50 protein-coding genes (1 of these 50 running past the window's edge) are annotated in these 56,891 nt (G+C 70.8%); 21 read left to right on the forward strand and 29 right to left on the reverse strand.

Annotation, left to right across the window (positions count from 1 at the left end):
• Positions 1–73: 73 nt before the first annotated feature.
• Together I6A60_RS19275 and I6A60_RS19280 are read right to left on the reverse strand one after the other, a co-directional pair.
• Positions 74–1,333, reverse strand: coding sequence for a cytochrome P450 (locus I6A60_RS19275; protein WP_203025358.1), 1,260 nt, complete (start codon positions 1,331–1,333; stop codon positions 74–76).
• Between the two features lie 68 nt (positions 1,334–1,401).
• A complete protein-coding gene (locus tag I6A60_RS19280) occupies positions 1,402–2,268 on the reverse strand; it encodes an SDR family NAD(P)-dependent oxidoreductase (RefSeq protein WP_203025359.1) in 867 nt (288 codons plus the stop codon).
• A gap of 522 nt (positions 2,269–2,790) precedes the next feature.
• On the opposite strand from I6A60_RS19280, the gene I6A60_RS19285 reads away from it, so the two are divergent.
• From I6A60_RS19285 to I6A60_RS19295, 3 genes are read left to right on the forward strand one after another with little or no spacing between them, the layout of a single operon-like run.
• Positions 2,791–3,909 (forward strand): sugar ABC transporter substrate-binding protein, encoded by a 1,119-nt coding sequence (locus I6A60_RS19285; RefSeq protein ID WP_307873754.1) that lies wholly within the window; start codon positions 2,791–2,793, stop codon positions 3,907–3,909.
• On the forward strand, positions 3,906–5,471 hold the full coding sequence (locus I6A60_RS19290; protein ID WP_238435778.1) for a sugar ABC transporter ATP-binding protein: 1,566 nt from the start codon (positions 3,906–3,908) through the stop codon (positions 5,469–5,471). Before I6A60_RS19285 ends, I6A60_RS19290 begins: the two co-directional genes overlap by 4 nt.
• Positions 5,471–6,523: an ABC transporter permease gene (locus I6A60_RS19295; protein WP_203014182.1), complete on the forward strand. Its 1,053-nt coding sequence runs from the start codon at positions 5,471–5,473 to the stop codon at positions 6,521–6,523. Before I6A60_RS19290 ends, I6A60_RS19295 begins: the two co-directional genes overlap by 1 nt.
• Positions 6,524–6,615: 92 nt before the next feature.
• Here the strand turns inward: I6A60_RS19295 and I6A60_RS19300 are convergent, their stop codons facing one another.
• Positions 6,616–8,136 (reverse strand): class I adenylate-forming enzyme family protein, encoded by a 1,521-nt coding sequence (locus I6A60_RS19300; protein WP_203014184.1) that lies wholly within the window; start codon positions 8,134–8,136, stop codon positions 6,616–6,618.
• Between the two features lie 484 nt (positions 8,137–8,620).
• Here I6A60_RS19300 and I6A60_RS19305 point away from each other — a divergent pair, with 484 nt between their 5' ends.
• From I6A60_RS19305 to I6A60_RS19320, 4 genes are read left to right on the forward strand one after another with little or no spacing between them, the layout of a single operon-like run.
• On the forward strand, positions 8,621–9,445 hold the full coding sequence (locus tag I6A60_RS19305) for a crotonase/enoyl-CoA hydratase family protein (RefSeq protein ID WP_203014187.1): 825 nt from the start codon (positions 8,621–8,623) through the stop codon (positions 9,443–9,445).
• On the forward strand, positions 9,442–10,632 hold the full coding sequence (locus I6A60_RS19310; RefSeq protein WP_203014190.1) for a thiolase family protein: 1,191 nt from the start codon (positions 9,442–9,444) through the stop codon (positions 10,630–10,632). Before I6A60_RS19305 ends, I6A60_RS19310 begins: the two co-directional genes overlap by 4 nt.
• A gap of 17 nt (positions 10,633–10,649) precedes the next feature.
• Positions 10,650–11,162, forward strand: coding sequence for an OB-fold domain-containing protein (locus tag I6A60_RS41795; RefSeq protein WP_307873755.1), 513 nt, complete (start codon positions 10,650–10,652; stop codon positions 11,160–11,162).
• Positions 11,159–13,675, forward strand: a complete 2,517-nt coding sequence (locus I6A60_RS19320; RefSeq protein WP_203014196.1) for a CaiB/BaiF CoA-transferase family protein — start codon at positions 11,159–11,161, stop codon at positions 13,673–13,675. The genes I6A60_RS41795 and I6A60_RS19320 overlap by 4 nt, the downstream gene beginning before the upstream one ends.
• A gap of 5 nt (positions 13,676–13,680) precedes the next feature.
• Here I6A60_RS19320 and I6A60_RS19325 read toward each other — a convergent pair whose 3' ends face one another.
• Positions 13,681–14,313, reverse strand: a complete 633-nt coding sequence (locus tag I6A60_RS19325) for a TetR/AcrR family transcriptional regulator (protein ID WP_203014199.1) — start codon at positions 14,311–14,313, stop codon at positions 13,681–13,683.
• Between the two features lie 214 nt (positions 14,314–14,527).
• Between I6A60_RS19325 and I6A60_RS19330 the strand changes: the two genes are divergently transcribed.
• The 4 genes from I6A60_RS19330 (at position 14,528) to I6A60_RS19345 (ending at position 19,316) form a co-directional block, all read left to right on the forward strand.
• Entirely contained in the window at positions 14,528–15,691 is a 1,164-nt protein-coding gene (locus tag I6A60_RS19330) for an aromatic ring-hydroxylating dioxygenase subunit alpha (RefSeq protein ID WP_203014202.1), read from the forward strand.
• 84 nt (positions 15,692–15,775) lie between these two features.
• Entirely contained in the window at positions 15,776–17,197 is a 1,422-nt protein-coding gene (locus I6A60_RS19335) for an aldehyde dehydrogenase family protein (protein WP_203014205.1), read from the forward strand.
• Positions 17,198–17,312: 115 nt separating this feature from the next.
• Positions 17,313–18,461 (forward strand): acyl-CoA dehydrogenase family protein, encoded by a 1,149-nt coding sequence (locus tag I6A60_RS19340; protein ID WP_203014208.1) that lies wholly within the window; start codon positions 17,313–17,315, stop codon positions 18,459–18,461.
• A gap of 39 nt (positions 18,462–18,500) precedes the next feature.
• Entirely contained in the window at positions 18,501–19,316 is an 816-nt protein-coding gene (locus I6A60_RS19345; RefSeq protein WP_203014210.1) for an enoyl-CoA hydratase/isomerase family protein, read from the forward strand.
• Positions 19,317–19,384: 68 nt separating this feature from the next.
• Here the strand turns inward: I6A60_RS19345 and I6A60_RS19350 are convergent, their stop codons facing one another.
• Positions 19,385–20,629 (reverse strand): ABC transporter substrate-binding protein, encoded by a 1,245-nt coding sequence (locus tag I6A60_RS19350; protein ID WP_203014213.1) that lies wholly within the window; start codon positions 20,627–20,629, stop codon positions 19,385–19,387.
• A gap of 452 nt (positions 20,630–21,081) precedes the next feature.
• On the opposite strand from I6A60_RS19350, the gene I6A60_RS19355 reads away from it, so the two are divergent.
• The 4 genes from I6A60_RS19355 (at position 21,082) to I6A60_RS19370 (ending at position 24,935) form a co-directional block, all read left to right on the forward strand.
• Positions 21,082–22,536 (forward strand): aldehyde dehydrogenase, encoded by a 1,455-nt coding sequence (locus I6A60_RS19355; RefSeq protein WP_203014215.1) that lies wholly within the window; start codon positions 21,082–21,084, stop codon positions 22,534–22,536.
• 50 nt (positions 22,537–22,586) lie between these two features.
• The gene (locus I6A60_RS19360; RefSeq protein ID WP_203014218.1) at positions 22,587–22,898 is read left to right on the forward strand and encodes a hypothetical protein; all 312 of its coding nucleotides are present in this window, start codon (positions 22,587–22,589) and stop codon (positions 22,896–22,898) included.
• Positions 22,899–23,068: 170 nt separating this feature from the next.
• Positions 23,069–23,764 (forward strand): Zn-ribbon domain-containing OB-fold protein, encoded by a 696-nt coding sequence (locus I6A60_RS19365; protein WP_203014221.1) that lies wholly within the window; start codon positions 23,069–23,071, stop codon positions 23,762–23,764.
• On the forward strand, positions 23,754–24,935 hold the full coding sequence (locus tag I6A60_RS19370; protein ID WP_203014224.1) for a transporter: 1,182 nt from the start codon (positions 23,754–23,756) through the stop codon (positions 24,933–24,935). The genes I6A60_RS19365 and I6A60_RS19370 overlap by 11 nt, the downstream gene beginning before the upstream one ends.
• A gap of 126 nt (positions 24,936–25,061) precedes the next feature.
• Here the strand turns inward: I6A60_RS19370 and I6A60_RS19375 are convergent, their stop codons facing one another.
• The 5 genes from I6A60_RS19375 to I6A60_RS19395 form a co-directional block, all read right to left on the reverse strand.
• Positions 25,062–25,715 carry a TetR family transcriptional regulator gene (locus tag I6A60_RS19375; protein ID WP_203014227.1) on the reverse strand — a complete coding sequence of 218 codons (654 nt, stop codon included), beginning with the start codon at positions 25,713–25,715 and terminating at the stop codon, positions 25,062–25,064.
• A gap of 125 nt (positions 25,716–25,840) precedes the next feature.
• Positions 25,841–26,464 (reverse strand): nitroreductase family protein, encoded by a 624-nt coding sequence (locus I6A60_RS19380; protein ID WP_203014230.1) that lies wholly within the window; start codon positions 26,462–26,464, stop codon positions 25,841–25,843.
• Between the two features lie 71 nt (positions 26,465–26,535).
• On the reverse strand, positions 26,536–27,714 hold the full coding sequence (locus tag I6A60_RS43615; RefSeq protein ID WP_307873756.1) for an acyl-CoA dehydrogenase family protein: 1,179 nt from the start codon (positions 27,712–27,714) through the stop codon (positions 26,536–26,538).
• A 1-nt stretch (position 27,715) separates the two neighbouring features.
• A complete protein-coding gene (locus I6A60_RS19390; RefSeq protein ID WP_203014233.1) occupies positions 27,716–28,762 on the reverse strand; it encodes an acyl-CoA dehydrogenase family protein in 1,047 nt (348 codons plus the stop codon).
• Between the two features lie 120 nt (positions 28,763–28,882).
• Entirely contained in the window at positions 28,883–30,079 is a 1,197-nt protein-coding gene (locus I6A60_RS19395) for a cytochrome P450 (protein ID WP_203014236.1), read from the reverse strand.
• Between the two features lie 411 nt (positions 30,080–30,490).
• On the opposite strand from I6A60_RS19395, the gene I6A60_RS19400 reads away from it, so the two are divergent.
• From I6A60_RS19400 to I6A60_RS19410, 3 genes are all read left to right on the forward strand, one after another.
• Positions 30,491–31,330 carry an SDR family oxidoreductase gene (locus I6A60_RS19400; RefSeq protein WP_203014238.1) on the forward strand — a complete coding sequence of 280 codons (840 nt, stop codon included), beginning with the start codon at positions 30,491–30,493 and terminating at the stop codon, positions 31,328–31,330.
• Between the two features lie 258 nt (positions 31,331–31,588).
• Positions 31,589–32,212 (forward strand): TetR/AcrR family transcriptional regulator, encoded by a 624-nt coding sequence (locus I6A60_RS19405; protein WP_203014241.1) that lies wholly within the window; start codon positions 31,589–31,591, stop codon positions 32,210–32,212.
• A gap of 61 nt (positions 32,213–32,273) precedes the next feature.
• Positions 32,274–32,708: a hypothetical protein gene (locus I6A60_RS19410; RefSeq protein ID WP_203014244.1), complete on the forward strand. Its 435-nt coding sequence runs from the start codon at positions 32,274–32,276 to the stop codon at positions 32,706–32,708.
• A 51-nt stretch (positions 32,709–32,759) separates the two neighbouring features.
• Here I6A60_RS19410 and dmpG read toward each other — a convergent pair whose 3' ends face one another.
• The 10 genes from dmpG to I6A60_RS19460 form a co-directional block, all read right to left on the reverse strand.
• Entirely contained in the window at positions 32,760–33,887 is a 1,128-nt protein-coding gene (dmpG, locus tag I6A60_RS19415; RefSeq protein WP_203014247.1) for a 4-hydroxy-2-oxovalerate aldolase, read from the reverse strand.
• Positions 33,884–34,828 carry an acetaldehyde dehydrogenase (acetylating) gene (locus I6A60_RS19420; RefSeq protein WP_203014250.1) on the reverse strand — a complete coding sequence of 315 codons (945 nt, stop codon included), beginning with the start codon at positions 34,826–34,828 and terminating at the stop codon, positions 33,884–33,886. Before I6A60_RS19420 ends, dmpG begins: the two co-directional genes overlap by 4 nt.
• On the reverse strand, positions 34,825–35,652 hold the full coding sequence (mhpD, locus tag I6A60_RS19425) for a 2-keto-4-pentenoate hydratase (RefSeq protein WP_203014253.1): 828 nt from the start codon (positions 35,650–35,652) through the stop codon (positions 34,825–34,827). The genes I6A60_RS19420 and mhpD overlap by 4 nt, the downstream gene beginning before the upstream one ends.
• Before the next feature lie 165 nt (positions 35,653–35,817).
• Positions 35,818–36,135, reverse strand: a complete 318-nt coding sequence (locus tag I6A60_RS19430; RefSeq protein ID WP_203014256.1) for a hypothetical protein — start codon at positions 36,133–36,135, stop codon at positions 35,818–35,820.
• A 39-nt stretch (positions 36,136–36,174) separates the two neighbouring features.
• Entirely contained in the window at positions 36,175–37,764 is a 1,590-nt protein-coding gene (locus I6A60_RS19435) for a long-chain fatty acid--CoA ligase (RefSeq protein ID WP_203014259.1), read from the reverse strand.
• Positions 37,765–37,779: 15 nt separating this feature from the next.
• Positions 37,780–38,643, reverse strand: a complete 864-nt coding sequence (locus tag I6A60_RS19440) for an SDR family NAD(P)-dependent oxidoreductase (protein ID WP_203014262.1) — start codon at positions 38,641–38,643, stop codon at positions 37,780–37,782.
• A complete protein-coding gene (locus tag I6A60_RS19445; RefSeq protein ID WP_203014265.1) occupies positions 38,640–39,497 on the reverse strand; it encodes an alpha/beta fold hydrolase in 858 nt (285 codons plus the stop codon). The genes I6A60_RS19440 and I6A60_RS19445 overlap by 4 nt, the downstream gene beginning before the upstream one ends.
• An 11-nt stretch (positions 39,498–39,508) precedes the next feature.
• The gene (locus I6A60_RS19450; RefSeq protein ID WP_203014269.1) at positions 39,509–40,084 is read right to left on the reverse strand and encodes a 3-phenylpropionate/cinnamic acid dioxygenase subunit beta; all 576 of its coding nucleotides are present in this window, start codon (positions 40,082–40,084) and stop codon (positions 39,509–39,511) included.
• A gap of 51 nt (positions 40,085–40,135) precedes the next feature.
• Positions 40,136–40,471, reverse strand: a complete 336-nt coding sequence (locus I6A60_RS19455; protein WP_203014272.1) for a non-heme iron oxygenase ferredoxin subunit — start codon at positions 40,469–40,471, stop codon at positions 40,136–40,138.
• Complete coding sequence (locus I6A60_RS19460; protein WP_374113419.1) at positions 40,468–41,646, reverse strand: aromatic ring-hydroxylating dioxygenase subunit alpha; 1,179 nt, start codon at positions 41,644–41,646, stop codon at positions 40,468–40,470. The genes I6A60_RS19455 and I6A60_RS19460 overlap by 4 nt, the downstream gene beginning before the upstream one ends.
• Positions 41,647–41,926: 280 nt before the next feature.
• On the opposite strand from I6A60_RS19460, the gene I6A60_RS19465 reads away from it, so the two are divergent.
• Both I6A60_RS19465 and I6A60_RS19470 read left to right on the forward strand, forming a co-directional pair.
• On the forward strand, positions 41,927–42,913 hold the full coding sequence (locus I6A60_RS19465) for a zinc-binding dehydrogenase (RefSeq protein ID WP_203014278.1): 987 nt from the start codon (positions 41,927–41,929) through the stop codon (positions 42,911–42,913).
• Positions 42,913–43,851, forward strand: coding sequence for a 3-carboxyethylcatechol 2,3-dioxygenase (locus I6A60_RS19470; RefSeq protein WP_203014281.1), 939 nt, complete (start codon positions 42,913–42,915; stop codon positions 43,849–43,851). The genes I6A60_RS19465 and I6A60_RS19470 overlap by 1 nt, the downstream gene beginning before the upstream one ends.
• A 51-nt stretch (positions 43,852–43,902) precedes the next feature.
• On the opposite strand, the gene I6A60_RS19475 is transcribed toward I6A60_RS19470, so the two are convergent.
• The gene (locus I6A60_RS19475) at positions 43,903–44,715 is read right to left on the reverse strand and encodes an IclR family transcriptional regulator (RefSeq protein WP_203014285.1); all 813 of its coding nucleotides are present in this window, start codon (positions 44,713–44,715) and stop codon (positions 43,903–43,905) included.
• A 122-nt stretch (positions 44,716–44,837) separates the two neighbouring features.
• On the opposite strand from I6A60_RS19475, the gene I6A60_RS19480 reads away from it, so the two are divergent.
• Positions 44,838–45,431 (forward strand): helix-turn-helix domain-containing protein, encoded by a 594-nt coding sequence (locus I6A60_RS19480; protein WP_203014288.1) that lies wholly within the window; start codon positions 44,838–44,840, stop codon positions 45,429–45,431.
• Positions 45,432–45,456: 25 nt separating this feature from the next.
• On the opposite strand, the gene I6A60_RS19485 is transcribed toward I6A60_RS19480, so the two are convergent.
• The 8 genes from I6A60_RS19485 to I6A60_RS19520 all read right to left on the reverse strand — a co-directional run.
• Positions 45,457–46,305 (reverse strand): alpha/beta fold hydrolase, encoded by an 849-nt coding sequence (locus I6A60_RS19485; RefSeq protein WP_203014292.1) that lies wholly within the window; start codon positions 46,303–46,305, stop codon positions 45,457–45,459.
• A 21-nt stretch (positions 46,306–46,326) separates the two neighbouring features.
• Complete coding sequence (locus I6A60_RS19490; RefSeq protein ID WP_203014296.1) at positions 46,327–47,886, reverse strand: GMC family oxidoreductase; 1,560 nt, start codon at positions 47,884–47,886, stop codon at positions 46,327–46,329.
• Between the two features lie 38 nt (positions 47,887–47,924).
• Positions 47,925–49,379 carry an aldehyde dehydrogenase gene (locus I6A60_RS19495; protein ID WP_203014299.1) on the reverse strand — a complete coding sequence of 485 codons (1,455 nt, stop codon included), beginning with the start codon at positions 49,377–49,379 and terminating at the stop codon, positions 47,925–47,927.
• A gap of 106 nt (positions 49,380–49,485) precedes the next feature.
• Positions 49,486–51,099, reverse strand: coding sequence for a helix-turn-helix domain-containing protein (locus I6A60_RS43620; RefSeq protein ID WP_203014302.1), 1,614 nt, complete (start codon positions 51,097–51,099; stop codon positions 49,486–49,488).
• A gap of 123 nt (positions 51,100–51,222) precedes the next feature.
• Positions 51,223–52,875, reverse strand: coding sequence for a GGDEF domain-containing protein (locus I6A60_RS43625; RefSeq protein ID WP_203014305.1), 1,653 nt, complete (start codon positions 52,873–52,875; stop codon positions 51,223–51,225).
• 55 nt (positions 52,876–52,930) lie between these two features.
• On the reverse strand, positions 52,931–53,725 hold the full coding sequence (locus tag I6A60_RS19510) for a TIGR03084 family metal-binding protein (protein WP_203014308.1): 795 nt from the start codon (positions 53,723–53,725) through the stop codon (positions 52,931–52,933).
• Complete coding sequence (locus tag I6A60_RS19515; protein ID WP_203014311.1) at positions 53,725–55,263, reverse strand: AMP-binding protein; 1,539 nt, start codon at positions 55,261–55,263, stop codon at positions 53,725–53,727. Before I6A60_RS19515 ends, I6A60_RS19510 begins: the two co-directional genes overlap by 1 nt.
• Before the next feature lie 2 nt (positions 55,264–55,265).
• Positions 55,266–56,891 carry the 3' portion of a CocE/NonD family hydrolase gene (locus I6A60_RS19520; protein ID WP_203014314.1) on the reverse strand. Its footprint extends 42 nt past the window's final position, so the window shows 1,626 of its 1,668 coding nt (coding positions 43–1,668); its start codon lies beyond the right edge, outside the window — the gene reads right to left on this strand; the stop codon is at positions 55,266–55,268.

Consider the following 56,891-nt stretch of genomic DNA (forward strand, 5'->3'; position numbering starts at 1 on the left):
CCGCGGGCCCGCCCCCCCCCCCCCCGCGCGGGCCGCCGGCCGGGCGCGCCCCCCCCCCCGTCGGCAGCGAGGTTCAGGACGTGGTCGCCGCGAGGGCTGGCTCAGGGGTGAAGAGGATCGGCAGCTGGACGACGCCGCGAACCTGGCTGCCGTGCGACACAACCGGTCGGTCAGGGTCGAGGCGGTAGTCCGGAATCCGGCGCAGAAGCTCCTCCAGAGCGACCTGTAGCTCGATGCGAGCCAGGTGCGACCCGAGGCAGCGATGGACCCCGACGCCGAAGGAAAGATGCCGGTTGGGCGACCGGTCGATGCGCACCTCGGTGGGCTCGTCGAACTCGCGTTCGTCCCGGTTGGCCGCGGCGAGCAGGACGAGCACCTGGTCACCGGCCTTGAGCTCCACGTCGGCGAGCGAAGTGTCGCGGGTCACCCGTCGGCCCATCGCCACGGCGGCCTCGATCCGGAGCAGCTCCTCGACGGCTCCCTTGAGGAGACTCGGGTCGTCGAGGAGGCGCTGTCGCTGGTCGGGGCGGGCGGCCAGGTGCACGAGGCTCCAGGCCAGCGAGCCCTGGACGGTGTGCAGCCCGGCGACGAGCAGAAGGAAGAACATGTTGCACAGCTCGGCATCGGTGAGCTGCCTGGGCCCGTCCGAGAAGGGCACGGGCGTTTCGATGATCGCGGCCGTGATGTCGCTGTCGGGACTGGTGCCGCCCCGTCGGGCCGCGAGGACGTTGGCGAAGTAGCCGAAGAGCTGCTGCTGCGCCTGCAGTCTGGCGGCGTTCGACTCCTCCTCGGTTCCGCCGGGCACGCCGAGCAGGATGGCGTCGGTGGCCGTGGTGAACATCGGGGCGTCATCGAGCGGCCAGCCCATCAGCGCGAGGAACACGCGGGTGGGCAGCTCGTGGGCGAACTGGGCTACGAACTCGGCTCCGCCACTGGAGGCGAAGCCGTCGATCAGATCAGCGGCGATCGTGCGGATCTCGTCTTCGAGAGCGCGCATCCGGGTCGGGGCGAACAGCGGCTGGAGCGCGTGCCGAAACGCCGTGTGGTCCGGCGGGTCGATCTCGAGCGGGATCATCGGGACGCCCGCGTCCCTGAGCACCAGGTTGTTGGGCCAGCTGGAGAAGGTCTCATGGTCGCGAAGCACGCTGTGCGCCTCGGCATAGCCGGTGACGACCCAGTGCCCGCCGTACGCGCTGGACCAGACCACGGGTCCGCGAGCCGCGAGCCCGGCCATCGTCTTCTGCATGACGTCGACCGGGGCGGCCAACGTCGGGTCGTAGATGTCGAAGTCCACCCGCAGTCTGTCCGGGACCGCGGCAGGAATTGTCGTCATGTCAGCGTCGCTCCTGTCCTTGCCTACTACGACGAGGTGAGGGTGAGGTGTGCGCGGAAGGCACCTCGTCAGACCGACGACTCGGGCAGGTCCTCCGGGAACTGCATGGCGACCCGCGAGAGGGTGCCGCCGTCGGTGGCCGGCAGGATCACGCCGGAGACGTAGGCGGACTCGTCGGAGACCAGGAACAACGCGGCGTGGGCGTTGTCGAGCAGGGACGGTGGCCGGTTGAGCTTCAACGGGATCGGCGAGACCTTCGGGTCCCACGGGCCCGCGACCTCCTCGTAGGACTGGCCGACGACGGGCGTGCCCTGCTCCATGAGGAAGTTCGGTGACATGCCGTGGGTGGGAGCGAGGGCGTTGACCCGGATCCCGAACCTGCCGAGGTCGAGGGAGAGGCCGCGCACGAGACCGTTGACGCCGGCCTTGGTCGCCATGTACGGGGAGATGCTGTGGTAGGCCGCCAGCGACGCCGCCGAGGACGTCATGAGGATGACGCCGCCGCCGTTCGCGCGCATGGGCCCCACCGCGTGCTTGGCGCACAGGAACGGCCCGACGAGGTTGACGCCGACGACCTTGTGGAAGTCCTCCAGCGGGAAGTCCTGGAAGGCGAGCTGTTCGCCGCCCAGGACGGACGGGACGCCACCGCGCGAGACGATGCCCGCGTTCGCCCACATGATGTCGAGCTTGCCGAACTCGCTCAGCGCGGTTTCCACCGTGCGCGCGACGTCGTCCTCCTGGGTGGTGTCCGCCTGTACCGCGACGGCGACGCCACCGTCACCCGTCACTAACTTGACGGTCTCCTCGGCACGGTCGCCGAGGATGTCCATGACGACGACCTTGGCGCCCTCGGCGGCGAACAGCCGCGACGCCTGCCGGCCCAGGCCTGATCCCGCCCCGGTGATGACAGCGACCTTGTCCCGCAGCCTAGGCATGGCGGAGTCCTTCCAGGAAGAAGAAACGCGGGGGTAAGTCAGCCCGCGGTGCGATGTTGATGGGCCCGCCCGACACGCCGGCGCGACCGACGCCGACAACCTAAAGGATTTAGTCCACCTGGTCAACCGGTGTCGAACGTGCTGTCGACGCGTTGGCCTGGCGTCGTGCGGCGGGCGTACGCAGCCTGCCGGCTCGGGGCCGAGGCCTAGTGAGTGGCCTCGGGCGACGGCCTATCTCAGGTCGTCGCGGCCGGCGTCTCGATCTTCGCCCTAGGTGGGTGCTCATGGTGTTGACAGCGATCGGGAGTCCTGTAGGCTCGCCAGCCTAAATACTTTAGGTTCGATCGCCGGTCAATCTGTTGAGCCATCGTCTCCACGCACCGGCGGCCGTGTCCCCGCCGTGTTCCCTGCAGCCTTTCGGCCGTCCGCCGCACCTATACCCGGAGAACGCAGATGAGTGAACCGCGCACCAGGCATGACCGGCTACGACGACCGCGAGCCGGATTACGATCGGCCTTTGCCGTGGGGGCCCTGGCCGGGCTCATGCTGGCGACAGCCGCGTGCGGGAGCTCCGGCTCCAGCGCGGGTACGCAACCGGCCGCCGGCTCGTCGGCATCGGCGCCGGCCGCCGTCGCGAGCGCCCAGGCGGTGGTCGACCAGCTGCTGAAGCCACCGACGTCGCTCGGCGTGACCGACCGCCTCACGAAGGCGCCGACCGGCGGCACCTTCGTCTACCTGTCCTGCGAGCTGGCGCTGTGCCAGATCCTCAACAAGAACATGAGCGAGGCGGCGAGCGCGGCGGGCCTGGGCTTCAAGTCCATACCGATCAAGTCGGCCGACCCGGCGACTCTGATCGCCGGAATGCAGCAGGCCCTCACGCTGAGCCCGCCACCGGTCGGTGTCTCGTTCGCCGGCCTTCCCGAGGCGGTCTGGGGCAGCCAGGTCGCCGCCTTCGCCGCCGCGGGCGTGCCGCTCATCCCGGTCGGGGCCGGAGAGACCAGCAAGAGCCCCGCGGTTCCGGCGGGCAGCCTCAACGGGCCCGCCGACATCACCGCCCAGGCGAAGGCCATCGCGAGCTATTTCGTCGCGAACTCGGCCGGCCGTGGCAAGGCACTGGTCCTCAATGTTCCGGACATCGGAGCGTTCAAGCAGTTCACCGGGGACTTCTCGAGCCAGGTCGCGTCCGCCTGCCCGGGCTGCTCGGTCAAGCAGGTGGACATCACCCTCGCCCAGACGGCAAGCAACGGGGTAGTGCCGGCAGTCGTCTCGGCGCTGCAGCGTGACCCGTCGATCGACTATGTCGTGACCGTCGAAGGTGAATGGACCGCCGGGCTCGTCCCGGCCGCGAAGGCCGCCGGGCGCTCGGGTATCCACATCGTCGGCATCAATCCCACGAGCGTCGATCAGCAGGCGATTCTCGCCGGCACGGAGACGGCGTTCGTCAACATTCCCCTGAAGATCACCTCCTGGAAGGCCGTCGACGTCGCGCTTCGCTACGCGCAGAAGATGCCGATCGCGGACGGCGACGGGGCGACGCCCTACCAGCTGCTGACCAAGGCGACGATCACGGAGCCCGAGGACTCGGTCGACGCGCCCAGCGACTACGTGGCCCAGTTCAGGAAGCTGTGGGGCCTCGGTTGAGCACCAGTACCTCCGACGCGGCGGCCCGGGAGATCCCGGGCCGCCGTGCTCGGGTGCTGGAGGTGTCGGACCTGCGGATGACCTTCGGGCCCACCGTGGCGCTCGACGACGTGGCGTTGACCGTCGAACGCGGCCAGGTGCACGCGCTGCTCGGCGAGAACGGCTCGGGGAAGTCGACGCTGATCAAGATACTGGCCGGCTATCACCGGCCCGACCCCGGCGGCCGGGTTCTCGTCGCCGGTCGACCGCTGCCGTTCGGCAACCCGACGATCGCCGATTCCCACGGGTGCCGGTTCGTCCACCAGGACCTCGGCCTGGTGGACAGCCTGTCCGTCGCCGAGAACCTCTTCCTCACGTCTGGCTTCCCCGCGCGGTGGGGGACCATCCGCTGGCCGCGGCTGCTGCGCGCGGCCAGGGAGGACCTGGCCCGCATCGGGCTCGACCTGGACCCGCGCCAGCCCGTCGCGGGCCTGAGCCCTGCCGTCCGGACCGGCCTGGCAGTCGCTCGCGCGCTGCGCCCGGGCGCCGCCGAGGTGGAGCTGCTGGTGCTGGACGAGCCGACCGCGACGCTCCCCGACGACGAGGTGCACCACCTGCTGGACATCGTCCGCGCGGTGGCCGCCGCGGGCACCGGGGTCCTGTACGTCACCCACCACCTCGACGAGGTGTTCGACGTGGCCGACGTCGCCACCGTCCTGCGCGACGGGCAGGTCGTCGCGACGACCCCCGTGCCCGACCTGACCCGAGGCCGTCTGGTGAACCAGTTGCTGGGCAGTGAGCTCGACGAGGCGCACACCTCGTCCCAGGCGCTGCCAGCACCGCGGGCGGACGCCGTCCTGAAGGTCAGCGACGTCGCGGCCGGGCCGCTTCGATCACTGTCCGTCCAGGTCCGGGCCGGCGAGTTGGTGGGGATCGCCGGTCTCACCGGGTCCGGCCGGGAGAGCGCCCTCGCCGCGGTCTTCGGGATGCTGCGCACCGAGCGCGGCGACGTGAGTGTCAACGACGTGTCCCTGCGGCCGGGACATCCCCGTCGCGCCATCGACGCGGGCATCGCCTATCTGCCGGCGAACCGGAAGACGCACGGCGGGATCATGAGCCTCACGGCGGCCGCGAACCTGACCCTTCCCGACCTGGGGCCACTGTGGCGCCCGCCGTTCCTGCGGCTGGGCGAGGAGCGGGCGGTGGCCCGAACCTGGTTCGCGAAGCTGGATGTCCGGCCGGCGGCCGCGGTTCACCTCCCGCTGGCCGCCCTCAGCGGGGGTAACCAGCAGAAGGTGCTGCTGGCCAAATGGCTGCGGTGCCGCCCGCGCGTTCTTCTTCTCGACGAGCCGACGCAGGGCGTCGACGTCGGCGCGAAGGCGCAGATTCACCAGCAGATCGTGGCCGCCGCCGGCGACGGAGCCGCCGTCGTCGTGAGCTCGGCCGACGTCGACGAGCTGGTGGCGTTGTGCCACCGGGTGGTCGTCCTGCGGGGCGGTTACGCGGTGGCGGAGCTTTCCGGCGAGGCCCTGTCGGTTCCCGCGGTCAACAGGGCGGCGCTCGCCGCCGAAAGGACGACCTGATGAGTTCCCGCCGACTCCCCGGCCTCGGCCTCGACAGGTTCAGCGGGCTGTACCTGTGGGCGCTGTTCATCGCGGTCTTCGCGATCTGGGTCCCACGGCTTTTCCTGACGGCGGGGACGTTGCACGCGGTGGCGGCCCAGCAGGCCATCGCCGCGATCGTCGCGATCGCCGTCCTCGTGCCGCTCGCCGGCGGCGCCTACGACCTGTCCGTCGGGGCGACCGTCAACTTCTCGACCATCATGGTCACCGTTCTGCAGAGCAACCATGGCTGGCCGATGTGGCCCGCGATCGGCGCGACCGTCGCGCTCTGTGCGTTGATCGGTGCCGTGAACGGCTTCCTTGTCGTGGTGTGCCGGGTCAACTCGTTCATCGCGACCCTGGGCAGCGCGTCCGTCATCGGTGCCTTCCAGGCCATCACGGCCGGACAGGCCCAGCCACTGCCGCCGAGCTCCACGGCTTGGGGCTCCCTGACCCAGCACGAGGTCCTGGGCTTCCAGGTCATCGTCTTCTACATGCTGGCCATCGCCGTCGTGGCCTGGTGGGGTCTCGCGCGCACCCCCGCCGGCCGCTACCTCTACGCCGTCGGGGGCAACGCGGAGGCCGCCCGGCTCTCCGGCGTCCGCACCGGCCGGTGGACCTGGCTGGCACTGATCACCTCGGCCACCCTCTGCGGCGTGGCCGGGGTCTTCTACGCCTCCCTGTCGGGACCGTCGCTCACGTTCGGCGGTGCGCTGCTGCTCCCGGCCTTCGCCGCCGTCTTCCTGGGCTCCACCCAGCTGACTCCGGGCCACGTGAACGTGTGGGGGACGCTGATCGCGCTGTACGCGCTGGCGACCGGAATCAAGGGGCTTCAGCTCGTCACCGGCGTCCAGTGGCTGCCCGACATGTTCAACGGACTCGCGTTGCTGATCGCCGTCTCCTTCGCGGTCTGGCGCCAGCAGGGCCGCGGCCGCGACCGGCCGCGCCGGGTCGACAGCGTCACCGCGGGGGAGGCCACGACGACCGAGCATCCCGCGGTGGTGGCGCCGCAAGAACTGCCGGTGAACCAGTAACGCTCCGTCGCCCGGAGATTGTCTTCACAACGTAGATGCGGGCCGGAGAGACGTCTCGTGTCTTCGGCCCGCATCACCTCCTGTTGCCCGGCTCAGCGGACTCTGGCGTACCGCCGCTCGACGTCGGCGTATTCGGCGCGGATGGCGGGTTTCGCGAGTTTCCCATTCGGGAGTCGCGGTAGCGGCGCTTCCCGGACCACGACGTAGCGCGGAACCTTGTAGGCGGCCATCTGTGACACGCAGGCCGCCACGATCGCCGCCTCGTCCACCTCGGCGCTGACCCGCACGATGGCCGCCGGAGTCTCGCCGAACTTCTCATCCTGGGCGGCGATGACGGCGACCTCCTCGACGCCGGGGATCTGAGCGATGACCAGCTCGATCTCGACCGGCGAGATGTTGATGCCGCCGGAGATGATGAGGTCCTTGAGCCGGTCTGCGAACCGGATGCGCCCGGACTCGTCCCGGGTACCCAGATCGCCGCTGTGCAGCCAGCCGTCGCGCAGCGCGGTCGCCGTCGTCGTCGGGTCGTTCCAGTAGCCGGGGGTGACGCCGGGGCCGCGCACGACGATCTCGCCCGGCTCGCCCGGCGCGCACTCGGCGCCGTCAGCGCGGATCACCCTGAGGTCGGTGAAGACCGAACCGACCCCGCACGAGTCCGGATGTGTCTGCGCCTCGTCGGGAAGGTTCGCCGTGGCCACGCCGCCGGCCTCCGTCATGCCATAGATCTGGCGGAGGCTGACGCCCTTCGCCGCCCAGGCCCGCAAAAGCGGCATCGAGACCGCCGCGCCGCCGACGATCGCCGAGTTCAGCGCGGAGAGGTCCGCGTCGCCGAACTCCGGTGCCCGGGCCATCGACTCGTAGATCAGGGGAACACCGAAGACGGCCTGGATCCGGTGCCGTTCCAGCAGGCCCACGGCCTTCGAGGGGTCGAATCCGTTCTCCACCACGAGGGTGCCACCCAGGACGCCCGTCATCACCAGCCCGTAGACCAGGCCTGGGGTGAAACAGAGCGGCAGTACCAGCAGGGTTCGTACGCCGGTACCAAGCCCGTCCTCGCGCAGCGACGCCTCGAAGACGATGTCGAGCAGCGACCGGTTCGTGCAGATCACGCCCTTGGACACGCCGGTGGACCCGCTGGTGAACAGCACGGCGACCGGGTCGGCCGGATCCACGTCGATCCGGACGTGGTCCTGGGCGGGGCCGTCCCGCAGGGCCGCCACCTCGTCCAGGCCGATCGTCCAGAACCGGCCGCCGCGCTCGCCCGCGTCCTTCAGCGCGACCTCGACGGAGTCGTCGGCGAGGACGCCGACGGCCGCCGAGTCGCCGAGGACCCGGTGGACCTCCGCTCCGACGAGCCGGGGGTTGACGGGAACCAGCACGGCCCCGGCGCGCAGCACACCAAGCGAGGCGGCGGCCCAGGGCGCGCGGTTGTCGCCAGCCACGGCCACCCGGTCACCGGCGCGGACGCCGGCCTCCGCGAGGCGGGCGGCGACCCGGCTCGACCACGCGGCTAATAACCGATAGCTGACGGTGTCCTCGCCGAACACCAGCGCGGTTCGTTCGGGCGCGGTCCGCGCCCACCAGTCAAAGGCCGACATGATCGACGTAGCCATGAGTCTCCTCTGCCGGCACGGGAACGTTTTTCAGCACCGGAAGGGCCCGGGCGTATGATGGCGAAAGTTGCCTATAACATTTAGGGTAGCGATCGCCCGCCTCCCGTCAACACCCCGTTGGCGGTCGTGGCCGTGGTGGTCTAGGCACACTAGGCGCTGCGCCGACCTGGGGCGAGCGGTTCGTGACCCGTAGGGTCCGCGGTGTCCCGGCCGGGCTGGCTGTCGACAGAGATCGACAATAAGGTGCGCCCGTAGCCTATTGGGGTTAGGTTGCTGGTCGACGCCGGCTAGCCGCGCTCCGTTCGGAGGATTCTGTTGACGGCCGTGGCGAACCGCTTCTAACCTATAGCCTGTAGGTTTTCAATGGTCGCTCTGACCCGACCGTGGGCGGGGACCTCATCGTCATGTCACGAGGCCCGATCCGGTCCGGAACTCCCGCGCCGACCTCCTACCCAGCTCGCCCCTCGACGAGGAAGGCGCACCCTTGACGACCGACGCGGCCCCCAGCGCCCCCGCGACCGGAGCCGGCGCGGATGCCGCGCTCTTCGAGCGACGCGGACATGTCGCCGTCGTGACGTTGAACCGTCCCGGCGCCCTCAACGCCGTCAACTCCGCGCTCGCCACGGCCGCCGGTGCCGCCCTGGAACGGGCCGCGAACGACCCGGACGTGCGGGTCGTCGTCGTCACCGGGGCCGGCCGGGCGTTCTGCGCGGGCGCCGACCTCAAGGAGATCGCCAGCGGCAACCGGGTGGACGCACCAGAACACCCCGACTGGGGCTTCGCCGGCCTCGTCCAACACTGGGTGGCCAAGCCGACGGTCGCCGCCGTCAACGGCTTCGCCCTCGGGGGCGGAACCGAGATCGTCCTGGCCTGCGACCTGGCCGTGATGGACGAGACCGCCGCGCTCGGTCTCCCAGAGGTCCGCCGTGGCCTGTTCGCCGCGGCGGGCGGAGTGATCCGCCTGCAGCGCCAGAGTCCGCTCAAGATCGCGCTCGAGATCACGCTGGCCGGTGAATCCGTCCCGGCGGCGCGTGCCCTGGAACTTGGCCTGGTCAACCTGGTCGCTCCGGCGGGAACGGCGCTCGCGGCGGCGCTGGACCTGGCCGAGCGGATCGCCGCCAACGCCCCCCTGGCGGTACAGGCGAGCAAGCGCGTCGTGCATCGGACCTACTCGGCCGGCTCCGACTGGGACGACGCGGTCTGGAAGATCAACGCGGAAGCCGTGCGCGAGGTGTTCGGCAGCCGTGACGCGCGCGAGGGTGCCCGCGCGTTCGCCGAGAAACGCCAGCCGCGCTGGGAGGGACGATGACCGGTCAGGAGTCGGCGGCCATCGCCGGGCTGGGGATCACCGAGCTCGGCAAGGTCTACGGCCGCACGTCGACGAGCCTGGCCGCCGAGGCCGTGCGGCTGGCGCTGGCGGATGCCGGCCTGGCCCTGGCCGACCTCGATGGGCTGCTCGTCAGCGGCGGCCTCCGCCAGGACGTCGGACTCAGCCTCGCGGGCGTGCTGAGCACCGGGCCGCTCGGTCTGCTCGCGCAGGTCAACGCGTTCGGCGCGAGCGCGGGGGCGATGGTGGCACAGGCCGCGCAGGCCATCGCCTCGGGCGCCGCGAGCACCGTCGCCTGCGTCTTCGCGGACACCCCCCTGCGACCGAAGCGCCCAGCGGGAGCGGCCTGGGGTGCGCCAGGAGCCGGCGCGGGCACCCCGGCCGGACTCGCCGGCTGGCAGCTCGCCTCCGGCGCCACGAATCCGAACATCCTCTACGCGCTGGCCGCACGCCGGCACATGGAGCGCTATGGCACTCGCGGCGAGCAGCTCGCCGAGGTCGCCGTCGCCCAGCGCGCCTGGGCCGCGGGCAACCCGCTCGCCGCGATGCGCGAGCCACTGACCGTCGAGCGGCACCAGACGTCCCGCTGGATCGCCGAACCCCTGCGTCTGCTGGACTGTTGCCTGGTCTCCAACGGCGCGGTGGCCGTCGTCGTGACCTCCGCCGACCGCGCCGCGGACCTCCGCCAGCCTCCGGTGCACCTGTGGGGCTACGGGCAGGCGCACCAGCCCCGTCGCATGCTTGCCGGCTCCGACTGGGGCCTGGTGACGCCCGCGGCCCGGTCCGGCCCCCAGGCGATGCGGATGGCCGGCGTCGGCGTCGAGGACATCGACATCTGCGAGCTCTACGACTGCTACACCTACACCGTCCTCGTCACGCTGGAGGACTACGGATTCTGCGCCAAGGGCGAGGGCGGTCCGTTCGTGACCGACGGCCGGCTCGCCCCGGGCGGGAAGCTCGCGTGCAACACCGGCGGTGGTCAGCTCTCCGGCTATTACATGTGGGGGATGACCCCGCTGTCCGAGGCGGTCATCCAGGCCCGTGGCCACGGCGGGCAGCGCCAGGCTCCGCGCAACGACGTCATCCTGGTCAGCGGCAACGGCGGCATCCTGGAGCACCACGCGACCGTCGTGCTCAGTCCGCACCCCCGGCGCCGGGGCGCGTCGTGAGCGGGCCGGATTCGGCCGTGGGTCCCGCGGGTCCCGCGTTTCCCGCGGTCCGGCGGGACGACGCGAGCGCGTCGTTCTTCGACGCCGCCGCCTGCGGCCAGCTGCTCGTCCGCCGGTGCCCTGCCAGTGGTGACGTGCTCGCGCCCGAGGCGAGAACCTGCCCCAGCTGCGGCTCCGCCGGTCTTGACGACGTCGTGGCGTCGGGCCGAGGCACGCTGGTCAGCTGGGCGGTCGTGCACCAGGCGCCGGTGCCGTCGCTCGCCGCCGCCGTGCCCTACGTCAGCGTCGTCGTGGAGCTCGCCGAGGGGCCCTGGCTGCTGGCGCGACTGGTCGAGTCCGACGCCTCCGGGCTGCGCGCCGGGACCGAGGTCGAGGTTCGCTTCGTCCGGTCGGGCGAGCCGCTCGCGGTGCCGGCCGGCGAGGTGCTCCCGGCGTTCGCGGTCGCGTCGCGGCCGGGTGAGCCGGTCTCGACACGGGCCGGAGTGGCGTCCGAAACCCCGGGAGCCGGCGGCGGAGAGACGAGCACATGACCCTTCCACTCACGGGTGTGCGGATCGTCGAGCTGACCGACGGCCTGGCCGACGGGTGCGGCCGGTATCTCGCGGACCTGGGCGCCGAGGTCGTGAAGGTCGAGCCGCCGGGCGGCGCGGCCTCCCGCCGGGCCGGGCCGGGGCCCGGCGCCAGCCTTCCGTTTCTGCTGCGCAACGCGAACAAGCTCGGCGTCGCGCTCGACCTCGCGACCCCGGCCGGCCGGGACCGGCTGCGCGAACTGGTCTCCCGGGCGGACATCGTCGTCGAGTCGGCGCCGCCCGGGCACCTCGACGCGCTCGGACTCGGGCCGCGGGACCTGCTCGCGGGCAACCCGGGCCTGGTCGTCGTGTCCGTGACCGGCTTCGGGCAGACCGGTCCCTACCGGAGCTGGTCGGCGACCGAGGCGGTGCTGGCCGGGCTCGGCGGGGTGCTGTCGCGGTCCGGGCGCCCCGGCGAGGCGCCGCTGCTGCCCCCGGACGGGCTGGTGGCGTCGACGGTGGCGGTGCTCGCGGCCTGGTCCGCGCTCGTCGCCTATGTCAAACGGCTGCGGACCGGCGTCGGAGAGCTGGTCGACCTGGCCGCGTTCGAGGCCGTCGTGCACGGCTTCGACCCGGCCTTCGGCACGCAGGGCACGGCGGCCGCCGGCCGGACGGAGGACTTCCCGCGCGACCGCCCGGACGCGGCCGACTTCTATCCGGTGTTCGCCGCGCGCGACGGCCACGTCCGGCTCTGCCTGCTCGCGAAGCGGCAGTGGCGAGCGATGTTCGGCTGGCTGGGGGAGCCGCCGGAGTTCGCCGACCCCCGCTTCGACACGATCCCCGCCCGGTTCCGGGCCGCGAACCGGCTGCATCCACGGATCGCGGCGCTGTTTCGCGACCGGCCCTGCTCCGAGCTGGTGGCCGAGGGCGCTCGGCGTGGGATCCCGATCGCCGCGGTGCTCACCCCGGCGCAGGTGCTCGCCACCGAGCAGTTCGCCGTCACCGGCGCGCTGGTCGACGTCGAGGTCGCGCCGGGCACCCGGGCCAGGATCCCGTCGGGCTACGTCCGGGTCGACGGCGAGCGTGCCGGCTTCCGTCGGCGCGCACCGCTTCCGGGCGAGCACAACGACCTCGTGTTCGGCGCCGCGGCGGGAGCTGCGGCGCCCGCCGCGGACGCACCGGCCGTCCGCCGGCAGGGTGCCGCGGCTGGCGCGGGAGTCAGGCCGGTCCGGCCGTTGGCGGGTATCCGCGTGCTCGATCTCGGGGTCATCGTGTTCGGCGCCGAGCTGGGCCGGCTGTTCGCCGACCAGGGCGCCGATGTGATCAAGATTGAGAACGCCGCGTTCCCGGACGGGCTGCGCCAGTCGCGCAGCGGCGCCGCGATGAGCGCCTCCTTCGCCTGGGGCCACCGCAACAGGCGCAGCCTCGGTCTCGACCTGCGGGACCCGCGCGGTGCCGAGATCTTTCGGGTACTGGTGGCGCGTTCCGACCTCGTGCTCGCGAACTTCAAGCCGGGCACGCTGGAGGCGCTCGGTGCCTCACCCCACGCGCTGGCCGCGATCAACCCGGGGGTCATCGTCTCGGACAGCAGCGCCTTCGGTGGCGAGGGGCCGTGGAACGCACGGATGGGGTACGGCCCGCTGGTGCGAGCCTCCGCCGGTGTCTCGGCGCTGTGGCGGGTACCGGGCTCCGACGACGCCTACTGCGACGGCTCGACGGTGTATCCCGACCATGTCGCGGCGTATGCCTCGGCCATCGCGCTGCTCGCCGCGCTGATCGGCCGCCTCCGCTCGGCTGCGGCCGGCGGCGTCGCGCACGGCGCGACGGTCACGAGTGCGCAGGCGGACGCCGCTCTGGTAGCGCTGGGCGCACGGCTCGCGGCACAGTCGCTCGTCGGCGAAGGCGGACCGGAGCCGGGCGCCAGTGCGCACCTGGCCGCGGACGACGCGACAGACGGCGTGTACCCCTGCGCCGGAGAGGACGAATGGTGCGTCGTGTCCGTCCGTGGTGACGACGACTGGCTGCGGCTCTGCCAGGTCGTCGGTCGCCTGGATCTCGCGGACGCGCCGGCCTTCCGCACCGCGGCGGCACGTGCCCGTCGGCGGCCCGAGGTGGACGCCGTCGTGGCCGCCTGGACAAGGCGGCATCCACCGCGGGACGTGATGACGAAGCTTCAGGCCGCGGGCGTCCCGGCGGGGGTCATGTTGCGTCTGCCCGAAGAGCTCACCGATCCGCAGCTGGTCGAGCGGGAGTCGTTCGCGACGCTGCGGCACGACGCGCTGCCGGTGCCGATGCCGGCGAACGCGCGCGTCGCGCGGTTCTCCAGCATTCCCGACCCGGACCTGAGCCCAGCCCCTTTTCAGGGCGAGCACACCCGGGAGATCTGTGCCTCGGTCCTCGGCCTGGCCGACGACCAGATCGACGAGCTCGTGCACGCCGGTGTGCTGCAGCCAGCTCCCGACGACCGTGCCGTGCGCCCGGCGGCCTCTGGCGGGATCCGGCCGGGCGACGTCGCGATGCGAGCCGGTGCCTGACGGTGTCAGCCGCCGCGTGCTTCCTGGCTCGCGAGCACGCCGGCGAGGAAGGCGCGGATCGACTCGACGAAGAGCTGCTCCGCGTCCAGCGCGTTGTGCCTGAGCGCCGCGGTCAGCGTCGGCTGGGACTCGGCGGACGCGTTCGGGAACGGTCCGTCGGCCTCGGGGGAGGCCGCCGCCTCGAGCAACGCGGAACCCAGCCCGATCCGGTCCATTCCGTCGAGGACGAGGATGCGGCTGGACGGCGCCAGTTCGTCAGCCTGGTCCAGCACCTGCGCGGCCGTTTCGTAGAGCGGCGTGAGGACGTCGCGGGGCAGGAACTGCAGGAGGATCGGAGCGGCGTTGCGATGGCGCAGGATCGTGCGCCGGAAGTTGACGGCCAGTGTCACGAAGTACTCGGTCCAGTGAGCGGCCGGCGCGATACGTGGCAGGTCGGTTTCCAGGACGATGGTCCGGGCGATCTCGGTCAGAATGTCCGCGCGGTCGCGGAAGTGATGGTAGAGCGACGCCGTCCGCACCCCAAGCTCGTCGCCGAGCCGGGGCATCGTGAACGCCGCGTAGCCGTCCCGTTCCACCATCGCCAACGCAGTCCTGACGATCGCCTGGCGGGTCAGAGAGGGCGCGGACTGACGGGACATGCCCAGATTATGGCAGTACTCCGCCACTACGGGCGCGCGCCGCATCTCGGCTGGCGTGTCCGGGTGTGACCGGCGTCATAGTCCGGCGGCATTGTTGACGGTCCCTCCCGGCGTGGTTTCGGCTGGGTCTGTCGCTTCAACCTAAAAGTGTTAGGCTGAGGATCGAACGCCCGGGTGGTGAACATTGCGGGCCTTCGGGACCAGGGAGGCGGGCATGACCCAGCTGACGGCGCCGCGGGAGACCCGGATCGGGCGGGCGTTGGAGCATCTGCGCAACGGTTCGACCGACGAGTTCGACGTTGTGACACCATTCGACGCCGTCGAGTACACGGACCCGCAGCTTGCCGTGCGTGAGCGGAACCTGGTGTTCGGCAGAGTTCCCTCGATCGTCGCGCACGGCTCCGAGGTGGCGCGTGCCGGTGACTTTGTCACGCTGCAGATGCCACGCAACAAAGTCATCGTGGTCAGGCAGGCCGACGGCGTGGTGAAGGCCTTCGTGAATCTGTGTCGGCACCGCGGGGCATTGCTGGAAGAGCAGGAGAAGGGTAGTTGCCGAGTGTTCTCCTGTGGATACCACAGGTGGGCCTACGGCACGGACGGCTCCCTGCGGGCGATCACGCGAGACGCGACGTTCGGCGAGGTGGACCGCGCGCACTACGGCCTCGTGGAGCTGCCCTGCGAGGAGCGCCACGGCTTCGTCTGGCTGGTCGACGACGCTACCCAGCAGATCGACGTCGCGGCCTGGCTCGGCTCTCCCATGGACGAGATTCTTGGCGGCTATGGCCTGCCGGATCTTGTCTGCTACCGTGCCGAGGGGTTCGACGAGCCGGTCAACTGGAAGATCATGCAGGACGCCTTCCTGGACGGTTATCACATCCAGTACGCCCACGCGAATACCGCAGCGAGGCACATCCACACGAACGTGATGGCGGCGGAGGACTTCGGCCGGCACTGTCGGTTCATCGCGCCACGAAAGTCCATCGACCGCTGGCTCGATGAGGACCCAAATGGGACCAGCCTTGCCCCGCACGTCACCGAGACGCATTTTCTGCTGCCCAACAGCACTTTGCTGCGCCAGCCCGACCATTTCGAGCTCCTGACGTTCCGTCCGCACCCGAAGGACCCGGGCCGCAGCCGCATGGAGATGCGACTGCTGGTGCCGCCGGTGGCGGCGAGCGGCATGTCCGAGGAGACATGGACGAAGCTCTGGGACAAGAACTGGCAGATCCTGCTGGATGTTCTTCACGCCGAGGACTTCCCGCTGCTGCGCAGCTCGCAGGCCGGACTGGAAAGCGCGGACGCGGGCGGCATGCTGCTCGGACGAAACGAGCTGGCCAATCAGGTCTTCCGTCGTGAGCTGGGCCGGCTCGTCTCCTGACCGCGGACGCGCTGGTCGCCCTGATAGCCACGCCGCGCGTCCGGCGGCCGAGCCGTGTGCTCTGACTGGAAAACGGAGGCTGGGATGACCCACGGCGAGGACCTGTTCGTCGACGGGAGGTGGGCGATCGGAGCAGGGGACGAACGGGTCGTCCGTGACGCCGCCACGGACGAGGTCATCGCCGCGGTCCGGCTCGGCGGGCGCGCGGACGTCGACCGCGCGGTCCAGGCGGCGTGCACTGCCCGTCCCGCCTGGTCCGCGACGAGCCCGTCCGAACGCGCCGAACGGCTGACGGCGATGGCCCACTATCTGAAGGACCATGCGCGGGCGACGTCCGAGCTGGTGTCCCGCGAGAACGGCATGCCGATCTCGTTGTCGATTCTCGCCAACGGTTACGCGCCAGCGGCGATCTTCCGTTACTACGCGGGCCTGATCGGCGACCTGGCGTTCCAGGAGCTCCGACCCGCCCTGTCCGGCGGCAGGTCGGCGGTGGAGCGCAAGGCCGTCGGCGTCGTCGCCGCTGTCGTCCCGTGGAACTATCCACAGTCGCTGGCGGCGATGAAGCTCGCCCCGGCACTCGCGGCCGGGTGCGCCGTCGTGCTCAAGACCGCGCCCGAGACGCCGCTGGACGCCCGGGTCTACGCCGAGGCCGCGCTGGCGGCGGGACTGCCGCCGGGGGTGCTCAACGTCGTGGCGGCCGACCGCGAGGTCAGCGCGTACCTCGTGGGTCATCCCGGGATCGACAAGGTCGCGTTCACCGGGTCGACGGCGGCCGGCCGGGCGATCGCCAGGACCTGTGGCGAGCTGCTGCGCCCGGTCACGCTCGAGCTAGGCGGCAAGTCCGCCGCGATCCTGACCGAGGACCTGGACCTCGATGTCCTCACCAGGAAGCTGCTGGACGTATGCCTGCCGAACTCGGGCCAGACCTGCCACGCCAGTACCCGCATCCTCGCTCCGCGGGCACGCTACGCCGAGGTCGTCGACCGGGTGAGCGACGTCGTCGCCGGCTACGCGATCGGCCACCCGCTCGACCCGAAGACCCAGATCGGACCCCTGGCCAGCGCGGCCCAACGCGACCGGGTGCTGGGACACATCGCGTCCGGTCGGCGTGACGCGCGGCTCGTCGTCGGTGGCCAGCCGGTCCCCGGTCCGGGCAACTTCGTGCGCCCGGCCGTCTTCGCCGACGTTCCGCCCGCCGCCGCGGTCGCCCGCGAGGAGATCTTCGGCCCGGTGCTGTGCGTCCTGCCGTATGACGGGCTCGACGACGCCGTGGCGATCGCGAACGACTCGGACTTCGGCCTGGCCGCGACCGTCTGGGGCGGCGGCGAGGGCGACGCGCTGGCGCTCGCGAGCCGGCTGGAGACCGGGACCGTGGGCCTCAACGACTACGTCATCGACCTCGCCGCACCTTTCGGAGGCGTGAAGGCAAGCGGACTCGGCCGCGAGCTCGGCCCTGACGGCCTGGACGCATATCTCGTCACGCAGACCGTCTACGGGCTCGCGTAGCGGGAGTCATCCGGACGCCGGGCCGGTCGTGACCGGTCCGGCACAGTCATCCCCTCGCCGACCTCGAGGTTGCTCGCGTCATGCGGCGAGATTCACCACCTGCGCAGGAGCGTTCATGGAGACGGACCTTTACGAGGCGGATCACGAGGCCTACCGGACGACGGCCAGGGAGTTCATGCGACTGGAGGTCGTGCCGCGCCTCGGTGACTGGGATCTGCGGCGCGAGGTCGACCGCGGCACCTGGACGAAGGCGGGGGCCGCCGGACTGGTCGGCCTCGCGGTTCCGGAGCGGTTCGGCGGGGCGGGCGTGAACGACTACCGCTTCCGCTTCGTCGTGTCGGAGGAGATCGCGGACGTGGGGGCGGCGGCCCTGCAGTCGGCGTTCGCGGTCAACGACGACATCGTGCTGGGCTACCTGCTCGCGCAGGCCACCGAGGAACAGAAGGCGCGGTGGCTGCCGGGCTTCGCGTCGGGCGAGACGATCAGCGCGATCGCGATGAGTGAGGCGGAGGCCGGCAGCGACCTGCGCGGGATCGCCACCCAGGCGGTCCGCAAGGGGGACCGCTGGCTGCTGAACGGGTCGAAGACGTTCATCAGCAACGGGATCACCGCCGATCTGGTGATCGTGTTCGCCAGGACCGACCCGGCGGAAGGCGCCGGCGGCTACAGCCTCTTCGTCGTCGAACGCGGCATGCCCGGTTTCGAGCGGGGCCGCAAGCTGGACAAGGTGGGACTGGCCGCGCAGGACACCGCCGAGCTGTTCTTCCACGACGTCGAGGTGCCCGCGGACAACCTGTTGGGCAGTGCCGGCGCGGGCCTGCGGTCGCTGATGGAGAACCTCCCACGCGAACGGCTAGGAATCGCGGTCGCGGCGCAGTGCTCGGCGGAGGCGTCGCTGCGCTGGACGGTGGAGTACGTACGGCAGCGGCGGGCGTTCGGCAAGGCCGTCGCCGAGTTCCAGACCGTCGGTTTCACCCTGGCCGAGCTGCGTACGCAGGTCGAGGTGACGCGGGCCTATCTCGACCGCTGCGTCCGCCAGCTCAACGCCGGGGCGTTGTCCGCGGTGGACGCGGCGAAGGCGAAATGGTGGGCCACCGACGTGCAGTGGAAGGTCATCGATGCCGGCGTCCAGCTGCACGGTGGCTATGGCTACATGACCGAGTACCCGATCGCCCGCGCGTTCATGGATGCCCGGGTGCAGCGGATCTACGGCGGCACGAACGAGATCATGAAGGAGATCATCAGCCGGGACCTGCTGCGTTGAGGGCTGTCACGGGATCGGCGGGCGGAAGGAACCAGGGCGATGGCTGACACCGTGATCGAGATCGAGGAACCGCGGCCCGGCATCAGGCTGATCCGGCTCAACCGTCCTGAGGTGCTCAACGCCATCACCGCGGAGCTGATCCAGCGGCTTCGGGACGTGCTGCGCGGGATTCAGGACGACGCCCGGGTGCGCGCGGTGGTGCTCACGGGCGCCGGCCGGGCCTTCTGCGCGGGCCTGGACCTGAACGGCTATGGCGACCTGCCCGGCTCGCCGGAGCACGGTGAAGGCGGGCCCCAGTCCGGGCTGCGGGGACAGCGGCATGTGTCCGAGCTGGTCGAGGACTTCCGCCGGGTGCGGGCTCCGATCATCGCCGCCGTCAACGGCCCGGCGGCCGGGGCCGGGCTGTCGATCTCGCTGCTGTGTGACCTCAGGCTGGCCGCGCGGTCGGCGTCCTTCCACGCGTCCTTCATCCGGCGCGGCCTGTCCGGGTGCGACATCGGCGTGAGCTGGCTGCTGCCCCGCGCCATCGGGTTCGCCCGAGCCGCCGACCTCCTGCTGACCGGCGGATCGCTGGACGCCGCGCAGGCCGAGCGGATCGGGCTGGTCAGCGCTGTCGTCCCGGACGAGGAGCTCCTCGACGCGGCGCTGGAGCGGGCCAGCGCGATCGTGGAGCTCAGCCCGTTCGGGGTCTGGCAGACCAAGGAGCTGCTGTGGGCGAACCAGGAGGTCGGTGGTCTGCGGGCCGCGGTGGCGCTGGAGGACCGGACCCAGGCCCTCGCCGGGATGACCGAGGACCACCGGGAGGCGGTGGGGGCGTTCCTGGAGAAACGGCCCGCGACCTACCGCGACCGGTGAGAGCCCGCTCCCGGCCGGCGAGCTGGCTCGGCCTGCGGCCGCCGTCGACGCGAGCGCCCGAGACCGCGCTAGGTGAGGGGGTTCCCGCAGCGGGCGACGGGCTGCAGCGGGATGAACCGGCTGCCGTCGTCGCTGACGCGCACGAAGTCCCAGCAGCTGCTGAGCTGGCCACGGTTGACGGCGAAGTCGACCGAATGCGGAAGAAGTCCGCCTCCGTCGTAGTCACGAACCGCGCGCAGACCACGGATGAAGGACTCGCGGGTGGGGCATGGACCGGCGGCCTGCAGGCCGCGCAGGAACATGTCCGCGGACAGCCAGCCGAACGCGGCGCTCTCCTGCGCCGGGGGCTGGACCTGGGGCGCGTAGGTCTCCATCGCGGAGACCAGCTGGCTGTGCGCGGCGGTGTTCAGCTCGAACGGCACGAAGTCGAGGTACATGACCGTGTGCGCGAGGGCCGGGCCGATCAACGTGAGAAGCGTCGGGTCGTAGCCCAACGGGGCCAGTACGACCTTGAGGTTGACCCCCGCCGCGCGTGCGGCCGGCAGAATCCGCGCGAGCGCGTCCGGGAAGACGGAGCCCGTGAGCGTGTCGATGTGCGCGGCCTTCATGCGCTGGGCCAGGGAATCGAAGTTCGTCATTCCAGCCGTGACGTCGAAGGTCTGGTCAATGTGAACGCCGGCCGACTCGAGGCTTTCCGAGAGCTGGCGGTGGAAGTTCTGGGTGGCGTCCCCCGCGGCCGAGTTGATGAGCACGGCGCGCGTACCGCCCTGGCTGCGGATGAAGTCCCCCCAGACGCTGTTGGAACCAGTCCTGGTGGTGTAGTAGCTCCACGCGAACATATTGGCGTGCTCGGTCCAGGCGATCTCCCCGCCGACCCCGACGACCGGAATATCCTCGCCGTCCAGATACTGCGCGGAGCCGGCGGCCACGGTGGTTCCCTCGATGAGGCCGAGAACTCCGTCCGCCTGAACCAGGTTCTGCGCCCCGACGAGGTTCTGCGCCGGGTCGGAGGAGTCGTCGCGCCAGCTGTACACGATTGTGCGGCCGTCGATCCCGCCGGCGGCGTTGGCGATTCCAAGGCGGGCGTCCACCCCGCCGCGGTACGCCCCGAAAGCGGACTGGCCGGCCCCGCTGTCGCTGAACAGAAGCCCGGCCTTTACCTCTGTCCTGGTTACCCCTGGCGCCGTGCACGACGACGCGGCCGAGCGCGCACCGGCGCCTCCTGGGCCGTCGCAGGCACTCAGCACGGCCAGGCTGCTGGCGGCGGCGACCAACGTGGCCGTTCGCGCCAACGATCGACTGCGTAAGAACATGAAAGGTCTCCTTTTGGCCACGTCAAAACCTGCTCCGGACGGGCTCGAAGCCGGTGCGTCGTCGTGTGTCAATTGGCGCTGGCCGTCCTTTGGCCGTCGCCGGTGATCGTGAGGCGGCGGCGACTGTACACCTCATCCCCGGAGGTCGGGCGGGGTGGCCGTCACTCGCGGCGAGCGGTCCGACGGGCTGGTCTCAGCTCCGCTCCTGACATGTGCGCGCCCTCGACGTGACGCTGGACACGTCAAGCCTAATAGTTGTAGGGTATCGCTCGTCGACGATAGTCCGGTGGGTGGACGGTGACCGCGAGGTAGGCGTGAAGGCCGCCCGCTACTCGCGTTCCCCGGCGGGTCCCCGGCGGGCTGGACGGTGTGCCCGTGGAGGGCTCGAAGCGGGCACACAATACGGCGCCGTCAGCACACGCCTCGCACGCTTCTTTGGAGAGGGACGAAAAGTGATCACCCGTGATCGGCTGCTGATCGATGGTGAGTGGCGCACGTCGAAATCGTCGAGTCGTATTCCGGTGACGTCGCCGTCGACGGGCCAGGTGATCGGCGAGGCACCCGACGCCACCGTGAATGAGATCAACGCCGCGGCGATGGCGGCCCGGCGCTCGTTCGACGAGGGGACCTGGCGGACGAGGTCGGTCGAGGAACGCGCCGAGGTGCTCGACGCGGCGATGACTCTTCTGGAGTCGAATCTCGACGAGATCGGCCGACTGGTGACGTCGGAGATGGGCCTGCCGACCTCGATCGCGCGAGTGCAGATTCCTGGCGCTCTCGCCACGGGCAGGTACTTCCTCGACGTCGCGAAGAAGGACCCGCGGAGCGAGGTGCGGAATACGGTGTATGGCCCGGCGGCCGTGGTGAAGGAACCGGTCGGTGTCGTCGCGTCGATCGCGCCGTGGAACGGCCCGTTCAACATGGCGATCTCGAAGATCGTTCCTGCTCTGCTGGCCGGCTGCAGCGTGGTCTACAAACCGGCCGAGGAGACGCCGCTGGACGGGTTCTTCATCGCGGAGGCGCTGGTCGAGGCCGGAGTTCCGGCCGGGGTGTTCAACTACCTCACGGGCGACCGCGACACGGGCCGGGCCCTCGTCGCGCACCAGGAGGTCGACAAGGTCAGTTTCACCGGCTCCACGATGGCGGGCCGGGAGATCGCGACGGAGTGCGGCGCGAGCTTCAAGCGGCTGACGCTGGAGCTGGGGGGAAAGTCCGCGGCGATCGTGCTCGACGACGCGGACATTGCGACGACGATGGTCGGGCTGGCGATCGGGTCCTTCTTCAACACCGGGCAGGTGTGCGCGTCCTACAGCCGGGTGCTCGTCCCTCGCAGCCGCCTCGACGAGATCGTCGGCGCGCTCGTCGCGACGGCCGAGTCCTTCGTCGTCGGAAACCCGTTCGACCCGTCCACCACGATGGGGCCGCTGGTGTCCCGACGCCACCAGCACCGTGTGCTGTCCTACATCGAGAACGGGAGGTCCGCGGGAGCCACCGTGGCGACCGGCGGCGGGGTACCCGCGGGCCTGGAGCACGGCTGCTACGTCCAGCCGACGGTCTTCACGAACGCGGACAACGCGATGCGCATCGCCCGCGAGGAGATCTTCGGGCCGGTCGTCGTGGTGCTTCCCTACGACACGGTCGACGAGGCGGTGGCCATCGCCAACGACTCGGACTACGGCCTGCACGGGGCGGTGTTCACCACCGACCCCCAGCGGGCCGCGGACGTGGCACGCCGGGTCCGGACCGGGACCTTCAGCGTCAACTCCTTCACCTACAACACAGAGGCACCGTTCGGCGGGGTGAAGTGCTCGGGCGTCGGGCGCGATACCGGCCCCGAGGCGTTGCAGGCCTACTACGAGCTCAAGACGATCAACCTCACGCAGGACATGGAGCACCTCTTCGCGTGACCGCGTTACCTAAAGGTCACAGCCGACCCGACGCGAGGAGGTCAGGACCGATGCCGACGCATCCCACGGAATTCGAGGCGCTCTACCGACGGCATGTCGAGCTCGTCCTCGCGGGTGACCTCGAGGCCGTCCTCGCCGACATGGTCAACCTGCCGCGGATCTTCGAAGGCGTCACGGTTCCCCGCAAGGTGGACGCGTATACGATCATGGAAATCGGGTCCGAGGGTGAGACGTGCGTGGGGGAAACGGTCTACGACACCCCCACGGGGCGGATCGGACTGCGGTCGATCTGGGAGCTGCGTGACGGGGCCTGGAAGGCCGCCGCGCTGGAGAACTTCCCACCGCCGGCCACTGGCCGATGACCTCATCACCCGGCCCGGAAGCCGGTCCCCGATACCTGTCGACGGTAGGTGGGCCGACCCTGCGGGGCGGCGCCGAGGTGACGAGTAGAGCGACGGCAGCCGACCTAGACGAGGTGAGACAGCGGGCGCGGCGACACGCACGCGCACTGCTGGCCGCTGACCGTGGCGCCGTGCTGGCCGATCTGTTGCCGGACCGCTGGCAGCAGATCCTCGGTTCGCTCGACCTGCCCGCCCCGCTGGTCCAGGCGGAGGTCACGGAGGTCCGCGCCGGCGCGGGGGCCTTCGTCGAGACACGGCTGCGCTGCGTCGGCGGGGGCGCGGACACTCGCGAGGTACGCCTTCGCTGGGTCGCGTACGAGGGCTCCTGGCGGGTCCGCGAGGCCCGCAACGTGCCGGCGCGGCTGCCGGAGCCGGTCTTCCTCGCCGAGGAGTACCCCCGTGTCGAGGCGGAGCACTGGGAGGCCATGAACCGCGGCGAGCTGCGGGTCCAGCGTTGCGTCACCTGCCAGACCTGGATCTGGGGTCCCCGCCACCTGTGCCCGAGCTGCCGTGGCTTCGAGCTGGTGTTCCAGCCCGTCGCCGCCGAGGGCTTCGTGTACTCCTGGACCCGGACGGTGCAGCCCTTCGAGGCGTCGATGGTCGGTCGGGTGCCGTTCGTGGTCGCCCTCGTCGAACTGCCGCACGCCGGCGACGTCCGCGTGGCCGCCCTGCTGGAACCGACCCCTGGCGAGGCCGACCCGGCGATCGGACAGGCCGTCGACGGGGTGTTCGTCTCCTACGGCGACCAAGACCGCAGGATCCTTCGGTGGCGGCTGCGCGACCGGGCCGACGAGGCGCGGACGGAGGGAGACGACCGTGCCCACTGAACGCGAGCGTGGGTTCCGCGGCGCCGCCGCGGTCGTCGGCGTCGGCGAGACGGAGTTCTACCGGCGCGGCACCAGCCCGTATTCGGGCATGCAGCTGGCCGCGATGGCCGTCATGCGGGCCTGCGAGGACGCCGGCGTGTCCCCAACGGCGGTGGACGGGTTCTCGTCCTACGCCCATGACTCGAACGAGGGGCTGCGCCTCGGCGCGAACCTCGGCGTCGAGGAGATCCGGTTCTCGCAGCTGGTGTTCGGCGGGGGAGGCGGCGGGGTCGCGGCCGCCGTCAACGCGGCCGCCGCGGCGGTGGCCAGCGGCCAGGCGGAGTGCGTCGCGGTCTACCGCTCGCTCACCCAGGCCGACGACGGCCGGGGCTCCTACGTGCAGCACCACCTCGGCCCGCTGTACACGGCGCACGGGCTGTTCACCGCCGCGCAGATCTGCGCGCTGCGAACCCAGCGGATGCTCGAGGTCGACGGTGTTCCGGCCGAGGCGATGGCGGCCGTCGCGCTGGCCGGCTACCACCACGCGCAGCGCAACCCCAGAGCGATCGCGCACGGCCAGCCGCTCACGGCCGGGACGTACTCCGACTCCCGCTGGGTGTCCTCGCCGCTGCGGCTGTTCGACTGCTCGCGGGAGAACGATGGCGCCGCCGCGCTGCTCGTCGTCCCGGCCGAGCACGTCGAGCGCTACCGCGGCCGGCCCGCCTACATCCTCGCCGGGGTTCAGGGCAGCGGCCGGGGCTGGTCGGAGTCGCTGGAGAACGAGACCGCCTACACCAGCGCCGGTTTTCATCCCGCGATGGTCGAGCGGCTCTGGGCCGCCGCGGGCATCGGCCCCGACGACGTCGAGGTCGTCCAGCTCTACGAGAACTTCACCGGTCCCGCGGTCGCCTCGATGATCGACTTTGGCCTGTGTGAGCCCGGTCCGGCCGCCGTGAAGGCGCTCCATCTCGACAACCTGATCGTCGACGGCGGCGGGCTGCCGATCAACACAGCCGGCGGAAACCTCGCTGAGGGGTTCGTCCACGGCATCAACCTCGCCCTGGAGGCGGTCCGGCAGCTGCGCGGCGGTTCGCCGAACCCGGTCACCGGGGCCGGTGTCTCGCTGCTGGTCGGCGGCCCGGCGGCACCACTGGTCAGCGCGACCGTCTTCGGTGCCACGCCCGGCACCTGACCGGGGAGCGCCGAGGTGGCACCCGGCCCGGAACCGATATCCCGGCCCGGTGACGGGAGGCTGACCGTTCCCTCGGGCCGTTCCCTCGGGCCGTTCCCGCGGGCCAATCCCTCGGGAATGGGTCCGTCAGCCCCCGACCGGTCCGCCTGCCGGCAACGGCCGCCGGTTCTCGTCGACGATCCCACGCAGGAACGCCCGGATAGCCTCGGCCCACAGCTCCTCAGGGCTGTGCTCGTTCGCGATGACCGCTCGGTAGAGGACGGGCTCCTGGTCTGGATGCACGTGCGGGAACACCTCGCCACGGTCGGACGGAGGCTTGATCGCCTCGGTGAGCGCCGCGCCCAGGGTGAGCTTGTCCATCCCATCCATGATCAGTACCTGGAGGTGCAGGGGGATCCCGATCTCGGTCAGGAACGCGGCGTAGGCGTCATAGACCTCGGTGAACACGTCGCGGGGCAGGAACTGGAGCAGGACAGGAGCCGCATTGGCGTGCCGCAGCACCGTCCGGCGGAAGTTCAGGCTCTGCTCGACGAAGAACTCCATCCAGGTCGCGGCCGAGCGTTCTCTCGGTCGCGGCGTCTCCAGCACGATCGACCGCGCGACCGCTCGCAGGATCGCCGCCTTGTCCTGGAAGTGGTGGTACAGCGACGGCGCGCGCACGTTCATCTCGCGCGCCAGCCGCGGCAGGCTGAAGGCGTCCAGCCCCTCCGCATCGATGATCCTCAGTGCCGTGACCACGACGGAGTCGTAGTCGAGCAGGGGTTGGGGCGGACGAGGCATGTGCCAATCCTTCACGGCCATCGGCGCGGGCCGCACCGCGGGACTTCCCGGTACGGACGCCGCGGACCGGCAGCCTCCGATCCCCGAGATGGGTCAGTACGGCTGGAGGAACCTGAGACCGTCGATCACCAGTGGTCGTGGTGCACGACCTCGTCCAGAGGCCTGCGGGTCAGCGGTCCGAAGGGGCCGGCTGGCCAGCCGATCGGCATCGTGACTCCCAGAAAGCGGCCGTCAGGGATCCCAAGCACTGCGCGCACCTCCGGCTCGACTCGCTCGTGGAGGGTCGTAAAGGCCGCGCCAAGGCCGACGGCTCGTGCCGCCACGAGGAGGTTCTGCGCGGCGGCGTACACGGCCGAGTACATAGGGTCCATGCGATCGGAGCCCGCGCGGGCGAGACGGGTTCCGCAGATGAAGACCATGACCGGGACCTCGCCGAAGTGCTCGATGAGGTGCAGGCCTCCCGTGTAGGTCCTGCGGGTGGTCGGGTCGAGTTCGGGCGAGACAGTACTCGGCCCGCCTGATGTCAGAGTCGCGATGAGACTGCCGAGCCGGGCCCGTATTTCGGCGTCCTGAACGACGATGAAGTCCCAGGGCTGGAGGTTGTTCGGGTTCGTCGCGCGGGTGGCCGCCCACAGGACCTTCTCCAGCAGGGGCCACGGGACAGGATCGGGCCTGAACCACCGCATGGCGCGAGCGCTTCCCATCACGTCGAGCACGCCCGTGTCGGCCGTCGTATCCGCGAATACCATGCTTGCCTCACCTCGATTGCCGTTGGGAGTGGAGGGAACGGACAGGTCTGCGCACGTTCCGGCGAGGCCGGCTATTGCCGGGGACGGGTGCGGGGCAGGCCGAGGCGCCTCTCGGCGATGATCTCTCGCAGGATCTCGCTCGATCCGCCGCGGATGGTCTCCACCACCGCCGACCGGAAGCCGGCCTCGAACAGCCCGGCGTCGGGAGCGCCAACCGCGCCGGGGGCGAGTATCCCGTCGGCGCCGAGGATGTCGAGAGCGTCGCTGTGGTGACGCTGAGCGGCCTCGGTCCGGAACAGTTTCGCCATGGCGCCTTCCACCGCCGGGGCTTCGCCGCGTTCTGAGGTCGCGCGGACCTGCAGGGCCAGGAGGCGCGCGACCTCCTCGTCGACGGCCATCCGACCGATCCGTTCGGCGACCAGCGGATCGTCCAGCGGGGTGGTGCCGTCCGTGTCCCGCGGGCCGCGCGCCCAGCGAGCCAGGTCAGAGGACACCCGCGTCTCCACGAACTCGAGGTTGTCGGAGCCGCGTTCGTGGACGAGGGCGACCTTCATGACGCGCCAGCCGTCGTCGACGCCACCGATGAGGGCCGAGTCGGGAACCTGGACGTCCGAGTAGTAGGTGGCACACGTCTGCTGGCCGCCGAGCGTGTGAATCGGTCGCAGGTCGAAGCCGGGATCGTCGGTTCGGACCAGGAACAGGGACAGCCCTCGATGTTTCGGAACCGCGGAGTTGGTCCGGGCCAGCACGAAGACGTGGCTACAGCACTGGGCGGTGCTCGTGAACAGCTTCTGGCCGTTGATCACCCAGCCTGCCTCGTTCCGAACCGCCGTGGTCTTCGCGGCCGCCACGTCGGACCCGGATTCCGGCTCCGTGTAGCCGAGGGCGATCAGTACCTCGCCGCGTAGCGCGCCGCCGATGTACTCCCGCTTCTGGGATTCGGTGCCGACCTCGTCGATCGTGTTGATGACCATGAGCGTCGTCGACCAGCCGTCGGCCGCCAGACCGAAGCGGGAGATCTCCGAGTGCAGGGCTCGGGCGAACTGGGGCACGACCTCCGTGCCGCCGTGGGCCGCGGGCCAGCCCGCGCCGAGGATGCCGTCCCGCGCGAGCAGGCGATGGAGCTCCATGGTCTGGTGGACGCCCGTCTGGTACTGCTCGTCCACCCACGCGGGACGGACGTTCTCGACGACCCACTGCCGGGCGGCATCGCGGTGCGCGGCGAGTTCGTCGGTCACGGAGAAGTCCACGTCAGAAACCGTCCAGTTCGGTGAGCTGGCGAGCGAGGTCGGCGTACTGCGCGCGGGGATCGCCGGCCTGCGCGGGCCAGGCCTTGGCCCGGCGGAAGTACAGCTGGATGTCGTACTCGAGGGTGTAGCCGTAGCCTCCGTGGAAATGGAGACTCTCCGAAGCCGTCCTGAAGGCGGTTTCCGAGGCGAACAGGAACGCCATCGTCGCCAGCCGCTCGGCGTCGGGGCGGTTCGAGTCCGCTGCCCAGGACGCTTCGAAGGCCAGCAGCCGTGCCCCGTCAAGCGCGGTCGCGTTGTCGGCCAGCCGGTGCTGGATCGTCTGGAAACTGGCGATTGTGATCCCGAACGCGCGGCGCTGCTGGACGTAGTCGATCCCGATCTCCAGGGCCCTGCGCCCCAGCCCGACGAGGGCCGCGGCGGTCAGTGCCTTCCAGCGACTCACCGCCCGCCGGTGCAGCGCCACCGCCAGATCGCCGTCAGCGAGCACGGTGACCTCGCCGCCGCGCAGGTCGCAGTGGCCCAACGGTAGAGACCCGAGGTTCGGGATCGGCTGCCCAGGCCGGTCAGGTCCAAGATCCGACCGTCGTCTGGCGACGAGACGGTCCCCATCCAGCGCGATCACCAGGTTGGCGATCGCTCCGGCCGGTACGAGCCGGGCGAGGCCACCGGCTGCCGGGTGCAGCGCCACTGTTCCGAGCAGGTCGCCGGCCACGACCTCAGCGGCCAGCGCCGCGGCGGACGGATCGGTCGCGTCCAAGGTCATCAGCAGGTCGTTCACGACGGCTGCCTCGACGAGGGGAACGGCCGCCAGGTGCGCTCCGAAGCACTCGGCCGCGATGGCGACGTCGAGCTGGCCACCTCCGCCGCCGCCCCGGGCTTCCGGAACTCCGATCGTGGAGATGCCTAACTGGGTCACCTTCCGCCACAGGTTCGCGTCGAAGCCGAGCGGTTCCGACGCCCGCACGGACGTTGTCGTCGACTCCTTCTCCAGGAGTTGAACAAGGCTGTCGCGCAGTGCTGACTGATCGGCGGATGGGCTGAGGTCCACGGTTGCGACCGCCTAGCTAGTAGGGCTTCGTCAGGTGATTCCCAGGGAGAGCCGGCGCCTCCTGGAGGCTCGGCAAGCGCCGGCACAATGCCCACGCCTGCCCGCGGGGGCGCGGGGGCATCAGACGAGGAAGGCAGGTAGACGTTTCCAGCCACGGGTCGTCGACGTGCGGTCCATCGTGGCGTTCTCCGAATCAATCTCCCATTCACTCCAGCGCTTCAGGATCTCGTCGAGGGCAACGCGGCCCTCCAGCCGGGCGAGGGCGGCGCCGAGGCAGAAGTGGATGCCGTAGCCGAAGCTGAGGTGGCGGTCGATCCTGCGGTGGATGTCGAACTGGTCGGCGTTGGGGAAGTGCCGGTCGTCGCGGTTCGCGGAGGCGTTGAGCAGGGTCATGATGCTGCCGGCGGGGACGGTCTGGCCGTGGTGTTCGACGTCGCGGGCCACGTAGCGGGCCTGGATGGGTGAGGGTGCCTCGTAGCGGAGGATCTCCTCGATCGCGTTCGGGACCAGTGACCGGTCGGCGGCGAGTTCTCGGCGCTGGTCGGGGTGTTCGGCGAGCAGTTTGCCGGTCCAGCCGATCAGGCGGGTGGTCGTCTCGTTCCCGGCGCCGGAGAGCAGGGTGACGTAGGTGAGGACCTCCTCGCGGGTCAGCTTTCGGACGGTTCCGGTCTCGTCGGTGAACTCGGCGGCGAGCAGCTCGGTCATCAGGTCGTCGGACGGGTTGTTCGCGCGCCAGTCGATGTAGTCGACGAACATCGAACTGTCCACCGTCACGGCCTGGTAGAGGTCCGCGGACTCCTGCCCCCCGGTCAGGCTCCGGGCCTGCCGATCGCGGATCGCCTCCTGGTCGCTCTCCGGGATGCCGAGCAGGTATCCGATGGTGCGCATCGGCATCTGGGCGCCCAGGTCGGCGACGAAGTCGAACGTGCCAGACCCGACGAACGGGTCGAGGCAACGGGCGGTGAACTCCCGGACCTTGGGCTCGAGGGCGAGCATCTTCTTCGGCGTGAAGACGCGGGCGAGCAGTGCGCGGTGCAGGTCGTGCCGCGGCGGGTCCTCGAAGAGGATCATGCCGGACGGTATGTCGATGTTGGCCCGGATGACCTCGAGGATGGACCCTCGCCCGGAGCGGTAGGTCTGCCAGTCGGTGAGCGCGGCGGAGGCGTCCTCGTACCGGCTCAGCGCGTAGAACTTGTACAACTCGTTGTAGTAGAGCGGTTGTTCATCGCGCATCCGTCGCCAGACCGGGTACGGATCGGTGTCGATCTCGAAGTCGAACGGGTCGTAGTAGAGCTCGCTGCCACCGCTGACCGTCACGCTTGATGCCCTCTCAGTCGCGCCCTCGCCCGGGCGGTGGCCGCCGACCTGACGCCGTCGGAGGCTCGGCGTCGAACGCGGCGGGAACAGGCGTTCGCCGACGCCCAGTGGTTCCGCCACCCGTCCTGACCCCTCGCCGCCGTGACGGGCATCCGGACCATACCGCACCAACTTAACGATGTTAAATTATCCGCGTCGGGCGTGGACCGAACCCTGATCCCGTGTCGCAGGCTCGACCGCCGTGATCAGAGGAGGCCGGGGTGCGAGCGTCGGATCCAGCCCTCGTGCCGCTGGTGCGACGGCTGCGACCGGCCACCTGCCGGCGGGTGGCTCCCGCCTCCTGACAGCCACCCACGGCGTTCGGCCAGTCATTGCCCTGTTCGACTTTTTCAAGACAGTAAGGAGTATGAGATGAATGGAAGTACCGGCGCGACCCCTGGCACCGTCGTGATCACCGGAGGAGGTACGGGAATCGGCCAGGCGGCCGCTCAGAAGTTCGCCGCTCTCGGGTGGAGAGTCGTCGTGGGCGGGCGGCGGGAGGCCAAGCTGGCGGAGACTGCGGCAATCGTCGAAAAGGAGGGCGGCTCCTGTCTGACGCACCGGCTTGATGTGACGGATGGCGAGTCCGTTGAGCAGTTCTTCGACGCTGCCGAGGCCACGTTCGGTACAGTGGCCGCGGTTGTCAGTAATGCCGCCACGGCACGGTACGGCCCCCTTGAGGATTTCTCGCCGGACGAGATACACCGCGAGGTCGCGACAAAGCTGATCGGTGGGCTGTACGTGGCCGGCCGGGCGATCCGGGGGCTACGCGCGGCCGGCGTCGGCGGTGACATCCTCTTCATGACGTCGCTCGCCGGCGCGCAACCATGGCCGCTTCACCTTCCGTACGCCGCGGCGAGTGCTGGCCTGGAGCATGCCGCCAGGACGTTACGCATGGAGCTGGAAGGAACCGGCATCCGCGTCACCACCTTGCGCTGCGGCGAGACTATGGGCACAGATTTCAGCACCACCGAGCGCGAGAGCGGCCGTATCCAGTCGGCTAACGAGCTGTGGTTCCGACGAGGCCTGTTGCGCCACACCGGCCTGATGACGCCGGCAAGAGTGGCGGACGCGATCGTCGCCGCGATCACGCTGCCTGCCGACTACCAGTACGACAACCTGACGGTGATTCCGACCGCTCCGGTCGGCGACCTGCCCCACAGCCACGCGGAATGGGGTGCGGCGATGATGGAACGCTACCTCCCCTCATAACAGTTTCGACCAGGAACCGGCGCCGCTCGCGCGGGAGAGCGCCGACGCGATCGAGGTTCGGCCCGGAACGATGCCGTCGCGCGGGTTGCCCGGTCGTGCCGTGTGTCGCAGGTGAAGGTCACGTGTCGCGGCGAGTGCGTACAACATGCCCGATACTGTCCTCGTGCGGAGTGTGGCGGCCTTCGGTCCCGGGGTGCGACGGGCGCCAGCGTCGCGCCAAATGACGGCGCAGGGTCCGGAGCCGGAGGACATTGACGTATGGGACGCCCCACCGCGCCGCTGGTCGATCGCGATGACGCGATCGCCAAGGCCCTCGACATCATCGATCGTGATGGGCTCAAGGCGCTGAGCCTGCGCAGACTCGGCAGCGACCTTGGTGTCAGCGCGGCCGCGCTCTACCATCATTTCGCGGACAAGCAGGAAATTCTGCGCGGAGTAGTCGATCTCGTCTTCGCGACCGAGATAGTCACACCAGTCGAAAGTGAATCCTGGGAGGAGCACGTACTGCATTCGATTGCCCGCTACCGTGCCGCCCTGGTTGCCCACCCCAACGCGGCGCCATTGATGACGCTCGGTGGGCCGGCCGCACCGCCGCTCGACAACTTGCCCCGTGAGTTCATCGTGAGAAAGATGCTGAAGGAGGGTGTGCCGGAACGCTACTGTTACCCGATCATCGAGAGTGCCGCGATGCTGGCGTTCGGCTCCGCGATGATGAATCCAAAGCAACTGTCTCCCGCCGAGAGGTTCCAGTTGGACGAGACGACAAAGGTGGCCGGTTTGCGACGGGTCATCGACGGAACGTATGCAACCGCGACCGAGCTTTTCTCGCTTGAACTGAGAGCACTGATCCGAGGCTGGCGGGCGATTATCGAGGAGGACTGAGTGCGCGTCCACTGGTCGGCGACCGGAAGGTTCCCGTCGGGTTTATCGGAGGTCTTCGGCAATGCGTAGGTTTGTCACCGGCGTCGATGTCGAAGGCCGGTCGTGTCTGGTTGAGGAAGCGGCGCTCGATCTCGTCGCGGACCCTGGTTTCCCTGGCTTCCTGTCGGCGGTCGTCGCGGCCACCAGCGCGGCTCCGCCGCCGGCCCGCCCAGCCGGTCAGGCGTTCAACGCCTCGGTCCTCGGCGTCGCGCCCGGCCTTGTGTCCTGGCTGATCGTCGACTATGAGGCGAACATCGCCTTCCCGATGCACCACACCGACACGCTGGATTACGACCTGCTGCTCGACGGTTCCATGGTGCTCGGCCTCGAGGATGGCGACCACGCACTCGAGGCGGGTGACATCGTCATCGTGAACGGCGTCGATCACTCCTGGAGGGCCGGTCCGGAGGGCGCGCGACTCAGCGTCCTGTCGATCGGGACCCCGCCCCCAGGGTAAGCCACCTTAGGACGCTCGGTCGAAAGCCAGACCCGGCGGGCCTCGCTGCCCTCAGGCCTCGGCGGTCGCGAGGAGGTCGAGCGCGATGTCTGTGATCATGTCCTCCTGGCCGCCGACCATGCCGCGTCGGCCGACCTCGACGAGGATCGAGCGGGTGTCCAGGCCGTAGCGGTGGGCGGCGGCCTCGGCGTGCCGCAGGAACGACGAGTAGACACCGGCGTATCCGAGGGTCAGAGTCTCCCGGTCGACGCGGACCGTTCGGTCCTGTAGCGGGCGGACGACGTCATCGGCGCCGTCCATCAGGCCGAACAGCTCGCAGCCGTGCTTCCAGCCCATGACGTCCGCGACAGCGATGAACGCTTCGAGCGGGCAGTTGCCAGCCCCGGCGCCCTGGCCGGCGAGGGAGGCGTCGATGCGGATCGCGCCGCATTCGGCGGCGACGACGGAGTTGGCGACACCGAGGCCGAGGTTGTGGTGGGCGTGGATGCCCAGCTCCGTCGCCGGGTCGAGCAGATTGCGGTAGGCGCGGAACCGGGCACGGACGTCGTCCATGGACAGGCGGCCGCCCGAGTCGGTGACGTAGACGCAGTGGGCGCCGTAGGACTCCATGAGCTTTGCCTGGCGAGCGAGCTCGGCCGGCGGTGCCATATGGGACATCATCAGGAAGCCGGCGACGTCCATGCTGAGTTCGCGGGCGGCCGAGATGTGTTGGGCGGAGATGTCGGCCTCAGTGCAGTGGGTGGCGATCCGGACCGAGCGGATGCCCAGCTCATGGGCGCGCCGCAGGTCGTGCAGGGTGCCGATACCGGGAAGCAGCAGGGTGGTGGGGATGGCGCGTGAGATCGAGGAGACAACCGCCTCGATCCATTCCCAGTCGGTGTGCGCGCCGACGCCGTAGCTGACCGACGAGCCGGCAAGGCCGTCGCCGTGGGCGACTTCGATCGCAGTGACGCCGGACTCGTCGAGGAGCCGGGCGATGGTGGCGGCCTGCGTGACGGTGTAGCGGTGGCGTACGGCGTGCATGCCGTCGCGCAACGTAACGTCCTGGATGTACAGCGGCGCGGTGACGGGGAGGTCGGCGACACTGGCGCCGGTCTCGGGTCCGCAGGGCACGACCGGCGCGGTCGTCGGCTTGGTGCTCTTGGTGATGCCGGCCCCACCCACGTTCTTGGTGCTCATCGGTCGCGTGCCCCCGTCGTGGCCAGCTCGGCGATCCGCTCCGCGGTGCGCAGCGCGGCCGAGGTCATGATGTCGAGGTTGCCGGCATAGGCCGGCAGGTAGTGGGCGGCGCCCTCGACCTCGAGGAACACCGACACCTTGGTCACCGCGCCGGCACCGGCCGGGGCGAGAGCCCGGACGGGATCGTCGCCAGCCACCCGGTCGAACTGGACCTTCTGCTTGAGCCGGTAGCCGGGAACGTAGGCCCGCACCCGGGCGACCATGTCCTCGATGGACGCGGTGACTGCGGCGTCGTCACAGTCACCGACGACGCAGTAGACGGTGTCGCGCATGATCAGCGGCGGCTCGGCCGGGTTCAGGACGATGATGGCCTTGCCGCGGGCGGCGCCGCCGACCTTCTCGATCGCCGCCGACGTGGTCTCGGTGAACTCGTCGATGTTGGCCCTGGTGCCGGGGCCGGCGGACTTCGACGCGATCGAGGCGACGATCTCGCCGTAGTGCACGGGGGTGACGGCGCCCACCGCGGCGACGATCGGGATCGTCGCCTGGCCGCCGCAGGTCACCATGTTGACGTTCGGCGCGTCCAGGTGCTCTTCCAGGTTCACCGAAGGTACGACGTAGGGCCCGAGTGCGGCCGGGGTCAGGTCGATGACTCGCTTGCCGTGTGCCTGCAGCAGCTCGTTGTTACGCCGATGTGCCCCGGCCGAGGTCGCGTCGAGGACGATGTCGATGTCGGCGAACTCGTCCATCCGTACGAGGCCGTCGACGCCCTCGGCCGTGGTCGCGACCTTCAGCCGCCGGGCGCGCGCGAGCCCGTCGGAGGCCGGGTCGATGCCGACCATCGCGCCCATCTCGAGGCGCCGCGAGACACGCAGAATTTTGATCATCAGGTCGGTGCCGATGTTGCCCGAGCCGATGACACCGACCTTGGCCTTGCTCACTGCTGATCCCCTTCCACCGGCGCGGAGGCGAACCGGGTCCGCGCCGAGCCAAGCCCGGTGATCTCGGTTTCGAAGACGTCGCCGGGCACGGCCGCGACCATCGGGCCGAGCGCCCCGGTCAGCACCACGTCGCCCGCCCGGAGCGGGTCTCCGGCCGCGGCGAGGGTGGCGGCGAGCCAGACCGTCGCGTTGAGCGGACCGCCGAGGCAGTCGGCTCCGGTGCCGCGGGAGACGACGTCCTCGCCCCTCGACAGCCGCATCTCAACCGTCCGCAGGTCCACCCGGTCGAGCGGCACCGGCGTCGCGCCGAGCACGAACAGGCCGCAGGAGGCGTTGTCGGCGACCGTGTCGACGATCGTGATGTCCCAGCCCGCGACCCGGCTGTCGACGATCTCCAGCGCCGGCAGCGCGAACTCGACCACGCGCAGCACGTCGACGACGGTGGTGCGCGGGTCGGGCAGGTCGGCACCGAGCACCAGCGCGACCTCGGCCTCGACCTTCGGCTGGAGCAGGCGGCGGGCCGGGATCTCGTCGCCGTCGGCGACACACATGTCGGCGAACAGCGCTCCGAAGTCCGGCTGGTCGACGCCGAGCTGGCGTTGCACCGCCTTCGACGTCAGACCGGTCTTGCGCCCGACGATCCGGCGCCCGGCGGCCACGCCACGCTCGACGTTCACCCGTTGCACCGCGTAGGCGGCGGCGAGGTCGGCGGGCGCGAAGAGGTCCCGGACCGGAGCGCAGGGCACGCCGGCGCGCTCGGCGGCGGCGAGCCGTTCGGCGGCCACGCCGACCGTGGATTCGGCGACGGTGGGGGAGAGGGTCATCGCGCGCCTCCCTGAGAGGGTGCTGCGGGCACGGGAACCTCCGAGCCGGTGGGCCTGGGTGCTTCGGAAAGGTCGATGTCACCGGTATAGGCGCGGGCCGCGGTGACTACCAAGATGTGTTCCACCTGCTGGAACAGCGGGCGTCGCCTGCGCGGTGGAAGGCGATCAGGTGCCGGGGACCCGGTCGAGGCCGTTGTCGAACGAGGTGACCCAGGCCGGCTCGAGCGCCAGCAGGCTCAGCCCGACGCCGGGGATCTCGACGTCCACGACATGGCGGAAGCCCGCGCGCTCGGCCGCCGCCACGGCCGCGAGGTCCGTCGCGGCCGGGGCGAAGACCACCCGGCGGCAGCGTGGGTCCGCGTCGAGGGCGTCCCGTCCGGCCGCGGCGAGCACGGCGGCCAGTTCGCCCTCGGGCAGCACGCCGATGAGCCGTACCTCGACGTCGTGGGAGTGCGCGGGGTAGGCGGCGCGAAGTCGTCCCACGGCGCAGCGCTCCAGGCGCGTCGACGGCGCGGGCACCGGTCAGGTGCCTTCGGCGAGGATGCGGCGCACGGCGACCTTGTCGAGCTTGCCGGTGGCGTTGCGGGGAACGGTCTCGACCACCATCAACTGGCGCGGCAGCTTGTAGCGGGCCAGCCTGGCGGCGGCGTGCTCGCGCACCGCATCGAGGCTGACCGCCGCGTTCGCGCTGACGGCGACCACCGCGACCACGGTCTCGCCCCACTGGGCGTCCACGGCACCGACGATGGCGACATCGGCCAGTCCCGGCATATCCGCCAGGGCGCGTTCGACCTCGGCCGGGTACACGTTCTCGCCACCACTGATGATCATGTCTTTGAGCCGGTCGACGATGAACAGATAGCCGTCGTCGTCCAGATAGCCGATGTCCCCGGAATGGAACCAGCCCTCGTCGTCGAAGGCGGCGGCGGTGGCCTCGGGATTCTCCCAGTAGCCGGGGGTGACGTTCGGCCCGCGCACCACGATCTCGCCCGCCGTCCCCGGCGCGATCGGCGTGTTCGTCGCCGGTTCCACGACCCGGACCTCGGTGTGCGGCATGGCGATGCCGGCCGAGCCGAGCTTGTCCAGCGTGCGTTCGACGGGGAGATGGGTGGCGAACGGCGCGGTCTCGGTCAGTCCCCAGGCCTGCTGCAGCCAGATGCCGTGGTCGGCGTACTGCTCGACCAGTGATGGCGGGACGGGAGCGCCGGCGACGACGATCGCACGCAGCGCAGACAGGTCGGCGTCGAAGACGCCGGGGAGCCGGGCGAGGGCGGCCAGCATGGTGGGTACCGCGAAGAACGAGTTGACCCTGAAGGTGACGAGGTCGCGGAGGAAACCGCCCGGGTCGAAGGCGCGTCGCAGCACGACGGTGCCGCCGCGCACGAGCGTCCGGATGACGAAACTGTTGAGCGCGCCGACGTGGAAGATCGGCGCGGCCGCGTGGGTGACGTCGCCGCGGCGGGTGTCGAGCTGGGTGTCGACGTTGATGGCGTTCCACCAGATGTTGCCGTGGGTGAGGACGACCCCTTTCGGCAGGCCAGTGGTGCCGGAGGTGAACATGATGACGGCCGGGTCGTCGAAGCGGCGGGCGGCGAGCTGCGCCGTGGGTAAGGCCCGCGCGAGCAGAACGCTCCAGGGCTCCCAGCCCTCGCTCTGCCCGGGCGTGGCCGGGACCTCGGGGTCGTCGTCGACGAGCAGGAACCGTTTCAGCGCCGTCCCGTCCCGCACGGCTTCCAGCACCGTCCGGTGGCCTTCCTCGCACACGATGGTCGCGGCGCCGCTGGAGCGCAGGACGCCATGCAGCTCCGGCTCGGCGAGCCGGAAGTTGATCGGAACGAAGATCGCTCCGAGGCGGTGCGCGGCGAGCATCGTGACGAGGAACGACGGGCTGTTCAGGCCGAGGTAGGCGACCCGGTCGCCGGTGCCGACCCCGCCGTCGGCGAGCACCGTGGCGAGCCGGGCGCACCGGTCGTCGAGGCCGGCGAAGGTGAGATCGCCGCCGGCGTACCGGATGGCGACCGAGTCCGGTTGGACCCGCGCGTTGCGGTGGACGGCCGCGGCCGGGCTGACGTCGACGTTCGCCCCGGAGTTAGCGGGGTGTCCGGCGCTCATGGCGAAGGGTGCTCCTTAGAGGTGGTCGCCGCCGGCCGGCGTGGCAAAGCCGCGCACGCCGATGCCGCCATCGACGGAGATTGCCTGACCTGTCACGGGCCCGCTCTGTTCCCGCGACGCGAGAAGCACGTAGGCGCCGGTGAAATCGCGAGGGTCTGTGCTGGAATCGTGCAGCGGAAGCAGCGGAGGGGGATCGTCCGGGCGCTTCTTGGCGAACGAGGCCGCGATCGATCGTTCCCGCATGGACAACGACTCGGGTCCGCGCAGGTCGGTGTTCATACCACCGCAGGCGACGCCGTTGACCCGGACCTTGGGCGCGAGCTCGTAGGCGAGCTCGCGCATCAGCCCGAGACAGGCGTGTTTGCTGGCGGTGTAGATGGGTCCGCCGCCGTTGACGTAGAAGGAGGCGTTCGACAAGGTCATGATGATGCTGCCGCGGGTCTTGACCAGCTCTCGCCAGGCCGCCTCGGCGGCGAGGAGATAGCCCTTGACGTTGACCGCGAAGACCTCGTCGAACGTCGCGTCGAGTTCTTTGCCGGACAGCCGGGTGAGCTGGCGTTGGTAGTCCCAGATGCCGGCGTTGGGGACGAGCGTGTCGAGCTTGCCGAACTTCTCAACGGTCTCGCTGACTGCCTGGTGCAGCTGCTCGCTGTCGCGGGTGTCCGCTTGGACGGCGTGCGTCCGGGACGGGTCGGGTGAAGATGCGACGGCCGTGGCGAGCTGGTCCGCGTCGAGGCCGAGAATGGCGACCGACGCGCCTTCGGAGACGAAGCGGTGCGCGACGGCGCGGCCGATGCCGGAGCCGCCCCCGGTCACGAGCGCGACGTAGCCCTCCAACCAGCCGGTCGACCGACCGCCGCCCGGGTCCAAAACGGTCATGTGAGCGCCCCCAGAAAGTCGGCCACGAGACGCTCGAACTCCTGTTGCCGTTCGAGCTGGACCCAGTGGCCGCAGTTTCCGAAGACGTGCAGCTGGACGTCGCTGATCTGCCTGAGCATGAGCTGGGCGCCGTCCAGGGTGATGGTGCGGTCGTCACGGCCCCACAGCAGCAGGGTGGGCGCCTTGATCCGGTCGAGATCGCGCCACAGCGGGTCCATGCCGTGCCGTCTGGCGAACGAGGCGTTATAGCGGTGATAGAACGCGACGTGACTTTCGTCGAGCGACGCTTCGTACCGTGCCTGCACCACGTCGTCGCCGAACTGTCTGTGGTCGAAGACCATGGTTCGGATGAACGCCGCCATTTTCCGGGGTGACGGCCCACCGCCGTTGTAGTAGCGGAACATCTCCTTCTGCCCCTCGGTGGGCGTCGGTCCGAAGGGGAGCCAGCCACCGCCCGGGGCCATGAGGACGAGGCCGGCGACGCTGTCCGGCCGGGTCTGGGCCATCGCGATCGCCGCGGCGCCGCCGAGGCTGTTACCGAGCAGGTGGAACCGTTCCACACCGAGGGCGTCGAGCGCCTGGAACAGCGCGTCGACGGCGATCGTGGTGACGGAGCGGTCCTCCAGATCGGCCTCGGTCGGCCGGTAACTGCCGCCGAAACCCGGCTGGTCGGGCAGCAGGACCCGGAAACGCCGGGACAGCGCTGGGAGGTTCTGGTGGTAGTTGGCGACCCCGGAGGCGCCTGGCCCGCCGCCATGCAACATCACCAGAACCGGGCCCTCGCCGGTTTCGGCGATGGAGATCTCCCCGAGGGACGTGGTCACCTGGTGCTGCTTCAACGAAACGTCAGTCACGCCCAGATCCTCTAGAAGAAGGTCGAGATGTTCTTCGCCTGCAGAACGTTCTGGTCCAGCAGGATGGCGCGCCGGGCGACCCGCAGAGTTCCGTCGCGGCGGCGCAGAATGTCGGTGCGGCGACCGGCGAACACGTTCTCCTCGCGTTCCAGACGATTGCGGTAGACCAGGAACGCCGCGCGCACGACCAGGTCATCCGCGCAGAACTCGGGACGCTCGGCCGGGTTGACGTGGTGCGCGACGATGTTGGTCACGAGGTGCCGGGTGCGCGACGGCGGGTCTTCGGCCCAGGCCATCCCGGAGTCGAACCGGCGGATGCGCCAGGCGAGGCTCTCCTTGGTCTCGTCGTAGAACGCGGCCTCGCCGCGAGCCGCCACCGAGAGCGCCTGCTGGCGGCGCAACCGGTTCGTGCGGGTCGGCATCCAGTAATCCAGGTCGTCGTCGAGCAGATCCAGCCAGTCGGTGTAACGGCCCTCGTCGAGAAGCTCGGCTTCCTCGTAGTAGAACTGCGCTACCTCGAAATGAACGTCGCGGTCCGCGCGCCCTCCGGCGAGGATCACCGAGCTGCCTTCCGTGCTGGTGCTCACGGTGTCCTTCCTCTCTCTCGCGCGGTGACGCGCGAGGCAGCGTGCGGAGATCTAGGGCGCCTCGTTCGGGAACAGGTAGACTTCGCCGTCTCGGACCTCGACCCGGTGCGGACAGACGCTCCTTGTCGCGGGTAGATCCTGGACCTCGCCATCCTTGAGGCAGAACCTGCTCGAATGCAAAGGGCATTCGACGAAACCGCCTTCGACCCAGCCGTCGGCGAGCGCCGCGTCCTCATGCGTGCAAGTGTTGTCGAGGGCCCATACCGTGCCGTCCTCGTCGCGCAGCAAGGCGATGTCGTCCGCCGTGCCGGTGATCTCCCTGTCGATGGCGATGCCTTCGCCTGTGGGAATGTCGTCGAGTGCGGCTACGCGGATGCCGTCGGTCATAGTGCCGATTCCTGTTCATGCCAGGCGGGAGTGTTCATCAGCTCGCGCCATTGTGTGTAGAAGCCTCGACCGGCCGCGTCGCTGTACAGCTCACTGGTTCGGCCCGGGTGTCTGCCGTCGTGGCGTTCCGACCCCAGACCCATCTGGTAGTTGATCGGGACCTGGTTCGTGATGAACCCGTGCGAGATTGCCTGCACCTCGCTCCAGTTCTCGCCGTCGTCCTGCTCGAAGATTCCACTGGGCCCGAACGTCCGAAGGTTGTACAAACGCTGCGCCTCACGAACGTCCGGTGGCATCGACCGGTCCACCAGCGTCCACGCCCAGACCTCCATCCGGTCCGGTCCCTTCGGATGCCAGACCCGAATGGAGCCGTTGACCGGAAGGTAGGAGAAGTTCGGGAAGACGGTGGCGTGACCGTTGGTCAGCGGTCCCTCGACCCGGGCGTCACCCAGCCGCTCGCGCAGCGCGGCGTAGTCCGTCCACTCGTGCACCGTCCGCGCGTCGAACCGGTTCTTCGGGTGTACGGGGAAACCGGCTCCGTGGCCGTTGTCGCCGACGTACTGCCGCCCGGTCCGGTGCACGATCTCGTCGCGGGGCCTGCGGCCCTCGGGTGACAAGAGCATGAGAGCCGAAGCGTGGCTCATGTTCACGTGGTACCAGTCGGTGGCGAACTGCTCGGCGGCGAGCTTCCAGTTGCCGTCGAGCACCCACTTGTGCACGCCGCCGACCACGACGGTGCCGTCCGGGTCGTGGTCCAGCATCGCGTCCAGGTACCAGGCCATGTCACCCAGGTACTCCGCGAGCGGCGTCGGCTCCGGGTTCCAGGTTCCGAAGATCAGGCCGCGGTAGGTGGCGACGTGCGGGACCTCGACCAGGCCCCAGTCCTTGGTCCGGAAGGAGTCCGGGTAGCCGTCCCGATTCGGGACGCTGACCAGCGCGCCCTCGAGGTCATAGGCCCAGCCGTGGTAGGTGCAGGTGAAGTTCCGGGTGGCGCCGGCGTCGGCCCGGCACACGCGGGCGCCGCGGTGCCGGCACGAGTTGAGATACGCCCGGACGGTGCGGCCGCGGTCGAGCGTGACGATGACCGGGTCCTCGCCCATGTAGGTGGTGAAGAAGTCGCCCGGTTTGTGGAACTGGTCGGTGTGGGCCAGGAAGATCCAGCTCGGGGCGAACACTCGGCGCAGCTCCTGGCGGTAGAGCTGCTCGTCGGTGAAGATCGCCCGGTCCAGCAGACCGCCCTCGGCGTCGACGAGCCCCGAGACGTCGATGTTCCGGGTCAGCGCGGCGGGCCGGCGCAGAACCCCGCGGGGTGTGTCCGTGGCCCGTCCCACGGCGGGTTCGACGGTGGAGGTCATGCCATGAGGGAAGCCGGCGGCGCCGCCGCGTGCCACCCGGTGTTCCGCACAACGGCACGTGGGTTAGGGCGCGACCGGGATGGCGCGCGACGGTGAGCGCATGCTCGCCGCAATCGCCGAATCCCAGAGCGGCACCGACCCGTTGTCGGGCCTGGTCGTCCGCGATGTTCCTAAGCCGAGGCCCCGAGCGGGGTGGTCGACGGTACGCGTCGTGGCGTCGTCGCTGAACATGCACGACCTGTGGACGCTGCGCGGCGTTGGTCACCCGCCGGAACGCCTTCCGATCATCCTCGGCTGCGACGCGGCGGGCTACGACGAGGCCGGCAACGAGGTGATCATCCATCCGGTGATCGCGGACCCTGACGCCGGCCGCGGCGACGAGACGCTCGACCCGAACCGGGCGCTGCTGTCTGAACAGCACAACGGAGCGTTCGCCGAGTATCTCAGCGTCCCGGACCGCAACCTCGTGCCGAAGCCGCCGTGGCTGTCGTTCGAGCAGGCTGCCTGCCTGCCGGTCGCCTGGACCACCGCCTACCGGATGCTGTTCACCCAGGCCGGCATCACCGCCGGTGACCGGGTGTTGGTCCAGGGCGCCGGCGGCGGTGTGGCCTCCGCGGCCATCAGCCTCGCGGCGGCCGCCGGCGCCGTTGTCTATGCCACCAGCCGCAGCGAGCAGAAGCAGGCCGAGGCCCTCACCTGGGGTGCCCGCGCGGCGCTGCCCACCGGGACGCGGCTGCCCGAGCGGGTCGACGTGGTGATCGAGACGGTCGGCGAGGCGACCTGGTCGCACTCGCTGCGGTCGCTGCGCCCCGGCGGCACGCTGGTGATCGCCGGAGCCACCAGCGGCACGAACCCGCCCGCCGACCTCGGCCGGATCTTCTACCTGCAGCACCGCGTTCTGGGCTCCACCGGGGGCACCCGCGGCGAGCTCGTGGCGCTGCTGCGGATGATCGAGGCGACCGGCGTCCGTCCAGTCATCGACCGGGCGCTGCCGCTCGAGGAGATCCACAAGGGATTCCAGCTCATGATCGACGGTGGTCTGACCGGGAAGCTGGTCATCACCCTGCCCGACCAGAAGGAGGCGTGATGTCCGCCGCGGCCGTTGGGCTGTCCCACTCGCCGCTCATCGGGAAGGTCGACCCCGGGCCGGACGTCCTGGCCCGCGTCGACGAAGCCGTGGACCGCGCCCGCGCCTTCGTGCGCCGATTCGACCCCGAGCTGGTCGTCCTGTACGCGCCGGATCACTACAACGGTTTCTTCTACAAGGAGATGCCACCGTTCTGCCTCGCGACCGCCGCCCGCGCGATCGGCGACTTCGGCTCCGGCGAGGGCCAGCTGTCGGTCGACGCCAAGGCCGCCAGGTCGCTCGCCGAGGGTGTGCTCGACCGCGGGATCGACCTGACGATCTCGGCGCGGATGACCGTCGACCATGGTTTCGCTCAGCCGCTGGACGTCCTTTTCGGGGGCATCGACCGTGTCCCCGTGGTTCCGGTCTTCGTCAACGGGGTGGCCACCCCCCTCGGCCCCGTCCGCCGCATCCGCGCGTTGGGCACGGCGATCGGGGCGGCTGCCGGCGAGCTCGGCAAGCGGGTGCTGTTCGTCGGTTCGGGAGGCCTCTCGCACGACCCGCCGGTGCCGGTGCTCGACGGCGCCCCGCCGCGCGTGGCCGACGCGCTCATCGACGGGCTCCCGCCGACGCCGGAGCAGCGGGCCAGAGGCGAGCTGCGGGTCGTCCAGGCCGGACGGGACTATGCGGCGGGAACGTCCACGCGCGTCCCGATCAACCCGGTCTGGGACAACCACCTGCTCGACCTCGTCGAGCGCGGCGATCTCGCCGCCGTCGACTCCTGGACCGTCGGCTGGATGGCCGCCGAGGGCGGCGGCTCCGCCCACGAGGTCCGGACCTGGATCGCGGCGTTCGCCTCGCTCGCGGCGACCGGCACCTACGCGCTGGAGTCCCGGTTCTACGAGCCGATTCCCGCCTGGATCGCCGGTTTCGCCGTCGCCACGGCGCAGCACTGCTGACGGCCCGGGCTCCTGGTACCGACCGCGCGCGCGGGCCGGACCGGCATCGACTCAGCTGGCCGCACGAGCCGGTGCGCTCGCGGCCCGGTATGGGCCCTGCGCGGTGACGAGGGCGCGACCGGCCGCGTAGCAGACCCGGCGCAGGGCCGCGGCGTGCTGCTGCGGCTGGAAACGGCCGGTCGCTCCTGCTACCGACAGCGCGGCTACGGGCCGACCGGTGGGGCCGAACACAGGAGAGGCGACGCAGGTCAGCCCCGCGAGCGCCTCTTCGTGGTCGAAGGCGATGCCCTCCCGTTGCACGTCGCAAAGGTGGCGTTCGAGCAGGTCCCGGTCGGTGATGGTGTGGTCCGTCAAGCCGGTGAGCCCGTGGCGCGCCACGGCGTCGATCGCGGTGGCGTCGTAGGCGAGCAACGACTTGCCGACCGCCGTGCAGTGGGCCGGTACCCGGCCACCGATCCGCGACGGCGAGCGGACCGGGCGATGGCCGTACAGCTTGTTGATGTAGAGGACCTCGGTGCCGTGGAGCACCGCGAGGTGCACGGTCTCGTGGGTCAGCTCGTAGAGATCGGCGAGGAACGGCGTCAGGACGGTGCTCAGCCGCTCGTGTCGTGGATCGTCGGCCCGGCCGCCGAGCTCGAGCAGCGAGGGACTCAGGCGGTAGTCGCTGCCGACGCGTTCGATGACGCCGTTGCGCCCTAAGACGGCGAGGAGGCGGAACGCGGTCGACTTGGTCAGGCCGGTGCGCCGCGCGAGCTCCGTGACTCCCACGCCAGCGGGAGACTCGCCTCCGAGCGCTGCCAGCAGGCTCATGGCCTTGTCCACGGCGGTACGGTCCGCGCCCTTCTGGGCGCTCGTTCCGGCCATGACTGCCTCCTGCCTCGATCCGGGTACACCCGATTTCCGGTTGGCCACAATCGTTGACGACCGACCGGACGTCTGTCAAGGTTGACGAACCGTCAATCAAAAATGACACCTGGAGGGTCCCCGTGAGCGACGCGAACAAGCTGGTCGCCCGCAACGTGCGCCGTTTCCGGGAGGAGCGCAAGCTGTCGCTCGGCGAGCTCGCGCGCAGGTCAGGGCTGTCGAAACAGACACTGTCCAAGATCGAGCAAGGCACCGGGAACCCGACGATCGACTCCATCGAGGCGATCGCTGACGCCCTGCACCTGACGATGCGGCGGCTGGTCACCGAATGGGGCTCGCCGCTGTTCGTCCAGCGCGCCGACAGCGCGGCCTGGGACAGCCAGCACGAGGACTGGTCGGTCCGGATGATGGATCAGGTGTACGGCTCGGGCTACGTGCGCACGCTGATCGTGCGGCTGAGCCGGTCCGCGGCGGACACGCAGCACAAAGGGACCTTTGGCGCCGGGACACCGGGCACGCTGCACCACGTCTATGTGATCGGTGGTGAGGTTCGCGCCGGCCCGCGCGGCGACGCGGTGACGCTTGGCACCGGAGACTTCGTGCGCTTCCCCGGTGACCCAGGGCATGAGGTCGAATGCCTCAGCTCTGAGGCGACCCTGCACGTCGTGACCACCGTTCCGCAGGTCCCGCAGTTTCCCGCTGCCACTGAGGTGTAGTGGGGCCACCGTCGGCTTGGACGTGTCAACGGGCCGCGAGAAAGTCCGTGATCTCGCTCGCGACCTCCGCCGGTACCTCCTCGGGCAGGAAGTGCCCCGCCTCCAGCCGCCGCCCGCGAACATCCGGGAAGATCTCTCGCCAGACCGCGACCGGGTCACGGCCGCGCCCGACCAGGCCGCGCGCGCCCCACAGGACGAGCGCGGGCTGGTGCGAACCGCGTCTGCCGCTCGCGTCGTGCTCGAGGTCGATGCCCGCCGCGGCGCGGTAGTCACCGCAGAACGCCCGCTGCACCGACGGCCGCAGCGCGGCCTGCTCGTACACGGCGAGTGCCTCCGGCGCGAGCACCCCGGCCGACGAACCGATGCCGAGAAACCCGTGCAGGAATCCGATCGGGTCCGCGGCCAGCGCCCGCTCCGCAAGACCGCCGTCCTGAGCCAGGAAGCTCCAGTGCCAGTAGCCGCGAGCGAGCACGGCATCCATCTCGGACCACACCACCGCCGTGGGCAGGATGTCCAGGAGCGCCACCGCGTCGACGGCGGCGGGGTGGTCGAGCGCCATCCGATGCGCCACTCGGGCCCCGCGGTCGTGGCCGACGACGGCGAACGAGTCGTACCCGAGTGAGCGCATCACCTTCACCTGGTCGTCGGCCATCCCGCGGAAGCTGTAGTCGGCGTCGAGCGCCACCGAGTCGCCGTAGCCGCGCAGGTCGCAGGCGACCACCGTGTGCGTCCGTGCCAGGATCGGCCAGACCAGGTGCCACGCGTAGTGCGTCTGCGGGAAGCCGTGCAGCAGGAGCAGCGGCGGCCCGGATCCGAGACGGATGCCTCGGATCCGGGCCGCACCCGTGTGCACGTCGATCCTCTTGTCGATCACGTGATCCTGTCCGTGCCGTCGTCAGACCTGGCCCGGCGACGCGACGCCGACCCGCGCCGGGACGCCGGTGTCGCCGCGCGCGTCGGAGAGGAACGCGGCGACCCGTTCGCCGATCATGATCGAGGCGGCGTTCGTGTTCGCGTCCGGGACATCCGGCATGACCGAGGCGTCCGCGACCCGAAGGCCCTCGACCCCGCGGACACGCAGGAGCGGGTCGACGACGGCCAGGTCGTCCAGGCCGATCCTGCAGGTGCCGACCGGATGGTAATAGGTCGACGCCGCCTGGGGGAGGTACGCGCGCAGGTCGCCACGGGCCGGGTCGGCGCCGGGGTGCGCCTCGCGGCGCCGCCAGCGGGCGAGCGCGGCCGACCCGCCGAGATCCCGGGCCCGTTCCAGCCCATGCACCAGGATGTCGGCGTCGGACCGCTCCGAGAGATAGCGCGGGTCGATGAGCGGAGCGTCGCCGGGGTCGGCGCTGCGCAACCGGATGGTTCCTCTGCTCCGCGGTGCCATCAGCGCGACGCCGACGGTGTATCCCTGCTGGACCGGGGCGAGCGTCGGCGGATGGAACGGCACCAGGATGAACAGGAACTGCACGTCCGCGACGTCCGGGCCACGCAGCCCGCTGGAGAAGGCCGCGGACGCCTCACCATGGTTGTGGACGCTGGGCGGCAGCGGCTCGGCGGCCTCGTAGGTGACACCCGCCAGCAGATGGTCCTGCAGGTTCTCACCGACGCCGGGAAGGTCCGCCACGACGGGGATGGACAGCGAGGTCAGGTGCTCGGCCGGGCCGACGCCGGAGAGCATCAACAGCTGCGGTGAGCCGATGGCCCCCGCGCTGAGCACGACCTCCTCGGCCCGGGCGCCCCCGAGCACCCCGTCCTTCTCGTACTCGACCCCCGCACACCGGGCGCCGTCGAAGGTGAGCCGGCGGACGAGCGCGCCGCTGAGCACCGTGAGGTTCGCCCGCCCCGCGGCCAGGCCGAGGTAGGCGGCCGCGCTGCTCTGGCGCCGCCCTTCGACGATCGTGAGCTCGTGCAGGTTCGCACCGAAGTGCTGGTCGGCGTTGAAGTCCGGCGCCGTCTTGTGGCCGGTCGCACCCGCCGCCTCGAGGTAGGCGAGGGTCAGCGGGTTCGGCTCGGCGACGACCGCCGGACGAAGCGGACCGCTCTTCCCGCGCCACCGAGGATCACCCGCGGCGGTCTCCATCTTCTTGAAGAAGGGCAGGACGCTCTCGTAGCCCCAGCCGGTGGCGCCGCCGCGCTCCCAGCGGTCGTAGTTGGAACCGTGGCCGCGCAGGTAGATCATCCCGTTGATGCTGCTGGAGCCACCGATCACCCGGCCGCGCGCCCAGGGCACCTCGGCGCCGGCCAGGCCTTCCTGCGCGGTGGTGTGGAGGTTCCAGTCCGTCTCGGAACCCCAGTTGGCCGGCCAGGCGGGTGGCACCTGGACGGTGTCCACCTGGTCGGTGCCGCCGGCCTCGACCAGTAAGACCGTGGCGCCGGGGTCCTCGGACAGGCGGCTCGCGGCCGCGCATCCCGCCGACCCCGCGCCCACGACGATGTAGGTGAATGTGCTCATGTGGGCCCTCGCGGTCGTCACAGGTAGCGTCGTCTTGATCACAGGTAGATGGACTGGGCAGCCTGGTAGGAGGAGAGGCCCTCCGGGCCGAGCTCCCGGCCGAGGCCGCTGGCCTTGATACCGCCGAACGGCGCCGTGGGGTCGGGCAGGTAGCCGTTCACGCCGATCGTCCCGGTGCGGATGCGGCGTGCCACCGCCACACCCCGGTCGTGGTCCGCCGTCCACACGCTGCCGCCGAGGCCGTAGTCCGATTCGTTGGCGAGGCGCACCGCCTCGTCCACGTCGTCGTAGGGGATCGCCACGAGGACCGGCCCGAAGATCTCCTCCCGTGCCACCGCCGCCGAGTTGTCGACGTCGGTCAGCAGCGTCGGCTCGACGAACCAGCCACGGGCGAGCGCCTGCGGGCGTCCGCCTCCGGTCGCGACCCGGGCGCCGTCCTCGCGCCCCCGCGCGATGTAGGACTCGACCCGGCCGCGTTGGGTGGCGGTCGCCATCGGACCGACGAGGGTGCTCTCGTCGAGCGAGTCGCCCACCGGGAGGCCCTCCATCATCGACACGAACGCGTCGACGACCTCGCTGTAGCGGGACCGCGGCGCCAGGACCCTGGTTCCGGCGAAGCACGTCTGGCCGTTGTTGAGCAGGGTCGCGCCGTACAGGTTCTGCATCGACCCCGCCAGGTCGACATCGTCGAGGAGCACCGCGGCGGACTTGCCGCCGAGCTCGAGGGTGACCGGCCGCAGGAGCCGGCCGCAGGTGGCGGCGATCTCGCGTCCCGCGGCGGTCGAGCCGGTGAAGGCGATCTTGTCGATCTCCGGGTGCTCCACGAGCACCCGTCCGGTGTCGCGGCCGCCCGGAACGATGTTGACGACCCCGGGCGGAAGCTGGGCGGCCTCGATGGCCTGCGCGAGGACGTACGCGTCCAGCACCGTCTCCGGTGACGGCTTGACCACGATCGTGCAGCCCGCGGCGAGCGCGGGGGCGATCTTGAACGAGGCGAGCGTCTGAGGATAGTTCCAGGGCACGATCGCCCCGACCGTGCCGACCGGGACCCGGCGCACGAGCGTCGTCCCGCCCAGCAGACCCGGGCGTTCCTCCTCGACGGGCAGGGTGCGGGCGAGACCGGCGTAGTACCGGAACACGGCGGCGGGAAAGACCGCCTCGAGCCCGAGAGCCGTGCTGATCGGCATGCCATTCTGGCTGCTGACCAGGCGCGCGATCTCGTCCTTCCGGGCGTCGATCTCGTCCGCGAGGCGCTCGATCGCCTCGGCGCGCCGCTCTGGCGTCCACTGCGACCAGCCCCGCGGGTCGTCGAACGCCTGCCGGGCGGCTGTGACCGCGGCGTCGACATCCGCGGGGCCGGCCTCGGGAACGTCGCCGATGACCTCGCCGGTGTTCGGCGAGACCACCGTGATCCGGGTGGTGCCGACGGGGGGGACCCATCGGCCGTTGATGAAGAAGTGATCGTGGCGTAAGACCGTGTCCACGGCGCCCATGTGTGCTCCTCGCCAGGTCGGGATGGGGAGAACCTAGGCGGGTGCGAGGGTCCGCGACTGTTCAGCTTCTTTACGCCCGCGGGCCGAGCGGGCTCGACGGACGGGGCTAACGGGCGATGCCCAGCGCGCGGATCCGGCTGTACAGGGTGGGCCTGCTGACGCCGAGCAGCCGGGCCGTCTGCGCGATGTTCCGGTGCGATTCGGCGAGCGCGGCGACGATCACGTCGCGCTCCGCGGATTCGAGCCGACCGAGCTGCCGGGCTCGGGCGGTTCGGCGGTAGGCGAGTGGCAGGTCGCGCACGGTGATCTCACTGTGGCGCGCGGTCAGCGCGGCCGCGGCGACGACGGCGCGTAGCTCGTGCAGGTTTCCGGGCCAGTCGTGGGCGCGGAGCGCTTCGACGGCACTCGGCGCGAGCCCGAACGGTGCCCCGTCCACCGCCAGCCCACGGACCAGCGCGGGCAGGTCGTCGAGCCGGCCCCGCAGCGCGGGCAGGGTCCGGCGCGCGACGCACTGACCCGACAGGGCGGCGTGCTCGGGGCTCGGTGGTGGCTCGGTGCCACAGGTCAGCACCACCGTCGCCGAGGTGCCGGCCAGCATCCGGGCGAGGGCCCCGGCGACGGTGGGCGCGAGCCCGTCGACGTCGTCGAGTACGCACGGGCCCTGATCGAGGTCGGTGGCGACCTGGCGCAGCCAGACCTGGGTGCCCTCGCGCAGGGCCGACTCGGCGGTGTGCCGGATCGCTGTTGGCCCGGCGGCGCCCAGGGCCTCGGTGGTGCGCCCCGTGCCCGGCTCGCCGACGATCAGCAGGCGCACCCCGGCCGGGTGTCGCGGGTCGTCTTGGGCCTCGCCCCCTGACTCACTCGGGTGGGCGTGGGGCCTCGGCTCGTCGACCGGGTCGATCTCGACCAGGAGGCAGTCGCCGCGTTTCCCGATCTGCTCCAGGCGCACCCACGCGCACCCGCCCCCGGTCAGGCGCACCACATCGCGACGGCAGAGGCCGGTGCCGGCCTCGCCCAGCGAGCGCAACAGCGCGTAGTCGACCGTGGCGACGGCGTCGGTGGCGGCGGCATTCGCGAGCACGAAGTCGGGACCCAGGCCGAGCACGGGCTTCCTTCTGCGCGCGGTGCGCTCCTGGTAACGACGGAACAGCTCCAGCTCCGCGGCGCGCGACAGGTCGAGCAGCCGCGCCTCGACATCCCTGGCCGCGCGCACCAACAGCGGTCCGAGAATCGGGGCCGCTCCGTGCGCGAAGCCGGTCACGTCGATGAGCCCGACGACCCGCCGGGTGACCGAGTGGAGGATCGGCGCGCCGTAACAGCTGAAGTCCTTGAGAGCCTCCAGGTAGTGCTCGTCGCCGTGGACCGCGAGCGGTTTGCGCAGCTCGAGGACGGTGCCGATCGAACTGGTCCCGGTCAGCTCCTCGCTGAAGACCCGTCCGGGCACCCCGCCGCGATGCTCGATCTGCCGGGCGATGCCACGTTCGCCGAATCGCGCGTCGACGATGCAGCCATGCTCGTCGGCCAGCATCACCGAGAAGGGGTAGTCGGCCATCGACTCGGCGAGCTCGTCGATGACGGGGCCAGCCGCGACGCTGAGCCTGCTCGCCTTCTCGAAGTCGGCGATGCGCACCCGGGGACGGCTCGGGTCGAGACCGCTGTGCGCTGATCTGCGCCAGGAGAACACGATCTCCGATCGCCGCGCCGACGGCGTCGCTGCCACGATGCGCCCTCCGATCGGCGGACGCCCTCCGCGCCGCAACCCTGATCCTCGACCGTAGGCGCCGCCGCTGCCGCCCGGTAGGCGTGTGCTGACATGCGGCACCGCCGTTCCCTCGGCCGGTCGTCATGGCCCGCGCGACATGTGTCCTCGTCTTGGGCGTCCCGCCTGCCGGAGGCGGCGTCCGCGCGTCGGCGGACCTTCCTCCGCCGCGGGAGGACGGGACGAGGCCGCCTTCCGGCTGCGTTTCGTCGCGTACATCGCCGCGTCGGCACGGCGTAGGAGAGTTGCCGGTACGGCGGCCTCGCCCTGTGTCAGGCGGGCGACGCCGACGCTGACGTGGACGACGCGGTCCTCGCCGTTGAGGGCGACCGGGTCGGTCATCCGGGCGCCGATGCGGGCGCCGATGACATCCGGATCGTCGGACGGGTCCTCGACCAGCACGGCGAACTCGTCGCCGCCCAGCCGGGCGACGAGGTTCGGTGGGCCGACACACTCCAGGAGCCGTCCAGCCGTGGCCCGAAGCAGCTCGTCGCCGGCATCATGCCCCAGCGTGTCGTTGACGGCCTTGAAATCGTCGAGGTCGCACATGAGCAGTGCCAGGCCGCCGGTGCGTCGCGTCAGGGCGGCGGCGAGGTGCTCGTTCAGCCGTGCGCGGTTCGGCAGCCCGGTCAGGGCGTCGTGGTACGCGAGATGTCGCAGCTGCCGCTGCCCGGCCCGGACCCGGGAGAGCAGCCGCACGTTGTCGAGCGCGGTGATCAGCTGTCGGACGATCACCAGACAGACGAGCACCAGGGTGAATCCGATCTCGTTGCGAATCAGGGCGGCTCCGGTGACGATCCGCGCGGCGGACAGACCGAGCAGCATGACGAGGGGGAGGTACGGCAGCAGCAGCCGCGGCCACAGGTTGGCGAGCTCCGGACGGGCGGCCGCTGGGCCGGCCCGCGAGGGATGCCGCCCGACGGCGAGACCGAGAATCACGCAACCGATGATGTACGCGGTGGTGACGCCGAAGCCGAAGAACTGGTCGGGGGTCGCCACCTTCGTCAGCGCGAGCCACTGGGCCACCCCGAACGCCACGAAGCTGACCGTCAGCAGGGCCTGTGTCTGAGGATCGCGGGCCCGGCGGAAACAGGCGACCAGGAGCAGCAGCACGACGATCAGCACGTTGATCGAGAAGCGGACGACGAGATACGGCGACAGCCCGGACGACCGCGCCTCCACGATGGGGCGCAGCGCGGCAGACCAGCAGAGCAGAGTCGCCGAGCCGGTTATCAGCAGTCCGTCCAGCACGATGACGAGGCGCCAGCGGTGGTGGCGATGCCGGTCCGTCGGTTCCGGACCGCGGCCGGCCGCGTCTGTCGGCAGCACGATGATCGCGCACAGCGACAGCAGCGGTGTCAGGAAGTAGCCGAGGTCGACGAGGCTGATGTTCGCTGGTGGCGCGCCGCGGGCCACGACGTACGCGAGCGCGATGGCCGAACCCAGGGTCGCCGTCCCGCCTGCCGCGGCGAGCAGGAGTCGCCAGACGCGCTCCTCATGTCGTGTCCGCAGCCCGCACCAGGCGCAGTACCCGCCTATCAGGAGAGAGGCCCCGGTGGCGCTCGCGATGCGGACGATGCGGTCGGCCTGCCCCGACGCGACCAGGACGGCCGACAGATAGCTCGCCACGTAGAGGACGCCGAGGACGACCACCCAGCGCGGCTCGGCGGGCAGCCGGCCGGCACCGGCCTCCGCCGGTTCGGACCGCCGCGGCGACGGTGCCTCCTCACGGCTCACGAGGCTGCACTTCCCCGTCGATCAGGACCGCATCCCTCACTGAGGCGGCACGCTGTTACTCAGGGTCACGCTGAGAGGGTTTGTCCCCGGGTGGACCGGCGAAGGCCTGGGCGACATCCAGCCAGCCGTTGGCGATCGGACCCTGGGCCGACAGTGCCGTCTGCCGACGATGGCGACGCTGGGTAACCAGGAGGCAGAAGTCCTCCGCCGACCCGGTGACCCGGTCGGTGGCGTCGCGCGGCCCCCAGGTCCAGGTCCCGGATTCGGGCGCGGCGAGCTCGACACGGACCGGCACGTCGGGCTCTGGTCGCCCGTGGACCCGGAAGCTCCAGCCGATGGTGCGCACGCCGAGATGCGCGACGTGCCTCAGCCGGGCCGTGGGCCACCGGGTCAGGCCGAGGGCATCGTGGATGTCCTGACCGTGCGCCCAGGTCTCCATCAGCCGCGCGGTCACCGACGAGGCGACGCTCATCGGTGGCCCGTACCAGGGGAGCGACGCTGCCGGGTCCAGGTCGGCGAAGACCTCCAGATAGCGGCCGCGGGCCGCGCGGAACCAGGTCAGCGCGTCGTTCGGCGGCAACATCCGGTATCGCTCCGCCACCCGGTCGCCGAGGCTGTCCACCTGGGCGTCCGAAACCGGGGCCTCGTCCCTGAAACGTGCCGGGTCGCTCGCCGCGGTCACCGCGGCGTCGTCGAAGAAGGCCAGGTGGGTGACCTGGCCACGGATCGTCCAGCCCGCCGCCGGAGTGGGCCGGTCGAAGTCGCTGGCGCGCAGTCCGCCGAGCACCCCGTCGAGCTCGGCGGACTCGGCGCCGAGGTCGGCGATCAGCGCCGCGAGGTCGACGGCCATCAGCCCTGCCCTCGGGCCGACTCGCGCAGCGGGCCCTTCAGTATCTTGCCGGTCGCGTTGCGCGGCAGGTCTTCGACGACAAGCACGCGCACCGGCACCTTGTAGGCGGCCAGGCGCTCGCGGCACCAGGCACGCAGCTGGTCGGGCTCGGCCGTGGCCCCCCGGGCCAGGACGACGAAGGCGACACCGGCCTCGCCCCACCGCGGGTGCGCGGCGCCGACCACGGCGGCCTGGCTGACCGCCGGGTGGGCGTGCAGGGCGTTCTCCACCTCGGCGGGGTAGACGTTCTCGCCGCCGGAGATGTACATGTCCTTCCACCGGTCGACCAGGACGAGGTGGCCGTCGCCCGTCACGGACGCCACGTCTCCGGTGCGGAGCCAACCGTCGGCGGTGAACGCCTCGGCGGTGGCGGTCGGGTTTCTCCAGTAGCCCGGCGTGACCAGCGCCCCGGACACCTGCAGCTCGCCGGGCTGTCCCGGCGCGGCCGGCCGGCCCTCGGCGGTGTGCACTCGGCACCGGGCGTAGAGCAGAGGCAGCCCGATCGTGCCGTTGTGGCTCAGTTCCTGGCCGGGCGGCATCGCCGTCACGCAGGCGCCGGCCTCGGTGATGCCGAAGACGGTGGTGAGGGCGACGCCTCGGCGTCCCCAGGCCTCCACCAGCGCCGACGGCACCGGTGCGCCGCCGACGACAGCGACGAACGGCCGCAGTGGCGCGTCGGCGAAACCGGGTAGCTGCTCCATGAACTGGTAACTGGCCGGCACCCCGCAGAAGTGGGTGACCGGCGTGCTCGTGTCGGTGAGGAGGTCGAGCGTCTGCGCCGGATCGAAGGCGCGCGCGACCAGGACGGTTCCCCCCGCGTAGAGGACGGGGTTGGCGAAGAGGTTCAGACCGGCGACGTGGAAGGTGGGCAGCACCGTCAGGCAGCGGGACTCCGCACCGACCCGGTGGGCGACCAGAATGCCGTGCATGCTGGCGAGCACGCCGCGGTGGGTGGCCTGCACCCCCTTCGGCAGGCCGGTCGTGCCCGAGGTGTAGATGATCATCCAGACCGAGTCCTCGTCGACCGGTGCCGGTGACCACCAGGGTGGCACGGCGGCGCTGGCCAGCACCTCGTAGCCGTCCGGCTCTCCGTGCTCGCTGGCCCAGCCCACGGCCGCCGGGACACCACCCGCCCCGGCCACGTCGGCGGCCACCGCCCCCGAGGCGCTCTCGTGCACCAGCATCGCGGGTTCGGCGTCACGGGCGACGTCGATCAGCTCCGCCGCCGTGAGCCGCCAGTTGAGCGGGACCACGATCGCCCCGAGCAGGGCGCAGGCGTAGACGACCTCGAACACCCGGGCGTCGTTGCGGGACAGCACCGCGACCCGGTCGCCGGCGCGGATCGCGTGGCGCTCGGCCAGTGACCACGCCACCGAGCGGACGCGGCGGGCGAACTCGCCGTAGGTCAGCGCCCGGCCACGGTGGAGGTCGACCAGCGCCGGCCGGTCGGGGCCGCGCCGGGCGTGGTGCTCGAGCCAGGAGACGACAGGCTGCCCCACGGTCAGCCCCGGACGGGGAGGGTGACCCGCGACCTCGTGAGGTCGATCGTGCGATGTGAGGCCCTCATCGCGGTACTGGTCGCCGGATCCTCGTCGGTGCCGAGGTTGCGTTCCCAGCGCGGGAAGGAGCCGCCCGCGATCAGCAGCCGCAACCGGTGGCCGGCGGCGAACCGGTGCGCGACCGCGTCCAGGTCGAGCCGGACGACACCGTCACCACCGGCCGGATCGAGCCGCAGGAACCCGTCACTGACGTTGCGCGACCTGCCGTGCGCGGTCACCTCGCTGAGGCGGACGAACAGGTCGACGTGGGGGTTATCGCTGGCATGTGCCAGTTCGACGACCGGGACACCGATGACCTCGAGGGGCTCGTCCAGGGGCTCGCTGGTGAACGAGACGGTGTCGGCCCGGGTGGCGAGCACGCTGTCGTCCTTGTAGCCGCCGAAGGAGGGGGCCAGCAGCCGGCCGCCGACCGTCGGTGTCGGGTCGGCCGGGTCGTAGGTGAACGCGACCGGCGCCGAGTCGGCGGGCGCGGGCTGGTCGCCCAGGACCGCGTCCGGCTGGAGGTGAAGGACGCGCTCGGTGGTGGCCGGCGGCCACGACGCGAGGTCGCGCCACTCCTTGGCCCCGGTCACGAAGACTCGGACCGGTGCCGGCCGGCGACGTGGCCCAGCGCCGGCCAGGTGCTCGGACAGCCAGTCCAGCGCCTCCGAGACCAACCTGGAACCACCGGCGGTGAGCGAGCCGAGGTGGGTCCACGGTCCGACGGTCAGCGCCACGTCCAGGCCCCGGCGGTGGAGATGTTCGTACTGGGCGAGAGTCTGCGGAAAGAAGAGGTCCTGCCAGCCGGTCTGCAACAGCACCGGCACCGTCACCCTGTCCAGCGCTGCCTGGAGCCGCATGGCGGACCAGAGGGGATCGCCGAGGTCGCGCTGACTGGCCCAGCCGCGGTACCAGGTGGCGCGTCCGTCACACAGGCCGTCTGAGCCAGCCGCCACCGGAAGCGTGGACATGGCGCCGGCCTGGCGGCGAGCCGATCTGGCCATCCGCAGCTGCGAGCGCAGGAACGAGTCCTGCTCCTGGTGGGTGACGACGTCACTCCAGCCGAGGAAGTCGTTCAGGTTGAAGGCGCCCCCGGAATACGCCGCCTGGCTGAAGTCGTGTGGGCCCACCTGTATGACGGCGGCGGCCAGTTCGGGCGGCGGGTCCATGAGCAGTGCCCACTGGGTAAAGCCCATATAGGAAGCACCGAAGGTCGCGAAGCGGCCCCCGAACCACGGCTGGTCGCGTAACCACGCGACGGTGTCCGCGGCGTCCTCGCTCTCGCGCACCATTGGCTCGAAGTCACCGCCGGAACCGAACGTGCCGCGACAGCGGGCCAGCACGACGTGATAGCCGTAGGAGGCGAACAGGCCGCCGTACAGCGGCGCGTTGAGGCTGTTGAAGCCGTAGGGGCCGCGGACCAGGACGGTTCCCACGGCCTCGCCGACGGGCGCGAAGTGGTCGGCCAACAGCACCGCGCCGTCCCGGGTCGGGATCGGCACGTCGTGGCTCACCGCGACGTGGCTCGTCGCCGACGGCAACTTCAGGAAACGGCGGACGGCCGCGTCGAGGGCACGCTGACCTCGCTT

The organism is Frankia sp. AgB1.9 (genome assembly GCF_016786355.1).
Lineage (GTDB): Bacteria > Actinomycetota > Actinomycetes > Frankiales > Frankiaceae > Pseudofrankia.

What these genes read in the sequence shown, in the direction of transcription:
- I6A60_RS19275 (WP_203025358.1), bottom strand. Translation starts at nt 1,333, where the DNA reads ATGACGACAATTCCTGCCGCGGTCCCGGACAGACTGCGGGTGGACTTC.
- I6A60_RS19280 (WP_203025359.1), bottom strand. Translation starts at nt 2,268, where the DNA reads ATGCCTAGGCTGCGGGACAAGGTCGCTGTCATCACCGGGGCGGGATCA.
- I6A60_RS19295 (WP_203014182.1), top strand. Translation starts at nt 5,471, where the DNA reads ATGAGTTCCCGCCGACTCCCCGGCCTCGGCCTCGACAGGTTCAGCGGG.
- I6A60_RS19300 (WP_203014184.1), bottom strand. Translation starts at nt 8,136, where the DNA reads ATGGCTACGTCGATCATGTCGGCCTTTGACTGGTGGGCGCGGACCGCG.
- I6A60_RS19310 (WP_203014190.1), top strand. Translation starts at nt 9,442, where the DNA reads ATGACCGGTCAGGAGTCGGCGGCCATCGCCGGGCTGGGGATCACCGAG.
- I6A60_RS19320 (WP_203014196.1), top strand. Translation starts at nt 11,159, where the DNA reads ATGACCCTTCCACTCACGGGTGTGCGGATCGTCGAGCTGACCGACGGC.
- I6A60_RS19325 (WP_203014199.1), bottom strand. Translation starts at nt 14,313, where the DNA reads ATGTCCCGTCAGTCCGCGCCCTCTCTGACCCGCCAGGCGATCGTCAGG.
- I6A60_RS19330 (WP_203014202.1), top strand. Translation starts at nt 14,528, where the DNA reads ATGACCCAGCTGACGGCGCCGCGGGAGACCCGGATCGGGCGGGCGTTG.
- I6A60_RS19335 (WP_203014205.1), top strand. Translation starts at nt 15,776, where the DNA reads ATGACCCACGGCGAGGACCTGTTCGTCGACGGGAGGTGGGCGATCGGA.
- I6A60_RS19340 (WP_203014208.1), top strand. Translation starts at nt 17,313, where the DNA reads ATGGAGACGGACCTTTACGAGGCGGATCACGAGGCCTACCGGACGACG.
- I6A60_RS19345 (WP_203014210.1), top strand. Translation starts at nt 18,501, where the DNA reads ATGGCTGACACCGTGATCGAGATCGAGGAACCGCGGCCCGGCATCAGG.
- I6A60_RS19350 (WP_203014213.1), bottom strand. Translation starts at nt 20,629, where the DNA reads ATGTTCTTACGCAGTCGATCGTTGGCGCGAACGGCCACGTTGGTCGCC.
- I6A60_RS19360 (WP_203014218.1), top strand. Translation starts at nt 22,587, where the DNA reads ATGCCGACGCATCCCACGGAATTCGAGGCGCTCTACCGACGGCATGTC.
- I6A60_RS19375 (WP_203014227.1), bottom strand. Translation starts at nt 25,715, where the DNA reads ATGCCTCGTCCGCCCCAACCCCTGCTCGACTACGACTCCGTCGTGGTC.
- I6A60_RS19380 (WP_203014230.1), bottom strand. Translation starts at nt 26,464, where the DNA reads ATGGTATTCGCGGATACGACGGCCGACACGGGCGTGCTCGACGTGATG.
- I6A60_RS19400 (WP_203014238.1), top strand. Translation starts at nt 30,491, where the DNA reads ATGAATGGAAGTACCGGCGCGACCCCTGGCACCGTCGTGATCACCGGA.
- I6A60_RS19405 (WP_203014241.1), top strand. Translation starts at nt 31,589, where the DNA reads ATGGGACGCCCCACCGCGCCGCTGGTCGATCGCGATGACGCGATCGCC.
- I6A60_RS19410 (WP_203014244.1), top strand. Translation starts at nt 32,274, where the DNA reads ATGCGTAGGTTTGTCACCGGCGTCGATGTCGAAGGCCGGTCGTGTCTG.
- dmpG (WP_203014247.1), bottom strand. Translation starts at nt 33,887, where the DNA reads ATGAGCACCAAGAACGTGGGTGGGGCCGGCATCACCAAGAGCACCAAG.
- mhpD (WP_203014253.1), bottom strand. Translation starts at nt 35,652, where the DNA reads ATGACCCTCTCCCCCACCGTCGCCGAATCCACGGTCGGCGTGGCCGCC.
- I6A60_RS19435 (WP_203014259.1), bottom strand. Translation starts at nt 37,764, where the DNA reads ATGAGCGCCGGACACCCCGCTAACTCCGGGGCGAACGTCGACGTCAGC.
- I6A60_RS19440 (WP_203014262.1), bottom strand. Translation starts at nt 38,643, where the DNA reads ATGACCGTTTTGGACCCGGGCGGCGGTCGGTCGACCGGCTGGTTGGAG.
- I6A60_RS19455 (WP_203014272.1), bottom strand. Translation starts at nt 40,471, where the DNA reads ATGACCGACGGCATCCGCGTAGCCGCACTCGACGACATTCCCACAGGC.
- I6A60_RS19465 (WP_203014278.1), top strand. Translation starts at nt 41,927, where the DNA reads ATGCTCGCCGCAATCGCCGAATCCCAGAGCGGCACCGACCCGTTGTCG.
- I6A60_RS19470 (WP_203014281.1), top strand. Translation starts at nt 42,913, where the DNA reads ATGTCCGCCGCGGCCGTTGGGCTGTCCCACTCGCCGCTCATCGGGAAG.
- I6A60_RS19475 (WP_203014285.1), bottom strand. Translation starts at nt 44,715, where the DNA reads ATGGCCGGAACGAGCGCCCAGAAGGGCGCGGACCGTACCGCCGTGGAC.
- I6A60_RS19490 (WP_203014296.1), bottom strand. Translation starts at nt 47,886, where the DNA reads ATGAGCACATTCACCTACATCGTCGTGGGCGCGGGGTCGGCGGGATGC.
- I6A60_RS19495 (WP_203014299.1), bottom strand. Translation starts at nt 49,379, where the DNA reads ATGGGCGCCGTGGACACGGTCTTACGCCACGATCACTTCTTCATCAAC.
- I6A60_RS19510 (WP_203014308.1), bottom strand. Translation starts at nt 53,725, where the DNA reads ATGGCCGTCGACCTCGCGGCGCTGATCGCCGACCTCGGCGCCGAGTCC.